The organism is Maribellus maritimus (assembly GCF_022267315.1).
GTDB classification, from domain to species: domain Bacteria; phylum Bacteroidota; class Bacteroidia; order Bacteroidales; family Prolixibacteraceae; genus Draconibacterium; species Draconibacterium maritimum.
Genome location: NZ_JAIKLE010000002.1, coordinates 230686 through 288356, shown reverse-complemented (window position 1 = coordinate 288356; position 57671 = coordinate 230686). Strand labels below are relative to the sequence as shown.

At 38.8% G+C, this 57671-nt stretch carries 42 protein-coding genes (2 of these 42 only partly in view); 17 read left to right on the top strand and 25 right to left on the bottom strand.

Annotated elements, in window-relative coordinates; genetic code table 11:
- Both K5G00_RS03150 and K5G00_RS03145 read left to right on the top strand, forming a co-directional pair.
- Window positions 1–490, top strand: the 3' portion of a protein-coding gene (locus K5G00_RS03150) for a sialidase family protein (RefSeq protein WP_238764249.1). It extends 623 nt beyond the left edge of the window; only the last 490 of its 1113 coding nucleotides appear in the window; the start codon falls outside the window, past its left edge; its stop codon occupies window positions 488–490.
- A gap of 37 nt (window positions 491–527) precedes the next feature.
- Window positions 528–1013 (top strand): GNAT family N-acetyltransferase, encoded by a 486-nt coding sequence (locus tag K5G00_RS03145; RefSeq protein WP_238764247.1) that lies wholly within the window; start codon window positions 528–530, stop codon window positions 1011–1013.
- A gap of 7 nt (window positions 1014–1020) precedes the next feature.
- Here the strand turns inward: K5G00_RS03145 and K5G00_RS03140 are convergent, their stop codons facing one another.
- The gene (locus K5G00_RS03140; protein ID WP_238764245.1) at window positions 1021–1605 is read right to left on the bottom strand and encodes a thioredoxin family protein; all 585 of its coding nucleotides are present in this window, start codon (window positions 1603–1605) and stop codon (window positions 1021–1023) included.
- 135 nt (window positions 1606–1740) lie between these two features.
- Here K5G00_RS03140 and ligA point away from each other — a divergent pair, with 135 nt between their 5' ends.
- The 3 genes from ligA to dapA are packed head-to-tail and all read left to right on the top strand — an operon-like array spanning window position 1741 to window position 5202.
- Window positions 1741–3747, top strand: a complete 2007-nt coding sequence (ligA, locus tag K5G00_RS03135; RefSeq protein ID WP_238764244.1) for an NAD-dependent DNA ligase LigA — start codon at window positions 1741–1743, stop codon at window positions 3745–3747.
- A gap of 1 nt (window position 3748) precedes the next feature.
- Window positions 3749–4327: a DUF6913 domain-containing protein gene (locus K5G00_RS03130; RefSeq protein WP_238764242.1), complete on the top strand. Its 579-nt coding sequence runs from the start codon at window positions 3749–3751 to the stop codon at window positions 4325–4327.
- Window positions 4324–5202 carry a 4-hydroxy-tetrahydrodipicolinate synthase gene (gene dapA, locus K5G00_RS03125; protein WP_238764239.1) on the top strand — a complete coding sequence of 293 codons (879 nt, stop codon included), beginning with the start codon at window positions 4324–4326 and terminating at the stop codon, window positions 5200–5202. Before K5G00_RS03130 ends, dapA begins: the two co-directional genes overlap by 4 nt.
- Window positions 5203–5278: 76 nt before the next feature.
- On the opposite strand, the gene K5G00_RS30130 is transcribed toward dapA, so the two are convergent.
- The 7 genes from K5G00_RS30130 to K5G00_RS03095 form a co-directional block, all read right to left on the bottom strand.
- Window positions 5279–5413, bottom strand: a complete 135-nt coding sequence (locus K5G00_RS30130; protein ID WP_394800853.1) for a FeoB-associated Cys-rich membrane protein — start codon at window positions 5411–5413, stop codon at window positions 5279–5281.
- A gap of 24 nt (window positions 5414–5437) precedes the next feature.
- Entirely contained in the window at window positions 5438–7537 is a 2100-nt protein-coding gene (feoB, locus tag K5G00_RS03120; protein WP_238764237.1) for a ferrous iron transport protein B, read from the bottom strand.
- Window positions 7538–7539: 2 nt separating this feature from the next.
- Window positions 7540–7770 (bottom strand): FeoA family protein, encoded by a 231-nt coding sequence (locus K5G00_RS03115; RefSeq protein WP_238764235.1) that lies wholly within the window; start codon window positions 7768–7770, stop codon window positions 7540–7542.
- A gap of 303 nt (window positions 7771–8073) precedes the next feature.
- Complete coding sequence (locus K5G00_RS03110; RefSeq protein ID WP_238764233.1) at window positions 8074–10566, bottom strand: AsmA family protein; 2493 nt, start codon at window positions 10564–10566, stop codon at window positions 8074–8076.
- Window positions 10567–10958: 392 nt separating this feature from the next.
- Window positions 10959–12203: a competence/damage-inducible protein A gene (locus K5G00_RS03105; protein WP_238764231.1), complete on the bottom strand. Its 1245-nt coding sequence runs from the start codon at window positions 12201–12203 to the stop codon at window positions 10959–10961.
- Between the two features lie 69 nt (window positions 12204–12272).
- A complete protein-coding gene (locus K5G00_RS03100) occupies window positions 12273–13517 on the bottom strand; it encodes a M48 family metallopeptidase (protein ID WP_238764230.1) in 1245 nt (414 codons plus the stop codon).
- 127 nt (window positions 13518–13644) lie between these two features.
- Window positions 13645–13887 carry a putative signal transducing protein gene (locus K5G00_RS03095; protein ID WP_238764229.1) on the bottom strand — a complete coding sequence of 81 codons (243 nt, stop codon included), beginning with the start codon at window positions 13885–13887 and terminating at the stop codon, window positions 13645–13647.
- Window positions 13888–14085: 198 nt separating this feature from the next.
- Between K5G00_RS03095 and K5G00_RS03090 the strand changes: the two genes are divergently transcribed.
- The 3 genes from K5G00_RS03090 to K5G00_RS03080 all read left to right on the top strand — a co-directional run bounded on the left by K5G00_RS03090 (window position 14086) and on the right by K5G00_RS03080 (window position 15819).
- Window positions 14086–14565 (top strand): hypothetical protein, encoded by a 480-nt coding sequence (locus tag K5G00_RS03090; RefSeq protein ID WP_238764228.1) that lies wholly within the window; start codon window positions 14086–14088, stop codon window positions 14563–14565.
- A 16-nt stretch (window positions 14566–14581) separates the two neighbouring features.
- Window positions 14582–15058, top strand: coding sequence for a hypothetical protein (locus tag K5G00_RS03085; RefSeq protein WP_238764227.1), 477 nt, complete (start codon window positions 14582–14584; stop codon window positions 15056–15058).
- Between the two features lie 191 nt (window positions 15059–15249).
- Window positions 15250–15819, top strand: coding sequence for a nitroreductase family protein (locus tag K5G00_RS03080; protein WP_238764226.1), 570 nt, complete (start codon window positions 15250–15252; stop codon window positions 15817–15819).
- Between the two features lie 14 nt (window positions 15820–15833).
- Here K5G00_RS03080 and K5G00_RS03075 read toward each other — a convergent pair whose 3' ends face one another.
- On the bottom strand, window positions 15834–16259 hold the full coding sequence (locus K5G00_RS03075) for an NUDIX domain-containing protein (protein WP_238764225.1): 426 nt from the start codon (window positions 16257–16259) through the stop codon (window positions 15834–15836).
- A gap of 213 nt (window positions 16260–16472) precedes the next feature.
- Window positions 16473–17273 carry a C40 family peptidase gene (locus tag K5G00_RS03070; RefSeq protein ID WP_238764223.1) on the bottom strand — a complete coding sequence of 267 codons (801 nt, stop codon included), beginning with the start codon at window positions 17271–17273 and terminating at the stop codon, window positions 16473–16475.
- Between the two features lie 182 nt (window positions 17274–17455).
- Between K5G00_RS03070 and K5G00_RS03065 the strand changes: the two genes are divergently transcribed.
- Window positions 17456–19540, top strand: coding sequence for an HD family phosphohydrolase (locus K5G00_RS03065; RefSeq protein WP_238764220.1), 2085 nt, complete (start codon window positions 17456–17458; stop codon window positions 19538–19540).
- Between the two features lie 5 nt (window positions 19541–19545).
- On the opposite strand, the gene K5G00_RS03060 is transcribed toward K5G00_RS03065, so the two are convergent.
- The gene (locus K5G00_RS03060; RefSeq protein ID WP_238764218.1) at window positions 19546–19962 is read right to left on the bottom strand and encodes a hypothetical protein; all 417 of its coding nucleotides are present in this window, start codon (window positions 19960–19962) and stop codon (window positions 19546–19548) included.
- 98 nt (window positions 19963–20060) lie between these two features.
- Between K5G00_RS03060 and K5G00_RS03055 the strand changes: the two genes are divergently transcribed.
- Complete coding sequence (locus K5G00_RS03055) at window positions 20061–21629, top strand: S41 family peptidase (protein WP_238764217.1); 1569 nt, start codon at window positions 20061–20063, stop codon at window positions 21627–21629.
- A gap of 140 nt (window positions 21630–21769) precedes the next feature.
- Here the strand turns inward: K5G00_RS03055 and K5G00_RS03050 are convergent, their stop codons facing one another.
- Both K5G00_RS03050 and K5G00_RS03045 read right to left on the bottom strand, forming a co-directional pair.
- Entirely contained in the window at window positions 21770–22468 is a 699-nt protein-coding gene (locus tag K5G00_RS03050) for a head GIN domain-containing protein (RefSeq protein WP_238764215.1), read from the bottom strand.
- Window positions 22469–22575: 107 nt separating this feature from the next.
- Entirely contained in the window at window positions 22576–23181 is a 606-nt protein-coding gene (locus K5G00_RS03045) for a hypothetical protein (RefSeq protein WP_238764213.1), read from the bottom strand.
- A gap of 72 nt (window positions 23182–23253) precedes the next feature.
- On the opposite strand from K5G00_RS03045, the gene K5G00_RS03040 reads away from it, so the two are divergent.
- Window positions 23254–24411: an iron-containing alcohol dehydrogenase gene (locus tag K5G00_RS03040; protein WP_238764211.1), complete on the top strand. Its 1158-nt coding sequence runs from the start codon at window positions 23254–23256 to the stop codon at window positions 24409–24411.
- Window positions 24412–24631: 220 nt separating this feature from the next.
- Here the strand turns inward: K5G00_RS03040 and K5G00_RS03035 are convergent, their stop codons facing one another.
- Window positions 24632–25441: an aminotransferase class IV gene (locus tag K5G00_RS03035; RefSeq protein WP_238764210.1), complete on the bottom strand. Its 810-nt coding sequence runs from the start codon at window positions 25439–25441 to the stop codon at window positions 24632–24634.
- A gap of 53 nt (window positions 25442–25494) precedes the next feature.
- Here K5G00_RS03035 and K5G00_RS03030 point away from each other — a divergent pair, with 53 nt between their 5' ends.
- Window positions 25495–26058 (top strand): hypothetical protein, encoded by a 564-nt coding sequence (locus K5G00_RS03030; protein ID WP_238764209.1) that lies wholly within the window; start codon window positions 25495–25497, stop codon window positions 26056–26058.
- Window positions 26059–26141: 83 nt separating this feature from the next.
- Here the strand turns inward: K5G00_RS03030 and K5G00_RS03025 are convergent, their stop codons facing one another.
- Together K5G00_RS03025 and K5G00_RS03020 are read right to left on the bottom strand one after the other, a co-directional pair.
- Window positions 26142–27122 carry an alpha/beta hydrolase gene (locus tag K5G00_RS03025; protein WP_238764208.1) on the bottom strand — a complete coding sequence of 327 codons (981 nt, stop codon included), beginning with the start codon at window positions 27120–27122 and terminating at the stop codon, window positions 26142–26144.
- Window positions 27123–27140: 18 nt separating this feature from the next.
- Window positions 27141–28700 (bottom strand): neutral/alkaline non-lysosomal ceramidase N-terminal domain-containing protein, encoded by a 1560-nt coding sequence (locus K5G00_RS03020; protein ID WP_238764207.1) that lies wholly within the window; start codon window positions 28698–28700, stop codon window positions 27141–27143.
- 277 nt (window positions 28701–28977) lie between these two features.
- Between K5G00_RS03020 and K5G00_RS03015 the strand changes: the two genes are divergently transcribed.
- From K5G00_RS03015 to K5G00_RS02995, 5 genes are all read left to right on the top strand, one after another.
- Complete coding sequence (locus K5G00_RS03015) at window positions 28978–29721, top strand: RraA family protein (protein ID WP_238764206.1); 744 nt, start codon at window positions 28978–28980, stop codon at window positions 29719–29721.
- A gap of 2 nt (window positions 29722–29723) precedes the next feature.
- On the top strand, window positions 29724–30911 hold the full coding sequence (locus tag K5G00_RS03010; protein ID WP_238764205.1) for a sialidase family protein: 1188 nt from the start codon (window positions 29724–29726) through the stop codon (window positions 30909–30911).
- 27 nt (window positions 30912–30938) lie between these two features.
- The gene (locus K5G00_RS03005; RefSeq protein ID WP_238764204.1) at window positions 30939–33374 is read left to right on the top strand and encodes an alpha-glucuronidase family glycosyl hydrolase; all 2436 of its coding nucleotides are present in this window, start codon (window positions 30939–30941) and stop codon (window positions 33372–33374) included.
- Between the two features lie 97 nt (window positions 33375–33471).
- Entirely contained in the window at window positions 33472–36051 is a 2580-nt protein-coding gene (locus tag K5G00_RS03000; RefSeq protein ID WP_238764202.1) for a DUF4838 domain-containing protein, read from the top strand.
- 205 nt (window positions 36052–36256) lie between these two features.
- Entirely contained in the window at window positions 36257–39253 is a 2997-nt protein-coding gene (locus tag K5G00_RS02995; RefSeq protein WP_238764200.1) for a glycosyl hydrolase, read from the top strand.
- Between the two features lie 351 nt (window positions 39254–39604).
- On the opposite strand, the gene K5G00_RS02990 is transcribed toward K5G00_RS02995, so the two are convergent.
- From K5G00_RS02990 to K5G00_RS02950, 9 genes are all read right to left on the bottom strand, one after another.
- Window positions 39605–41335 carry a sialidase family protein gene (locus tag K5G00_RS02990; RefSeq protein WP_238764199.1) on the bottom strand — a complete coding sequence of 577 codons (1731 nt, stop codon included), beginning with the start codon at window positions 41333–41335 and terminating at the stop codon, window positions 39605–39607.
- Between the two features lie 85 nt (window positions 41336–41420).
- The gene (locus tag K5G00_RS02985) at window positions 41421–42026 is read right to left on the bottom strand and encodes a 3-keto-disaccharide hydrolase (RefSeq protein WP_238764198.1); all 606 of its coding nucleotides are present in this window, start codon (window positions 42024–42026) and stop codon (window positions 41421–41423) included.
- Between the two features lie 43 nt (window positions 42027–42069).
- Complete coding sequence (locus tag K5G00_RS02980; RefSeq protein WP_238764197.1) at window positions 42070–44979, bottom strand: GH92 family glycosyl hydrolase; 2910 nt, start codon at window positions 44977–44979, stop codon at window positions 42070–42072.
- A 54-nt stretch (window positions 44980–45033) separates the two neighbouring features.
- A complete protein-coding gene (locus tag K5G00_RS02975) occupies window positions 45034–46380 on the bottom strand; it encodes an amidohydrolase family protein (protein ID WP_238764196.1) in 1347 nt (448 codons plus the stop codon).
- 150 nt (window positions 46381–46530) lie between these two features.
- The gene (locus tag K5G00_RS02970) at window positions 46531–47193 is read right to left on the bottom strand and encodes an HAD family hydrolase (protein ID WP_238764195.1); all 663 of its coding nucleotides are present in this window, start codon (window positions 47191–47193) and stop codon (window positions 46531–46533) included.
- Between the two features lie 39 nt (window positions 47194–47232).
- Window positions 47233–49953: an alkaline phosphatase family protein gene (locus tag K5G00_RS02965; protein WP_238764194.1), complete on the bottom strand. Its 2721-nt coding sequence runs from the start codon at window positions 49951–49953 to the stop codon at window positions 47233–47235.
- Window positions 49954–50064: 111 nt separating this feature from the next.
- Window positions 50065–53022 (bottom strand): GH92 family glycosyl hydrolase, encoded by a 2958-nt coding sequence (locus K5G00_RS02960; RefSeq protein ID WP_238764193.1) that lies wholly within the window; start codon window positions 53020–53022, stop codon window positions 50065–50067.
- Window positions 53023–53211: 189 nt separating this feature from the next.
- Complete coding sequence (locus tag K5G00_RS02955) at window positions 53212–55458, bottom strand: glycoside hydrolase family 20 zincin-like fold domain-containing protein (RefSeq protein ID WP_238764191.1); 2247 nt, start codon at window positions 55456–55458, stop codon at window positions 53212–53214.
- A gap of 116 nt (window positions 55459–55574) precedes the next feature.
- A protein-coding gene (locus K5G00_RS02950; RefSeq protein WP_238764187.1) for a GH92 family glycosyl hydrolase crosses the window boundary here: on the bottom strand, window positions 55575–57671 show its 3' portion. The gene runs 945 nt beyond the window's last position; the window shows 2097 of its 3042 coding nt (coding positions 946–3042); its start codon lies beyond the right edge, outside the window; the stop codon is at window positions 55575–55577.

The following is a 57671-nucleotide window of genomic DNA, read 5'->3' as shown; positions in this document are numbered from 1 at the left end:
TGTAATCGACACACCAATTGAGTTGGCAGACGAATCAAAAATAATTGAATTGGAGGACGGCACATGGATGATTAACAGCCGTGTTGACCGAGATAAAAACACACGTTTTGTTCATACCTCTACAGATAAAGGAAAAACCTGGAAAAGCGCGCCTGCCCCTGCCCTTGCAGACCCGGGTTGTAATGCAAGTATCATCCGCTACACTTCAGTAAATGACGGAGCTGATAAAAACCGACTTCTGTTTGCCAATGCAAATTCAGAAAATGAGCGTAAAAACATGACTGTCAGGGTTAGTTACGACGAAGGAAAAACATGGTCGGAAGGAAAAACAATTTATGCAGGAGAATCTGCCTATTCTTCAATGACGGTTCTTTCAAACGGTGATATCGGACTGTTTTTCGAAAAAGATGATTACACTGAAAATGTTTTTGTTCGTTTTTCGCTCACCTGGCTAACCGACGGAAAGGATAGTTTTAGAAATACAAACTAAACTTCGGAATCCGGAATTCCACTAATTTTAAGGCCAGATGAAAAAAACACCTTCAAAATTAATACGAAAATATACAACCGCTGACCAATTAAAGGTACTTGAGTTGTTTCGCTTCAACACACCCGCTTTTTTTGATCCTTCAGAAGAAAAGGATTTTAAGGATTATCTTAAAAATCAACTGGAAGACTATTTTGTGGTGGAAGGAAACCGGAAGATAATTGGTGCAGGCGGAATCAATTACTTTGCTGAAAAAAATACAGCCAGAATTGCATGGGACATGATCCATCCCGATTTCCATAAAAAGGGAATTGGTAAAGAATTAACCATCCATCGCTTGTCTGCTATTAGAAACAGGCCGGATATCCATACAGTAATCGTCAGAACCTCACAATTGGCCTTCAAGTTCTACGAAAAACTAGGATTTGAACAGGAAGATATGATTCCCGATTTTTGGGCAAAAGGATTTCACTTGTACCAAATGAAACTAAATTTGAGAAATACCGGGCGCAATCAAAGTACTTAGTTTGTGATTAAAAGACTAAATCACAAGCTTCTGCGGGCATCCAGTGTTTATCTTTTCCTTCCCATTTAACATTACATCCAATTGGATTGGTGAGTGAAACAGAGATGGGTTTGCCTGAAGTAAGTTCTTCCAGAGTTCGTTCCAAATCATTTACAGTCATTTTTGATACATCCCGCGGATTATCTACCCCTCTGCCTGTATATACCAGCCTACGGTTTTCATCAAAAACATAAAAATGAGGTGTTCGCAGAGCTCCGTATGCCTCAGCCACTTCCTGAGACTCATCATATAAATACTTCCAGGGAAATTTATAATCCTTCATCCGTTCAACCATATGTGGAAAATCATCGTCCTCATTTGTATATTTACTGTTCGAGTTAATCCCCACAAACTCTACACCTAAAGGCTGAAAACGCTCAACAGTCTTTCTTGTCACTTCATCGCTTCCAATTACATACGGACAGTGATTACATGTAAAAAACACTACGAGATATTTTGAATCTTTGAAGTTTTCAAGTGAATAAGTTTTGCCGTCGGTGCCCGGTAAATTAAAATCTATCGCTTTTTCTCCAATTTCGAGTGTGAATGACATAATTATTTGTTTTTGTGTTCATAATTTAAAGAAAAAACACTGTACAATTGTTTAATCGAAATAAAAATCTTGTTTACTTTTAAGCCAATTTCCATTCCAGTTGTTTGTAATATTAACACGAAAGAGAACCTAGAAATGAACCGGGAAGAAGCTCAAAAAAAGATAGAACAGCTACGCGAAGAACTTGAAGAACATAACTACAACTATTATGTGTTAAACCAACCGGTTATATCGGATTTTGAGTTTGATATGAAAATGAAGGAACTGGAAAAACTGGAAAAAGACTTTCCGGAATTTGCAGATCTCAATTCCCCTTCTCAGCGTGTAGGAAGTGATATCAACAAAGAATTTGAACAGGTGGAACACAAATATTCCATGCTTTCGCTTTCCAATGCGTATTCCAAAGAAGAAATTCAAGACTTTGATACCCGGATAAAAAAGATAATTGAAACCGATTATGAATATGTTTGTGAATTAAAATTTGACGGCTCTTCTATTAGTTTGCTTTACGAAAACGGATGGCTGACAAGGGCAGTCACACGAGGAGACGGCGTTCGAGGAGACGATGTTACAAACAATGTTCGAACCATTCGTTCTGTACCGTTAAGGTTGCGAGGAAAAGGTTACCCGGAAAGTTTTGAAATCAGGGGTGAAATACTGATGCCTTTTCATGTTTTTGAAGCATTAAATGCGGAGCGGGAACAAAAAGGAGAACCGCTTTTGGCTAACCCGAGAAACACAGCAGCAGGAACATTAAAAATGCAGAATTCATCGATTGTTGCAACCCGGAAACTGGATGCTTATTTTTACTATTTACTGGGCGAAAATTTGCCATTCGACGGTCATTTTGAAAACCTGCAAAAGACCAAAGAATGGGGTTTCAAAATTTCGGATGCGATGCAGAAATGTGCGTCGCTCAAAGAAGTTTTTGATTATCTGGATAAATGGGATTTGGAGCGCCATCATCTTCCGATTGCTACCGATGGCGTCGTAATTAAAGTAAATTCGAAAAACTTACAGGATAACCTTGGATTTACCGCTAAATCGCCACGCTGGGCCATTGCATATAAGTTTAAGGCGGAAAGTGCTTCCACCATTTTAAAATCGGTTTCCTACCAGGTTGGCAGAACCGGTGCAGTTACTCCGGTGGCAAATCTTGAGCCGGTTTTAATTGCCGGAACAATGGTGAAACGTGCTTCGCTTCACAACGCCGACATCATCCAAAATCTGGATCTCCATATTAGCGATACGGTTTTTGTGGAAAAAGGAGGAGAAATTATCCCTAAAATTACAGGGGTTGACCAGAGCAAACGTCATCCGATGTTTCAATCAGTAGTATTTATTAAAAACTGTCCGGAATGTGGTACTAAACTGGTCAGAAATGAAGGAGAAGCAGCACATTATTGCCCGAACGAAGTTGGCTGCCCGCCTCAGATAAAAGGAAAAATTGAACACTTTGTAAGCCGCAAGGCGATGGACATCGACGGGCTTGGACAAGAGACCATCGAACTGTTGTACAATCAAAAGTTAATTCATGGGATTGCTGATTTATATCGGCTAAAAAAAGAGCAACTGGTTGGTTTAGAACGAATGGGTGATAAATCGGCAGAGCGTATTTTAAAAAGCCTTGAAGAATCAAAAAATGTTCCTTTTGAACGTGTATTGTTTTCACTGGGAATCCGTTTTGTAGGTGAAACAGTTGCCAAAACACTAGCTAAAAATATGCACACCATTGAAAAAATTCAAAGTGCAGGTTATGAAGATCTCATTGAGATTGACGAAATTGGCGGGAAAATCGCCGAAAGTATTGTCGACTGGTTTTCCAAAACAGAATACCGGGAACTGATTGATTTTCTGAAAGAAAAGGGTCTGCAATTTTCCATTAGCGAAAAAGAACTAAACAACAAAACGGAAAAGCTAAAAGGCCTAAGTATTATCATTTCCGGAACTTTTGAAAAATTTTCGCGCGATGAACTAAAAAATATGATAGAACAAAACGGTGGTAAAAATGTAGGTTCCATTTCAAAAAAAACCAACTATTTAATTGCCGGTGAGAACATGGGGCCAAGCAAGCTGGAAAAAGCAACGAAACTTGGGGTTCCTATTATTTCGGAAAATGATTTTTTAAAAATGATAGAATAAAATGAATTTGATTTCTCTTAAAATAGACTTTCATCAATCATTTATTAAATTTGCCGAAAGAATGGGAATAAGAGAAAAATACGCTAACCGGAAACTGTTAAAAACAGAATTAATCATAAATCATAGTCCTCAGGTTCCGGATTTGGATTCGGTAAAAAAAGTTGGGATAATCTGGGAGCCCGAAGGAAAAAATGCTTATCAGTATATAAAAGATTTTTTTTCTGAGAGAGGAGTCGTGGTTCGTGGTTTTTGTGTTTATAATGAAGACGTAAATTTTGCAACGGATACAAATTCTTTGACACCAAAAGAACTCGATTGGTTAAAACTCCCCAAGCAAGGCAGGATCGATACCTTCACACAATTAAAATTCGATATACTTTTAAATATTGCACTAAGTCAAAATATTACACTCGACTTTATAACACTTTCCACACAGGCAAAATTTAAAGTAGGATGGTCTCAAAAAGAAAAAAATTATTTAGACCTTAACATTAATATTGGTCAAAATCAGGATGCGTTGTTTCTTGCCAAACAACAAATTTTCTATCTTGGCCAGCTAAATCAAAAAACGAGTAAATGAGTCAGCTTTTTACAGGAGCAGGAGTAGCTTTGGTAACTCCTTTCAAAAAAGATAACAGTGTTGATTTTAAATCACTTGAAGTGATTGTGAACAATCAGGTTCAGGGAGAGATGGATTATCTGGTAGCGTTGGGAACCACTGCGGAAACACCAACGCTTTCAGCCGGGGAGAAACAGGACATTGTTAAACTGATTAAAGAAAAATCAGATGGTTTACCTGTAGTCGTTGGTATGGGTGGCAATGATACGCGAAAAATCATCAAACAAATCGATAAATTTGATTTTAACGGTGTGAGTGGACTACTCATTGTTACTCCCTATTATAATAAACCATCACAGGACGGTATGTTTGTTCATTACTCTGAAATTGCAAAAGCAAGTCCGGTTCCAATTATTTTATACAATGTTCCTTCAAGAACAGGGGTAAATCTTGAGGCTGAAACGGTAGCCCGTTTGGCAGAAACTTCAGAAAAAATTGCTGCGGTAAAAGAGGCTTCAGGTATTTTGTCGCAAATAACAAAAATAGGGAAATATACTCCCGATAATTTTACCGTGATTTCGGGTGACGATGTATTGGCACTTCCTATCATTTCGGTTGGCGGCAAAGGTGTTATTTCGGTCATCGCAAATGCACTTCCCGGAAAATTGAGTAAACTAATTCATCTGGCCTTGGAAGGTAAATTCAGCGAATCGCTGGAAATGCATTTTGAAATGATTGATTTGTTTAAACTTCTTTTTAAGGAAGGAAATCCGGGAGGAATAAAAGCATTGTTACACTACCAGGGAATCATTGAAAACATGCTCCGTTCTCCACTGTATAAAAACAGCGAAGAAACATATAACGAAATCAAAGAGGCTTATTTAAAACTGAAATAGCTTTTAAAAACAGACAACAAGCACTAAGATTAATAGTAATTTTAGTGCTTGTTGTTTTCTGTTTAAATCCTCCGGACTAATGACAGCTGCATCCTGCGTTTCCGCATTCCGAAGATGAATTTTTTCTTTTTTTCCAAAAGAATTTTCTAAACAACCATACTACGGATGCCAGTACAACGATATAAACTATTATATTCTGAAAATCAAGCATTTTTTCTGTTTCTTAAAACTTATTTTACTTCAACAACTGGTAAGCCACCATTGATACAACATAAGCAAAACCTGTCATAAAAACAAGCTGAATAACCGGCCATTTCCAACTGTTGGTTTCTCGTTTTACGACGGCCAGTGTGCTTATACATTGCATGGCAAAAGCGTAGTAAAGCAGCAGAGAAATACCGGTTGCAAAATTAAATATTTTCTTTCCCGTGACAGCATCTGTTTCTTTCATCATGCGGTTCTTTATTGTTTCTTCCTCTTCGCTGCCAACGCTGTAAACCGTTGCCAAAGTTCCGACAAAAACCTCGCGTGCCGCCAATGAACTTATTAAGGCAATACCAATTTTCCAGTCGTACCCCAAGGGGCGGATAACCGGTTCAATGGTATGACCAATAATACCAATATACGAATGGCGAAGTTTATAAGACGCAATTGCATTGGCCATGTCTTCTTCTGTAAGCTGTTGATTTTGCTCATTTTTTTGTACAATATTTTTGGCATTACGGAATTCTTCCCCGGGTCCGTTGGAAGCTAAAAACCACAAAACGACAGAAATAGCCAGGATGATTTTACCTGCACCAACAACAAAACTTTTTGTTTTCTCTATTACAGTATAAACAATGTTTTTCAGTAAAGGAAGCTTATATGCAGGCATTTCTGAAATGAAAAATAACCGGCTTTTAAGCTTTAGCATTTTATTTAAAATATAGCCCGAAAAAACAGCCGTCAAAAAACCAAGAATATAAAGCCCCATTAAAGTGAGTCCCTGTAGATTCATTCCCAGAAATGAGTTTTCGGGTATCACAAGCGCAATGATAATTAAATACACTGGCAAGCGGGCAGAGCAGGTAATAAACGGAGTTATCAGTATTGTAATCAGACGCTCTTTCCAGTCATCAATACTGCGGGTAGCCATAATAGCCGGTATGGCACAGGCAGTACCTGAGATTAGAGGCACAACACTTTTCCCGTTCAGTCCAAATCTACGCATGATTTTGTCCATAAGAAATACGACGCGGCTCATATATCCACTTTCTTCCAAAAGCGAAATAAAAAGAAACAAAAAGGCAATTTGAGGAACAAAAATTACAATTCCTCCTATTCCCGGTATAATTCCTTCAGAAATCAAACTTGTTAAGGCTCCTTCCGGTAAAGTATTGTCCACCCATTCAGCCATCTGTGTAAAAAGCTGATCGATTAAATCCATCGGGTAACTGCTCCAATTGTATATCGATTGGAAAACCAGCAGCATTATCAGAAAAAAAATAACATACCCAAAAATCCGGTGGGTTAGGATCTTATCAACTCTACTTCGGAAATCTTCAGCTAAGGCCGGATCTCTTTTGTAGGAATCTTTTAGTAATTGATTGATAAACAGGTAGCGCAGGATGGTTTCTTTTTGTTGCAGTCTTTTTATTTCGGTTTCACTTTTGTTTTCAAACTGAACAGAAGTGATTTGGTCTTCATCTTCCTGTTTTAATGAGCCATTTTCCAAAACGGTATTTAACCATCGTTTATATAAGTTTTCGCCGTGAAATTTCTTTTTCTGAGCTTCAAAATAAACGGGATCTATATCCGTAAACTGAACGCAAGATTCGGACGACAATTTATCGTAATCCTGGATGAGCCCTTTCAATTCGGCCATTCCTTTGCCGCTTCTGGCACTGAGCAATACAACCCGGGCGTGGAGCTTTTCCTCCATTTGCTGCAAATCAACCGAAATACCTTTCCGTTTCATGGTATCGGCCATATTAATTGCCAGAATTGTCGGAATATTTAAATCTTTAATTTGCGTCAGCAAGAGGAGGTTTCTTTTTAGATTTTCTACATCTGCAACAATTACAGCCACATCGGGGTAACTTTCGTTTCTTTTCTGAAGAAGTAAGTCAGCAACAATCTTTTCATCCGGAGAAGTCGCATTCAGACTATAGGTTCCCGGCAAATCAACAATATGTGCAAACTGACCGTTGGACAATTTACATTTCCCTTCCTTTTTTTCAACGGTTACTCCAGGGTAATTCCCTACTTTTTGATTTAAGCCGGTAAGCTGATTAAACACCGATGTTTTACCGGTATTTGGATTTCCGATAAGTGCAACATTCAGTTGTTTTCCCATATCTATTTTATCCTACTGATTTCGATTAACGCAGCAGTCTCTGTGCGAATGGCAAAGTGACTGTCATTAACGGTCAGGTAAACAAGATCTTTAAAAGGCGAAAACTGAATAAGTCGTACTTCGTTTCCGGGTAAACAACCAACTTCCTGAAATTTCAAGGGGATTGCTTCGGTTGAAAATTCTTTTATTATTCCTTTTTCTCCGCGTTTAAGCTGTACAATTGTTTCTTTCATGAATCTCTTAACAAACAAAGAGTTAATATCTTACTCCATAGATTAAACACTAATAACTCTTATTTTAAATTAAAGTTCAATATTATATCAAGAGCCGGAATAAAACAATCCCTATTTGTTGTGATTTTTCAAGAAACTAAAATTCTTGATTTATAAAAAGCCTGCAATAAATTCTTACCTCAAATGCTATATGAAATCTCTGGTAAATAGCTCAGTCCCAATTTCCATTCGGAAAGAGATAATTTGCAACTATTTCGGAAATTACGCTCAGAATGAGGTTCCGGTTTAATTTGTAATTGCAATTTATTTAAATAACTTTTTTAACCCCTCTCCAAGTTTATTTAAAGATTTTTGTAAATCATCCTTTGTAGCGTCTGTGATTGTCTTTCGCGTGGCAGAGAGATCCATCTTAACATCAGGTTTCCCAACCGGCCCCTCAATTACCACACCTGCCGGAACTACCGTAATATTTTTATTACCCGGGATTGCACTTAAAATTGACTGAATATCTGCCCCAAACGCATCGCGTTGAATATTAAAATCGAGTCGCATACTGAGGAGATTCCGAGCATTTAAGCTACCTGAAATATTTGTTTCCTGGCCCGCAATTTTTGTTTTAAAAGGCCGCAATAGTAGATTACCGTCCTGAACCGTAAAATTTGCTTTAAAATCTTCGATTGCAACGTTTTGAAGTTTCTCTGCTTTCAGAATACCTTTTAACTGGTCAAATACGTTTGAGTTATTTATCTGAAGATTTTTAGTACTAAATATCCCGTTTCCGTCAACAGAAGCCGGAATCAATTTAAATTGTTCGCTCAACCTGCCGTTTAGCTTTAAATTGGTACTTAACTTACCTGTACTTTGTCCGGCTACCGGCACCATATTTTGCATACCTGAAAGCGACTGAAATGCCTGAGGAATATCAAATTCGATGATATCGAATCCAAAATCAAAAAATGGTTGATTTTGCGCTGTATTTTCATACGAACCAGTCATGCTTAATTGCCCGTTCAGCATATTCATATTTAATCCGTTCAGCATTAATTTTCCTTCTTTTGCCGTTATCAGTCCTTTGATATTTGAAATAGCTATGCGGTCGAGACTGGCCCGCTGAATATTTGATCGAAAAGTAAAGTCGATATTTTCAGGGATGTCAAAAACCAATTTTTCAGATTCACTCTCCTCAGTGGTTTCCGCTACATTTTGATTGTCTTCTTTTTGTACCTGTAAACTCAGCATTTCGTTAAGATTTACAAAGCCGGAGTTTAATTGCAAATCACCAGCCAGCGTACCATCTTTAAAAACATAATTCAAATAGTTTGTCACGTTTCCACGAAGGTTAAAATCGCTTTGCCCAACTTTTACATTAAATTGAGAAAGATTTATACTTTTCGGAGAAAAATTAAGACTTCCGCCGGGAACATACACAGGCTGCGTTAAATCTGCTGTTTCATACACAAAATTATCCAGTAGCACCACTCCGTCCGATTGAATTTTATCATACTGCTCTTTTTCTACAGAAGAATAGTTTCCCTTTACAAACAGATTGGCATCGATAGTACCCGAGATATTTACGCTGTCAAGCGGAATGGCATCTTTTACATGATCAAAATTTATCTTTCCCACAAAAGCGCCGTCGAAATACGGATCGGAAAGTAATTTATTTAAAGTGAGTGAAAGATCAACAGGACTATTTCTAATCTCAGCGTGTGCTTCTTTTATCTTAACCTCAGTGAGATCAAGTACTCCCTGCGGTTTTGAAACCGAAATATCAGCCTTAATGTTTTTTATCTCATCTGGAAGTTCTGTATAATGAAAATTCCCGTTTGAAACATTTATTGCAAGTGAGAATGCCGGATAACTTTCTCCAAAAAATAAACCTGAAACTTTTCCCGAAACGGTTGCAGTTCCCGAAGTTTCAAAATCCTTTAAATAATCGGAATAATCCGGCGGAACAAGTGCCAGAAAGTTTTCAAAACCCGATTCTTTTGTTAAAAGAGCCAGATCAAAAAACATGGAATCAGATGGCATTTGAATACTTCCGGTAATTTCCAGGGGCAAACGGTTTATCAGCAACTCATTCTCCTGAACTGCAATATTCATATTTTCATAGTCGATGTCCAGCAGCGTTTTTGTTTCAAGCGATGTATTGGATATATATTTTGTACCGTCATATTCCGTGGTAAAACGATCAACTTTCCCGGCTATATTTAGTTTTGCTGATGTACCGTACATCCCTCCGTTTATATGAAAATTTATATCTTCAAATCCCAGCAGCATTTTTGCCTGTTTGTCGGTATAAAAAATGGTTGCATCTTCTATTTCTATTTTTTCCAACTGAAGGTTGAATCCACCTTCTTCGTCTCCCGCTTCTCCCGAAATCTCCGGTGACTCCGATGACTTTTTTGCCAAATCCCAGTTTGCTTTACCCGATTCAGCCACAACCATGTTTAAATCGGGTTGAAACAGATAAACCTCTTCTATACTCATTCCTTCTTTATTAAAAAGTTCCTTTAGATTCATTGTTGCCCTAAGAGAGGCCATATTTAACAATGTATCCTGTTGAAATTCGTCCACACCGATCACCAAAACATTCTCCAGCTGGAGTGTTACTTTGGGAAAATTTCTGAAAAGAGACAATTTAAATCCGTCAAAACTGATTTCGGCATTCACCTGTTTATTAATGGTCTTTTCCGTTTTTTCAAGTAGTGTAGTCCTGAAAAACAACGGAATAGCGGCAAGCGCGCCTATCACAACAAAAAATACAACTAGAATTATAATAATGGTTTTCTTCATTTCTGTAACATTTAATTTTTTCTTGTTTTAACCTCAGTCTCAATAACCGATCCGAATCTTTAAACAATTTGTCGTAAATTCCCGCTACAATCAATCTACATCAATACAAAGTTACTGAATCAGAGATTCTGCAAAAGAGCCAAATTGTTAAAAATGTTCAAATATAAAACTGAACTTCGTTAGGCTAAATTGTCTGTGTCTTATTCAAAATACTATTTTTATGAATCTCTTCACTGTAAGTAAAAAGTATCACATTTGAATATTATTCCTTTATTACACCAATTTTGGGGGAATAAAATTCGCACGAACTCAGAGTGTTGTTACGTTCCGGAGCTGTTTCTCTTAAAAAATAATCATTTTGTTTCCTTATGATTATTATTTCGCGTCACCAATTAAAGTCCTTTTAGAATGACACGTCGAAGCAGTTGCAACGCAGTTTGCCCCGAACGGATAATATTACGTTCACGGTCATTCCCAAGAACAAATTTTCTGGCAAAAACTTTTTTCTCACCGGCTACTGCAATCCAAACCGTACCCACCGGTTTTTCTTTGGTTCCGCCACCGGGACCGGCAATTCCGGTAGTGGCAACAGCAAAATCAGATCGAAATGCATTTTTAACGCCCAGCGCCATTTCCCTGGCCACCTGTTCGCTCACGGCACCAAATTCTTTTAATGCGCTTTCGGTCACACCAAGTACATTCATTTTTATCTCATTTGAATAGGCTGTAACCGACCCTTTGTAATATTCTGAACTTCCGGAAACAGAGGTAATCAAATGCGAAATATAACCTCCTGTACAACTCTCGGCCACTGCCAGTGTTTTGCCTTGCTGTTTCAACAGGCGCCCTGCCACCTCAGCCATGGTCTCGTTATCAAAACCGTAAATATCATCAGGAATAATCTGTTGTAATTTTTCAACCTCTGTGTCAACTTGTTTTTTCAGCACCTCTGCATCGACTCCTATTGCCGATAAACGAAGACGAACCGACATAGGATTTGGAAGATAGGCCAACTTTATATTTTTGGGAAGTGCATCTTCCCATTTTTCGATTTTAATGGCCAGCATCGATTCCGGAACTCCTTGAGTCAAAACCGTTTTATGATAAATTGCCTTGGTCTTCCCACTTTCCCTCAGCCGGGGCAGAATCTGATATTCAACCAAATACTTCATTTCGAAAGGGACTCCTGGCATCGAAACAAAAATTGTATCATTCTTCTCAAACAACATTCCGGGCGCTGTTCCTACTTTGTTAAACAAAACAGAACATGATTCCGGCACCAGAGCCTGATCACGATTCAGTTTATTTATATCGATCTTAAATTTTGTAAACCGTTTTTTTATTTGTTCAAAAGTAGGCTCATGAAAAACCAGCTTTGTATCGAAATAATCGCAAAGTACATTTTTTGTAATATCGTCTTTTGTGGGGCCAAGTCCTCCTGTAAGAACAACTAAATCCGCTTTTTCTTCAGCTTTTTTTAAGGCCTCCATGATGTGCTGGTGCTCGTCGTGGACCGATGTGATCTGATAAATTTCTATACCGTTTAAGTTAAATTGTTCAGCTATCCAGGCCGAATTGGTATCGACAATTTGTCCAATTAAAATTTCATCACCAATGGTTATTATTTCTGCTTTCATGTATTAAAAGTTTAAAGCCGGAGACTGGAAAAACAAAGTTTTGTTCCAAAAAAACAACCGGTTATTCTTTTAGTTTTCCTTTTCAAATTTCTTTAAATGTGCCAACCTTTGCAACAGCGGTGGATGCGAATAGTGGAAAAATACAAACTTGGGGTGTGGTGTTAAATTACTCAGATTTTTTACCGAAAGTTTTTTTAATGCCGAAGCCAATGCTTCCGGTTTGTAATGTTCCGCAGCAAAAGCATCGGCCTGGTACTCATTTTTCCGGGAAAGAACATTCATAAAAATCCCCAATACAAATGAAACCGGAGAATACAAAATTCCAAACGCGACCAGCCCGATATGAAAATTTGGTTCTTCCACACCCAACGCTTTGCCCAAAGCCGGACTGTCAATTAACAGTGAAAAAATAAAAAGAATTACCCCGGTTTGAATCAATGAAATCAACAATCCCTGAATAACATGCTTCTTTTTATAATGTCCAATCTCGTGTGCTAAAACTGCAACCAATTCTTCGGTTTCCATATCGTTAATCAGCGTGTCGTACAAAACAATCCGCTTTTTTGCGCCAAATCCTGTAAAATAGGCGTTTGCTTTAGTCGAACGTTTTGATCCATCGATAACAAAAATATTGTCGAGTTTAAAACCTACCTTGTCAGAAAATCGCTGAATGGCATCACGCAATTCGCCTTCTTCCAGCGGAGTCTGTTTATTAAACAACGGCACAATAATATTGGAGTAAAACATGGTCATAAAAACCGAAAATACGGCGACAAGAATCCATGCATATATCCAAAACATATTTTGTGTTTTCTGGTAAATAAAAATTACCAGTGCCAGCAGCCCTCCTCCAATCAACGCTCCAACCAACCATCCTTTTATTATATCAAGAACAAAGGTCTTGGGAGTGGTTTTATTAAAGCCGTATTTTTCTTCAATTTTGAATGTATCATAAATTGAAAATGGAATATCAATAATATTTGAAGCAAACATAATCATTCCAAAAAAAAGCAACGCAGCCAGAATAGCGTTTCCGGTAAATCCCCAGGCGAGATTATTTACAAATGCAAAACCGTAAAATAAAAACATGGCCAATGTAAGCAAAAAACTTACAGCACTGGAAAAAATACCAATGCGATGATTCTCGCGTTGATAGGCCTGTTGTTTTTTGTATTTTCCCTCGTCATAAATCCCCTTTACCTCATCGGGCAAAGTCTCACTCATGGTAGTCGTATTAAGGTAATCGAGGTACTTTTCAAATAAAAAATCGAGAACTAAAATGGCTATAATAAGCCAAAACAAAATTTCGTGCATAATTCAATTTTTGAAAGAAGGAACAAAGATAATGAAGAAAAGTTAGGAGGGCTGAATTTGAGATGTAAGTTATCGGAAGTTTGACAAGGTATTAAACAAAAGAATTACACCGGTAAAATTCAATTTGTTATTTACTTCTGTTAAATTCATTTATTAAATCCAAAGCACTTTCTTTATCACTTTCCAGAATTTCTACTTCCACAGGCTCAAAACCACCGGGTGAAATCTGCCAGGGAGCTATCGAACCCATTAGCTGATTTTTCAAACTGGCCATAATTCCATTGTCAACAAGAATCTCTTTTACCATTTCCGCGTCAACCGGATTTCCTCTAAAAACAACTATCAAATCTGAATCTGCTTGTTTGCTCATGTTACCAATTTTGTAAGTAAAGCTATAAAACTATTTTGAGAAAAAATTCTATTTATAAATCTTCTGCGCTTTAAAATTACGGTTCACATAAAACAATATTATCCATTAATAAACGGTCAAAACAATTAAAAAATTTCCTCCATTCAAAAACGCAACCAATTTGCACTTACGTTCATCATATTACAAAAGCAATTAAAAATGAAGTCTTACATTCCAACGCTGATTTTAATGGTTCTTTTGTCTGCTACTCTTCCCGGATGTAATAAAGATAACCCTGAGCCGTTCAAAAATGAGAAGCCATCGGTTCTTGAAAGTCAATTTTCGGACTGTAAAAACAACACAAAATCTGCCGGACAACAGAGGCAATATATATTGCTGGAGGCCGTGAATACAGCTCAATTAAAAATTACATTTGTAAATGCCATACTAAATTGTTGTCCGGGAGAAATTGTAACCAACGTTTTTATACAAGACGACATTTTAAAAGTTGTTTTTGGCGAAACTCCTCCAGGAGGATTGTGCAACTGTATTTGCCCGTACGATTTGGAGTGTGTTATCGGTGATATGGAAACCCGAAATTACGACATCGAAATTTATGCCGGAGGAGATACCCCCGATGCAAAATTTTCATTTGTCTTTTCTTCTCGCTTAAACCTAACATATACTGTTTCAAATTAAACTTAATACACACTAAATGAATAAAAAATCTTCCTTTTATTACCTTGTTTTTTTTCTTTCAATAATTTTCGCAGGATGTAATAAAGAAAAGACAATCCCACCGGAAAACCAAACCTTAAACATAACAAAGACTTCTGCCAGCGACTGTAAAAATGAAACAAAGTCAACCCAGGACGAAGCTCAATATATTGAACTAAGCGCTGTGAACGAAAACCAGCTAAAAGTAATTTTTGCAAATGCCGTTTTGAATTGTTGCCCGGGTGAAATTGTTTCCAGTGCATGTATCGAGGACAGTGTTTTAAAGGTAACCTTTGTTGAAACTCCTCCCGGAGGAATATGTGATTGTATTTGTCCCTACGATCTGGAATGTATAATTGATGAAATGGAAAACAGGGAATACGAGATTGAAATCTTTGCCGGATCAAATATTCCCAACGCATCATTCTCTTTTACTTTTTCTTCTGACTTGAGTATGAAATACGATATGAATTAAACCCCGGAATACATAAAAGCCATTCACTCAAGAGCCATCACCATCCAATTTTATACAAACAAATTTTAGAGGAAATTAATGCAGCTGAGCAAAATAGTGCTCTTCTGTTTGTATCTTTATAGCGGAGTGAGAGATTACGGGTTAATAATTTTTGGGGCAAACAAATAAATTGAACCATAAAACACAACCAAATGAAAACAAACTTATCTCTTTTTGTTGTTGTAATGGCTCTGACATTTCAAACTTTTGGACAGAAAAGCAGCAAAAATACCGTAACAGAAACGATACTTTCGGGTTATTCGGTAAAAGCTTTCTCTTCAGAACCTGTTTCAGAAAAGGCTATTGATTTGATTCTTGAATGTGGAATAAAAGCGCCGAGTGCAAGAAACAGCCAATTGTGGAAATTCACCGTTATCTACAACGAAAACCTTATTTCTCAAATTGTTCGCAATCCGGTTCCCGGCAACGTTGTAATCATTGTTTCCGGCTCAGCATCAACACAGGAAGGAATAAATGTAGATTTTGACTGCGCACTGGCAACTGAGAATATGTATGTGGCAGCTCAGAGCCTGGGGCTTGGCGCTCATATTTACACCGGACCAGTAAGAAATATCAATGCAAAAAAACAGGAGTTTGGTATTCCTGTAGGCTACAAAGCCGTTTCAGCATTACGAATCGGGCATATCGACAAAAAAGTTGATGCTGCGTCATCTGCATCTCCCAGAAAAGAAAAAGACGAAATTATAAATACTTTAAAATAGTTGATTCCTTAATTTCAGGAAGGAAATTCAAAAAACTCATTCAGAATTTGTTGATGATCAAATCCCAATTCGGGTAAATCATCGATGGGAAACCAGGCGGCACGGGCAGCATCATCGCTGCCTCTTACTTGTTCTTTTTCTTTCAATTCAACTGAATGCACTACAGAAATAGTCCGGTGACGTGGGTCACGGTCAATGGCATCGTAAGTTTTAAACTGTGTCATCTTTAGAACTTCCAGCCCTGTTTCTTCCTCCAACTCGCGAATACAGGCCTGCTCCAATGTTTCGTCCATTTCGATAAAACCACCCGGAAGCGCCCACTTATTTTTGAAAGGTTCTCCTCCTCGTTCAATCAATAAAACAAAAGTTGAGCTTTTTTCCCTGACAAAAACAATTGCATCGGTAGTTAAAGCTGCACGCGGATATTGATAAGTATACATAAATTCTTGTATTTTTTGAATAAATGAGTGAGTAAACAGGAGAACGGGGCAAAATAAAAATTCCTTTTAAACATTTAATTTATTTTTGATAAAAGTGGCGATTGCAAATGAAAACGAACAGAGAACACAGCAAACTAATTTTTCTTTCCTGTCCTCCAATGTTTTACGACCAGATAGATGACAGCAATTACAATTACAATATAAATCAACAGCTTAACTCGTTCCATTTGACTGGATTATTTTTTTCATTACACGCATTTTATGGGTATAACGTTTCGTATCTACATTAAAAATCCCAAATTGATCAACATTGTCGATACGTACTTTCCCAGATGCGTGAATAATTTTGTTCCTTTTCCAAATAATACCTACATGAACAATATTTCCCTCTTCGTCATCAAAAAAAGCAAGGTCTCCGGGTTCAGCTTCATCAACAAAACTGAGTGCCAGCCCGTGTTTCACCTGTTCGCTGGCATCACGCGGAATTTTTATTCCAATCATTTTGTAAATCACCTGGGTAAATCCGCTACAGTCGATACCAAACGGCGATCTCCCTCCCCACAAATAGGGAGCATTAAAATATTTAAGTGCTTGTTTTATGGCAATATTCCGGGAATCTTTTAACTCGCCATAGAACACTTCACCATTTAGTTTATATTTTTCTTTATTTACTGAAAATTCTTTTTTATAAGGCCTCCATACAGGTAAAGTGCTTCCGGCTGTTAACATCAGGTTTTGTTCTTCGTTCACCGGAATAATAGTAAAAATATCACCGGTAACCGCAAACGGGCTTCTTTCAATTTTATTCCATGTTCTTGGGGCAAGCGTCGTTATCATTTTGCTGTCTATCCAGCCTTCATAACCATCGTATGCCAGTTTTATATTCGACCACCCCACCATTTGTTCTCTGATTTCAAAGTGTTCGCCATACAAAATCTGAGTCACCATTTCACTTTTTTCTGAAGGCTCTTTTCTGACCGGAATAATACTAAGACTGGAAATACCGTAGTTCATCAAAATAATTTGTTAATTTTATTTTGTAAAACAAAATGTGTTGCTTTACCCGATTATTCACAAAACTATGAAAAATTAGAGTCGGAAAAACGTGGTGTTTAACATTTTTCTACATTCTTTTTTCACAAATGAATAATGAATTTTGTGCTTATTAATTTTGTTTGAAATAACGATACACTTATATGAGTAAATTTCACGAACGATTAATGAAATATACCAGAGTTCTTTACTGGCTGTTTGTTTTCCTGATTGCCGCTGTATTGCTGTTTTTAATTTTGCCTGGAGAGCCTAAATTTAAATACGAATATCAAAAAGGATTTCCCTGGAGACATGATAATCTGGTTGCCCCTTTTGATTTTGCTATCTCAAAAACTCCAAAAGAAATTGAAGATGAGAAAGCGGAGCAATTGAAAGCAGTTGTTCCTTATTTTAGCTTTGATACCGCCATTGTGAATCAAAAAATCAACGAACTGAAAACCAATTTTAACCCAACCGAAGATTCAATCCAAAATGAAAAAGAGGAAGTATTCCAAATACTTTCAGACAAGTTGAAAACAATTTACAAAAATGGCATTTTACAGCACTCTCCTGCTAGTTATGACGAACTTTCGGGCAAAACGGAAATAAGAAAAAGAACGGGGACCCTGGTTTCAAAAATTTTAATCGACAAAGTTTATTCTGAAAAAACGGCATATAACGAGTTTCATGCTGAAATTGAAGACATAAAAGAAAAACACCCGGTATTAAACGAGTGGTTAAGTGACATTACCGTCGAAAACTACATCACTACTAATTTAATTTACGATGCAACAACTACGCAAAAAGAAATAGATGAGATTACTCAAAATATATCGCCCACACGTGGTATGGTTCAAATGGGTGAACGAATTATTTTACAGGGAGAAATTGTTACCAGTGAAAAATACCAGCTCCTGGAATCGCTGAAAGCCAGTTACGAAAAGGAACGCGGAAAAGGATTTGATCGTTACACGGTTTCTGTTGGCAAAATTATCCTGATCCTTTCGCTTCTAGGATTGATATTTACTTTTCTTTATATATACAGACGCGACATTCTGGATGGTTTCCGAAGACTGTTGTTTCTGATATTGTTTATGGTAAGTATGGTATTTTTAGCCAGCTTTTTTAATTCTTTCCCTAACCTTCATATTTACCTGGTTCCCTTAGCTATTTTCCCCATTGTTGTACGAACCTTTTTTGATTCCAGAACAGCCATTTTTATGCTCATCGTAACCACACTCCTTATTGGTTTTTATGCGCCAAATAATTACGAATTTATCCTTCTGCAGGTGACTGCAGGTGTGGTGGCTGTTTTTAGCCTTAACAAAATGCACAGACGAGTTCATCTTGTAATGGCAACCATTTGGGTTTTTCTCACTTATTTACTGGTTTACTCTGCTCTAAACCTTATTCACGAAGGAACATTTATCGCATATAATTATCAGATGCTGCAGTGGTTTGCGTTAAGCAGCCTGCTTATTCTTCTGGTTTATCCGCTGATTTACATTTTTGAAAAACTTTTTGGTTTTATTTCCGATGTTACATTGATTGAACTTTCCGATAGTAACCAACCTTTGTTACGTAAACTTGCAGAAGAAGCTCCCGGTACATTTCAACATTCAATGCAAATAGCCAATTTGGCCGAAGAAGTCATCCTGAAAATTGGAGGTAATCCGTTTTTGGTGCGGGCCGGTTCGTTGTATCACGACATAGGGAAAATTGCAAAACCAACTTTTTTTATTGAAAATCAGGCGGTAGGAATGAATCCTCATGACCGGATGAACTATAAACAAAGTGCTGAAATAATTATAGACCATGTTAGAAACGGGGTTAAAATGGCAAAAAAACACAAATTACCTGAGTCGCTCGTTGAATTTATTGCCACTCACCACGGAACAACGAAAGCCAAATATTTCTATCTAAAATACCAGCAGGAACATCCGGATGAAAAAGTGGATGAAGATACATTTATATACCCCGGTCCGCTTCCGGTAAGTAAAGAAGCGGCAGTGGTCATGTTGGTTGACGGCATTGAAGCAGCCTCCAGAAGCTTGAAAGAAAAAACACTGGAGAATTTAAGAGGCCTTATCAATAATATGATTGATCAGAAAATTGCGGACAAACAATTGGATCACTCGAAATTAACGTTTAACGATATAAATATCATAAAAGCGACACTCTTGGATAAACTGATAAACATTTATCATATTCGGATTGAGTATCCTAAAGAAGAGGAAAAAAAAGCCTGATTTCTTTAGTAATACACCATATCCTTTCTGTTGATACTGTTCAACAGATGCACATTTCTTTTCCCTTTGAAATGAAATATCAACTGATCGGGCTTATCAACATGTTGCGTTGGAACTGAAATCCGTGATTCTCCTGCAGGTAATATTGCGGTAAGGGATTGTACTCCCTTTTTATTCAAAGAGATATAAACAGGCATCATCACCCTCCTAAAAACAATGGAATCAAAATGAACTTCGGTATTGATATTTTTCAACATTATTTCAATTGTTGTACCGCGTTCCTCTTCATCAACCACCCATGAAAAATAGGATGCATCAGAAATTTCAAATGGTACATTTATTGCTTTTTTCTGCGGTGTGCATCTCACATTTAAAATAAATAGCGTTATTAGTAATACGATTAAGAAATAGTTGTGTCGCATATTAAGTTGACTTTATAAAAAATGATTGTACAATTAGTTTGCCAATTTTAGCAAGTTTTTTTTTCTAATTTTGAAAATTATTAATTTAACCCATGGTCATGAAAAAAATTTTGTTTTGGAACATTTCCTTAGTTTTAATCTCAGCTTTATTTGTTGCAAGTTGTTCAAAAGATGATCCTATTCCGGAACCGGATCCAATTGATAATAAAGACGAAATACCGGAAGCAGATGAAGTTAATAAATTCATCTGGGAAGGACTGGCAACCTATTACTATTGGGTAAATAATGTACCGAATCTAGTAAATACTGATTTTGAAGATGACGATAGTTTAAATGCATTTTTAAATACTTATACTGACCCGGAAAATCTTTTTTTCGATTTATTATATGAATACGGGACCGTTGACAAGTGGTCATTTATCGTTGATAATTCTCAGGAAATTGATAACTGGCTTACAGGGATTTCTGAGTCTATGGGATTTGATTTCATGTTGAGTTACTATGAAGAAAACAGCAATAATGTATTTGGATATGTACGATATGTTTTAAAAGGCTCCCCTGCGGATCTGGCCGGAATAAAACGTGGTGATTTTTTCCTTACCGTAAACGGAACACAACTGACTGCCTTAAATTACCAGGAATTGTTGTTCACACAGCAAACTTATACGCTTGGTATGGCTAAATATGAAAATAACACATTTTCAGGGAACGAAATTGAGCATTCCATAACTGCTGTAGAGTTGCAGGAGTACCCAATCTTACTGGACACTGTTTATAATGTAAGTGGATTAAATGTGGGGTATCTTGTATACAATGGTTTTACTTCTGCCTACGACAAAACACTGAATAATTCATACGATATTCTTCTTAACAATACAATTTCAAAATTGAAAGGCAAGGGAATTGACAAACTAATTATTGATTTAAGATATAACGGAGGAGGCTCAGTGCAAACATCCATGTATTTGGCAAGTATGATATATGGCACAAATACCAGTCAAATTTTTGCCAAATATAAATACAACAATTTGCTTCAAAACTACTTTAGAGATGAATACGGAGCAGATTATTTCAACTACTATTTTTCTGATGTAATCCTGGAAGAAGATTGGGATCTTGAAGACGCCGATGGAAATTTTATCCAAACAGTTACAACACCCGAAACACCGATAGTTAGTCTAGATCTCAACGAGCTTTATGTTATAACATCCTCACACACAGCTTCAGCCAGCGAGTTACTTATTAACGGTTTATCAGCATATATTGATGTGATACAAATTGGCACAAATACTACGGGAAAAAATGTGGGTTCTTTTACCATCAGAGATTGGATTGACGATAACAACGTAAATCCCAATCACAGCTGGGCAATGCAACCTATTACGCTAAAAATTGCAAATTCAAATGGATATTCAGATTTCTCGGATGGGTTGGTTCCTGATATTAACGGCCAGGAAAGTGTTTTGAATTTAAAACAATTGGGCGATAAAGATGAAACTCTTTTAAAACTTACTCTTAACTATATTGAGGGGAATCGCACAAAATCAGCCGTCGGTGATGATGTAATCTCATTCAAAAGATTTAAAAGCTCAAAAGATTTTTCACGTTTTGGCAAAGAAATGTATGTTGAACCCGAAATGGTGCCTACCCGGGAAATGATCAAATAAATTGATTTTTTCAAAAATATAACGATAAAAAAACGAGAGGCTACTTCAACAAGTAGCCTCTTTTCCTAAACCTAAACCAAACCATAAGAAATAATTTACCGGCTATTGAAAAGCCGGTGAAAAGATTATAATAAATTAAATCAATTGCTCGTCACACTGCCCAAACCTTCAATATCTTTGGTTACTTCCGGGTGTCCGCGGTATTTTATTTTTCCTACGCCTTCAATTTTAGCATACAAATTATCGGTAGCATAAACACTGCCCGTTCCAACTCCTTCAACTTTAAATGTTACATCTTTGGTCTTTAATTCGCTGGCATCAATATGTCCGGCCCCGGAAACATGAACATCCAAAGTCTCGGCCACTCCGCTTAATTCAAATAAAACACCACCTTCTCCTATAATTCTGACGTCTTCGGCTTTCATGTCAAGTTCTATTTTTGCACCGCCTTCCACATGCATCGAAAAATCATTTAAATCAAGGTAACCTTTGGTTTTCAGTTTTACGCCACCTTCAATATCAACTCTTTCCAATTCTTTGAAGGTGATGTAAAGATTAATTCTGTCGAAATTAAAATGCTCCCTGTCTATTTTAAGCCTTAACGATTCTGTGCTGTTACCAATTTTCAGATAATCAAAAACATCATCATCGGATGCTCTTACCAAAAGCGAATTTTCGTCTCCCTGAATAAGAAAAACACGGTAACCACCCTCCAATTTTATTTCATTAAACTCACTTAAATCGTAAGTTCTCGACTCCCAATCATCGTCATTTTGAGCGTAACCTACATTGGAAAAAACAACTAAAATAAATGCGGATATTAAACCTAAAAGTTTCATAGCTTTTTAATTTTTACGTTTTCAAATGTAATTGTGCTTGTCTAATTATCGATTCTTATTTCGATAAACAGAGGTAAATAATAGACGAACAATGGAATTCAATTATTTTATGACTTCGTTTTTTTTGTCGTGTGCAAACTCATAAGAAACAAAAGCCCGTATACTGCAAGACCATAAATAGTGGCGGCAATAAACAAGTCCATAAAAATAAATGACTTCAATTGTAAAAAAATTCTGGAAATATAAACGGCAGCAATAACAAGAAGAATTAAAAACAAACGCAAAGTGCCTGATTTTACCTCTCGAATTGTTTGCGCTGCTAGAACCATCCAAAAAATACCTGCAATGGTTACAATTCCGCCTTCGGTCTGTTGTCCTTCATTTATTTTTAGCAAGCCAAATATTAAAGGGATGATTCCCGCGATAAAAAGCCCGCGTGAAATGCTCCTGCTGATTTTCTTCTTTTGAGTATCATCTTCAATTTCCGGGAAAAAAGATTTTTTCAAGGGCTTTACCCGAAACTCCATATGTAACAAATCATCCTCTGTATTTATCAAATTTCTCTTCAAGGCTTCATCAATGGCTAAACGGGCGGCATCGGGCTGATAATGATTTCTTTTTTTCAAAATTTCCAGAATCTCCTCATCGCTACATTCCGGAATTTGCCCAACAAAATCCGGTTTATCTTTAATAACCTTTGATTTTTCCCTCATTTTAGGATAAATTTATCATCAAAAACTAAGGTTAAAAAAAACAAAATAACATAACAACTAAAAGTTTTTGATATGAATAATTTTGAATACAAAAATCCTGTAAAAATTATTTTCGGAAAAGGAACGATTCCTTCTGTAAAAAAAGAAATACCTGAAAATGCAAAAATATTGATAACCTATGGTGGCGGAAGTATAAAAAAGAACGGTGTTTATGAGCAGATAAAAGAAGCACTGAACGACTTTGAACTTTTTGAATTTGGAGGAATTGAGCCAAATCCGCATTACGAAACCTGTATGAAAGCCATCGAGCTGGCAAAAAAAGAAAACATAACCTTTCTGTTATCTGTTGGTGGTGGTTCAGTCCTGGATGCTACTAAATTTATCGCCGCAGGGGCATTGTATGATGGTGATCCCTGGGATTTTCTTTCTCAAAGATATATTGTAAATGTTGAAAAAGCATTGCCGATCGGAGCCGTGCTAACGCTACCGGCAACCGGTTCGGAAATGAACGGAAATTCGGTGATTACCAAAGCTGAAACACAGGAAAAAATGGCTTTTGGTTCACCGGAAGTCATGCCTCAATTTTCAGTTCTTGATCCGGAATGTGTTTTTTCTTTACCCGACAGACAGGTGGCAAACGGAGTGGTTGATGCTTTTGTACACGTACTTGAACAATATCTAACTTACCCTGTAAACTCTCCGATACAGGATCGTTTTGCGGAAAGCATTTTAACTACACTTATTGAAGAAGGCCCAAAAGTTCTTGCTGACAGAAATGACTACAATGCAGCTGCCAACTTTATGTGGAGTGCTACTATGGCGCTAAATGGCTTGATTGCGACAGGAGTGCCACAGGACTGGGCAACCCACATGATTGGGCATGAGCTAACTGCATTTCACGGAATAGACCACGGACGCACACTGGCCATCGTACTTCCCGGAATGATGAATATAAAACGGGAAAATAAAAAAGATAAAATCCTGCAATACGGTGAACGTATTTGGGGCATTTCGTCAGGTAACGACGATGAAAAAATAAACAAAGCAATAGAAAAAACGATCAGTTTTTTTGAATCGCTTGGTGTGCCTACCACGCTTCCGGAATATGATATTCCTGAAAAAACCATTGGGAAAATTACCACCCGGTTCCAGGAGAGAAAAAGTAAACTGGGAGAAAAAGCAGATATTGACTACCAACAAGTGGGAGAAATTTTAAAAGACAGACTTTAAGTTATTGATATAAAATGAGGTCATCCCAAAAGTCATTTCATAATGGGATTAACTTACAATTCGTAAGTAACTGCTCTGTTTCTTACCCCTAAATCCCCTGTAGGGGACTTTAAGCTTCCCTTTTTAGGGGAGGTTTGGAGGGGTAAAACGAAAGCCGGTTATAAAGTAAAAGTTTCATTTCAATTTATTTTACTTTTGGGACAACCTCATTTGTTGAAAACTATCGGTTTTTCTTATCTGAAATATAACGCATTATCAAAGATTCGTAACTCTCAATAAGTTTGGTTACTACACTATTTTGAGTATTATAAAAGAAGTTTTCTATTTTATTAACCGGCAATATTTTGGGCGAAGTTCCGCTTAGAAAAACGGCATCAAACGAACTTATATCCCGGAGCAAAATATCTTCTTCTGAATATTTCAGATCGTTTTTAATCGCCAGATCAAGCACTTTTTGACGCGTAATTCCCAAAAGAACTTCGCCGGCAGGAGGAGTAAACAAAAAATTATCTTTGACAAAAAATACGTTACTCCGGCTTCCTTCGGTAATTCTCGCTTCCCCGTCTACAAGCAGAACTTCATAAAAACCATTTTCTTCAATAAGCTGATTTGCCTGCTGTCTGACGGTTGTCTGAAAAACTTTAGCATTCGGATTTTCCCTTTCAGCTTTTAAAATCCCACATGAAACCCCGTTTTTTATCATTTCAGGTGTAGGGTAATTATGCGCAATAAAAAATGCCTTAAGATTATTTTTGCAGGAAATCAGAATATTCCCTGTCTTAACTTCATTGTATTCAATTAACTGGTTCAATAAATTTTCAATCTGAATTTCACTAAAACGAATTATTTTCCCGGCAATTTCGGCTGAAGCATAAAATCTGTCCAAATGGTCTTCCAGAAACAACGGAATTCCGTCAACAACTCTTAGAACTTCATAAATGCCGCCTTCATTCTCTGAAGGGACAAATGATGAAACCGGCTGCATGGAATCGTTAAATACAAAAAAATAGTGGAGCGGTAAAAGTGCCATATCTATTGTTTTGTGGTAAATTTATTGTTTTGTTTTTAAAAGCATTTTCAATTGTGTATAAAATTCCTGTTCCTATAACATTTAATGTGCATAAACATCATTTCCGTTTTTTAAAACAGCAGATAAAAAAATGGAAGACAGAAGAATGGAATGTTGTTGAAAGGGAGATGCTTTTTCTCGGAGAAAATTTGTTCGATTTTTATATCGGGAGCTTAAGCGAAGAAAATATTTGTCAGGAAATCGTTGCATTTTGCAAGGATACAAACATTACCGGTTTTAGCAGGTTCAAACTGTGGATGGGAAGCGCTAAGTACCGGAAAATAGATTTAAGCGATTCCTCCCGGTGGATTATTAAACAAAGTATTAATCCCCAAAGATACATTCACATTCACCGGGCAAAATACTCCTGTCATTCCATACGAATTCGCGCTACAACCTTAAAAACTGTTGTAGCACTGCAAATTCAAAACATCAGTATTCAGGGAAATATGCAAAACAATTTAGAGCAGGTGAACAGAATTCGTAAAAATTATCTGCAACTTTCACAGGTAAAATCGTTAAGCTACAACAAGGGAATCTTTAAAATCTGGCGTTTGTTTGAGGAGAGCTCAGAGTAGAAATGAAAATCTTCTTCTCAGGTTTTATTGAATAGAAACTGGATTTATTTCGGATAGCCTCTGCTTATCATTTCCAGTTCACTTTATTTTACATACTGCTCAAAAAACGCATCCATTTTTTTCTGCATGTATTTATTCGGACGAACGGCCATATCCATTGCATGCGGCCAAAGTGGTAAGCGGTAGTATTCATTTGCTACTCCCAGCCGCTCCAACCTGGCGTGTAAAGAGTCCGACTGGCCGGGAGGAAGAAGATTATCTGAAGTTCCCCGCAAAATAAGCGTAGGGGGCAAATCTTTGTTTAGGTATTTTGCCGGCGATGCCTCCCAATACAATTCAGATTTTTTATTGTAAGCGCGACCTATAAAACCAGTAACCAAGGGTTGTGTTTGGGCATATGGGGTGGTCATATCAACCGGTCCGTAAATATCTACAATAGCTTTTACATTGTGTTTGGGAGCCTGTTCTCTTTTTCGCGGATTCTGCCAACCATAAGCAGCCAACATCGCTAAATGTGCACCTGCCGATCCACCAACCAAAGCAACTCGCGACGTGTCATAACCCCATTTATCTCCATTTTGAAAGAGAAAATCCACCGCATCGATCACATCCTCAGCCGCTGCAGGATAAACACTGTCCTTCTTTAAACGGTAAGAAATTGTAGCAGTCACATACCCTTTTTGGGCGTAGTCGAGCAGATAAACCAGGTAATCCTGCCGTTTGCCGCTTCTCCAACCTCCTCCATGAATAAAAATCAACAGCGGTGCTTTTTCTTCCAAATCCTTTTGTTTAAAAACATCAAGCTGTAAGGATTTCCCGTTTACCACCTTGTATTCAATATTTTTGAAAGCAGCTATTTTATCCGGGACTTCAGGCTCCATGTCAACAAGCTTTTCCAGCCCTACGCCAATCGCCAAATAATCCAGGAACTCAAAATGGTAACCGATGGGTGCTTTTTCGGGAAAAAGAAAGCCGATAACTCTTGGAGTAAGCATTAAAACAATAAAAACGGCAAGAAAGACCAGAAATATTTTTAGTAGCTGTTTTAACACCCTTTTAACCATTATTTGCGACTTTTTGATTTACATTTCTTTTAATTCCAACAACATCTCAGAGATGTTTTTATGCAAAAGAGGCGCCGTTTCTTTGCCTAGTGAATTCTCTTCGCCGTAGGGAGAATTGTCTCTGCCGTAAGTATAAGGAGCTTTCACATCCCACTGGCTCCGGGGGATAATGTATCCGATTTCATCGTTCGCCAAACCAAAAACAAACTTGTATTCTCCATCCATCATTTCGCGAATTGGCGGTTCCTCAACAGGCTGAATTCCAAAATCGTTTCCTTCAGGACTTTCTACACCCCCATTTACAATCTCTGGATAAATTTCACCTGGAATTGTGACAAAAGACACAGGCCCGATTTTAAAAACAGAAAGTTCAGAACGCATTTTCATCCATCCGTTTGTTCCCCTGTCCATCACACCAAGCGCGGTAGCTAACTTAAACAGATTATTTTCGATGGGCAGCGAAATCGTTCGAACCAACAACGAAATACTTGCTGAATCGATAGTAGTTTCAGGTTTACTCATTGCATTTAAAGCCAGTAACGACAACTGTTTTCCTTCTGCAGCAGCTTTTTTAAACGAAGGTTCTGCAAACTCTTCTCCGGTAAAAGGATCTTTTACGGCAAGAGAAGGATGAGTGCACATTAATCCTCCAACAGCTCCGTTTATATAGACACAAATACCTCCCACCCCGGGTTTTATTAAACTGTCGTTATAAAAAACGCCCTTTTCAATACCTTCGCGCACAAAATGCGGAAAATCAGATGAAATCAATAAGTTCTTACTCCACAAAGTTTCCGGATGATTTCCCCACGAAACCACTGTCCCAAGTACATTTTCATTTTCCTTGTCAATTGCTTTTATCAGTCTGAGGCCTGAATCAAAAACTTCAGGTTTACGCGTATCTTTTACCAGCGGAATGGCTCCAGTCAAATCTTCTGAAATTTCCAACATGGCGGGCCTTAATTTTTGAGCTGCGGTAACAACCGACTCAACAATCTGTTTTTTTACAAACTTCATGTACTCCTCATCCACACCGCACTTGAACGGCGACTCCCCCCATAACCCGAGTAGATCAGGGCCTTCATGCGTATGTGTTGATGTAATTATGGTGTATGTAATTCCTGCCTCTTCCGGTATCATCTTACGCACATCAATAACATCGTCGTTCATAAAACCAATGGCGTCGAGCGCAACAATAGCCAACCTTGTTTTTCCGTCGTCAACAACAAATGTGCGAGCCCAGATATCATCGTGTACCCCATTTGCTGGTTTTTTATTACTGAAACCCGCAATCCAAACCGCATCAAAAACACCATTTCCATTTTTATCAGTAAAAGTATCTCCGTCTTCAGAGTTGTATTTTGCGTCACCATTTTTGTCCTCCCAACGGTCTGGAACCTCCGGTGTAACAGAAATTGCTGCAAAACCAGCTTTCAGTTGGGCAGCGTCAGAACCATCTACTTTCAAATTAGCGGAGTAACCCGGATAACGGTCTTTCAAATTTAAATAGCTCCGCACAATGAATACAATCACAATCACCAAAAACAAAACACCTATTATTTTTATTATCTTTTTCATACCCGCGAACTTCAACTTCTATTTTTCTAAATTCAACAAAACTCTAATCAAAATAACAATATTGAACCAATTTATCATTCATCAATCTTATTCAAAGCACATTAAATTTTATCGATTTTCTCTATGCCAAGTTCAAATAGCTTCAATTTAACAATTATTCATGTATATCTCATAAAATTCCAGAAGCATTAAAAGTTAAAAATATTTAGGTTTATAATTCAATTCAGAAATGTAATCGTTTCTATTTTTAATAACTTTTAAAAGCACTATTCCAATTATGATTCCACATTCAGAATTATTGAAATTAAAACGTTGGAACACCCCTACCATCTACAATGGATGGGAGCAGATCACGAAATCGGATGCAGGCAAGGAAGGGTTCAATTTGGAGGAAACTACTGATTTTATGCCACAAATGGGTCCGATGGCAGGGTATGCAATTACACTTGCTATCGAGCCGGGAAATCCCGTCCATCAAAAAACAAACACGGATGTATGGGATGATTACAGAGCTTATGTAGCTTCAGTTCCGGGTCCCAAAATTGTTGTCGTTCAGGATTTGGATAAACCCAACACTTTTGGATCTTTCTGGGGAGAAGTAAACAGCAATATACATCGGGTTTTAGGCTGTGTCGGCACCATAACCGATGGTAGTATCCGCGATGTGGACGAAATGACAAATGCCGGATTTAAAGCCTTGGCCAAACGTTTGTCTGTAGGTCATGCCTATTCAACGCCCGTCAGATGGAATTGCGAAGTTGAGGTTTTTGGCCGCAAAGTAAAACCGGGTCAACTTGTTCATGCCGATAAACATGGTTTCCTTGTTATCCCTGAAGAAGATGAACAAAACCTGTTGAAAGCAGCTATTTTTATGGATAACAACGAATGTAATACGGTAATAGCAGCAGCACGAAATGCAGATGGAAAAACGAACAACGAAATTTTGAAAGATATAAATAAGGCTTCATCTCTTTTTAAGAAAGCAGTAAATGAAAGATTTGGAAGTAATGGAGAGTGGTAAAAATGAAATATTTAAAATTGATATATTTTATACTGCTTGCGTTGTTCATTTTAAACGCTTTTGGGCAGGAACCTGGCACAAAAATCCAACATGTAAAAGTATATTATGAGCCGGGGCGGTTTGGCGGCTGGCCTGCAAACAATGGTATCTGGAATTGGGGAAATGAAATCTTGGTTGGTTTTGCAAGAGGATATCACAAAGATTTGGGGCCACATATGCATAACATCGACCGTGAAAAGCCGGAAGAACATATGCTTGCCCGCTCAATCGACGGCGGCGAAACATGGACAATTGAGGAGCCAGGGAAAGATGGGGTTTTGATTGCCCGCGGAAGCTCACTTCATGGTACTGAACCCGATCCCGAACATATGAAACCCATTGTGCGGTTAAAAAAACCTATGGATTTTTCTAAGCCCGGGTTTGTGATGAAATTCTGGATGCTAAATATGAATCATGGTCCATCGGTTTTTTATTATTCATACGATAAGGGACATAATTGGGAAGGCCCGTATGAACTGGTAGTTGATGGAAACAAAAAAATTGCGGCGCGAAATGATTATATGATTGAAGATAAAAACAGTTGTATGGCCTTTTTTACTGCTGCAAAGAAAAACAACATGGAAGGCCGTGTTTTTGCAGCACATACAGATGATGGCGGACTTACATGGCATCTGGTTTCTTATGTGGGTGAGGAACCTGAAAAGGGGTTTAGAATTATGCCATCGACTGTACGAATTTCTGAGAATAAATTGCTGCTTACATCTCGGGTGAGAAGTGAAACCGTTGATTATTTTGAACTCTCGATAAAAGAGAAAAAAAACAGCCGGTATATTGATTCATGGGTAAGTAGTGACAATGGAAGAAACTGGAAATTTGCCGGAAAACCAGTGGATGATACAGGTGAAGGAAATCCGCCAAGCCTGATCAAATTACAAGATGGTCAGCTTTGTCTGACCTACGGTTACCGTGAAAAACCATACTCCATTTGTGCCAAATTAAGTTCCGACAATGGCCAAACATGGAGCGCCCCCATCATTTTAAGAACAAACGGTTCAGGAAGAGATATAGGCTACGTTAGAAGCATTCAGCGTCTCGATGGTAAAGTTGTTACTGTTTACTATTTTGAAGCTCCCGGGCAACCGGAACGATTCATCGAATGTGCCATTTGGGACCCCAAATTATATAAGTGAGTTTATAAAAAATCTATACCGAAAATTATGATGATGAACTTTGGACAAAAAAGATGGATGATTATTTTCTCTCTGATTCTTGTGATCGCAGGGAAAGGATTTTCACAAACCCTCGACTTAAAAGACGCCCAAATTATCTGTTTTGAAAAAAACGACAAACATTTATTGAAAGCGCTTACCGTTTTGCAGGAAGAGGTAAAAAATCGGAGTGGAATCCATTTACCCGTAAATAAAAAATGGAAACAAAAAGAAGGCTCAGTTATTGCTGTTGGTATAGAAGGGCAAATCGAAAAATTCCCTACAGCATATCAAAAAATAGTGGCAAGCTTAGCCCCGATAAATAGTGAAGGTTATAAAATAGCGGTATCTAAATCTTCTAAAACAGTGCTGGTCATTGGAAATGATGCCCGGGGTGTTTTATACGGTATCGGGAAACTGCTGCGTAAAATGGAAATTCGTCCGGGACAGATTCTTGTGCCAGACGATTTAAAAATTGCTTCGTCCCCCGTTTATCCGATTCGCGGACACCAGTTGGGCTACCGGCCAAAAACCAATGCTTACGATGCTTTTACGCCCGAAATGTTTGACCAGTACATAAGAGATTTAGCCATATTCGGTGCCAACAGTATTGAAATTATGCCCCCCCGAACCGATGATGATTTTACGAGTGTTCACATGAAACTTCCGGCAATAAAAATGATTGCTGAACAGTCGAAGATTTGTGATTCTTACGGACTGGATGTATGGATGTGGTATCCCAATATGGGCGAGGATTATGTGCATGCCGATTCCATAAAAAAAGAATTGGACGAACGCCGTGAGGTTTTTAAAGCAGTTCCTCGTTTGGATGATCTTTTTGTTCCCGGTGGCGATCCCGGAGATTTGGAGCCGGATATTCTTTTTGACTGGTTGGAAAAAGAGGCTGAAGTATTGCTCGAATACCATCCGAATGCAAAAATATGGGTTTCGCCACAGGTATTTCGCCCCAACCAGGCGTGGTTTGATGCTTTTTACAGCCGAGTAAACAAAAAGTATCCTTGGTTTGGCGGAGTTGTTTTTGGTCCCTGGATTAAAACACCTATTCAGGAGATCCGTAGAATTGTCGCTCCGGAAATTCCAATCCGGCGTTATCCCGACATTACACACAGTTTGAGTTGCCAGTACCCCATTCCGAACTGGGATTTAGCATATGCAATAACGTTGGGGCGTGAGTGCATCAACCCAAGGCCTACAGACGAAAAAATGATTCATAATGCTCTTGATGAATTTGCACAGGGAAGCATCAGTTATTCCGAAGGCACCAATGACGATGTAAACAAAATTATATGGAGCGATATGGACTGGAATCCGGAGACTCCTGTTATTGAAACGTTACGCGATTATGCGCGATATTTTATTAGCCCTGATTTTACGGAGTCGGCAGCACAGGGAATTATGGCATTGGAGCGTAATATCCAGGGCCCGTTGTTAACCAACACTGGTGTAATGAATACACTGTATCAGTGGCAGGAAATGGAAAAATACGCTTCAGAAAAGATGTTAAGCAATTTCCGTTTTCAGGAAGGATTAATCCGCGCTTATTTTGATGCTTATGAATATCAGCGGTTGATTTATGAAACCAATCTGGAACGACAGGCGACAGCCATCCTTTCGCAAGCTGCGGATAAAGGTTCGATGAAAGCAATCGATGAAGCAAGAGCAACTTTGGAGAAAGCACGGGACAATAAGGTGATGCCTGAGTTGCGGCAACGTTGTTTTGAACTGGCCGATTCATTATTTAGAAGTATTGGTGCCCAGCTAACAGTAGAAAAACATCATGCAATGGCAGGTCGCGGAAATTTCATTGATAATATTGATGTACCACTGAATAATGCATTATGGTTGCTTGATCAACTTTCTATGATTGAAAAGCTCACCGACGAAAATCAACGATTACAAAAAATTGAACAAGTCATTCAACGTAATAATCCCGGAACGGGTGGTTTTTACGATAGTTTTGGCTCACCTAAAAGTCAGGAAAGAATAATTTCCAATTTAAATTGGAAACAGGATCCGGGAGGACTAAAAACACCACGGATTAGTTTTGGCATAGGTTTGCAGGGTGAGGAATGGGTACACGAAGTAACAGCCAAAGGTTTCTCCGGAAAAGTTTCTCCTATTTCCTGGATGAACCAGGTAACGACTTTGTATGACCAGCCATTAAAAATCAGGTACGATAATCTGGATCCCAAAAGCAGCTATATCATCCGTATTGCTTACACCGGCCGGTTTCGTTCAAAAATGCAAATGTCTGCCGACGGTATACAGGTACATGGTTTTATCCAGACAGGCAAACAGCCTATTTATGAATTTCCGGTACCGCAACAAGCCCTTTCCGACGGGAAAGTTATTTTTCAGTGGACATGTGGCGAAGGTGAACGTGGCTCACAGGTCTCGGAGATTTGGCTGATTAGAAAGCAATAATTTATATTGTTTATTTAGTAGCTTTTCAGGAGGGATTCAACAATTCAATACCTTTTGATGAATTTCCGGAATTAAACCAACAAAAAATCAAACCGCTATGAAAAGAAGCGTAATCTTTATTCTTGTTTTCCTGTTCATCGAAATTATTTCTGTAAATGCACAGGACCATGCAATCCAAAAACTTCAGACGGGATCGTGGTTAAAGGACTGGTTACTGGTGGGCCCTATACCCTTGGAAAAGAAAAACGAAACTTCAGGTCATTTTAAACACATTTCCGGGTTTGAAACTGATTTTCTCAAATCTGTGGGAGGAGAAGCAAATCCTAACCTTAAAAAAAATGCTGTTGTAAGATTTACCGGAGGAAAAACCCGCTGCATTTTTTATCAGTCACCGGACTCAATGGTGAACCTTGTAAAAACACTTTCCGCCGAACCGCTAATTGCAGCATATGGGTATACCGAGGTTGAATGCCCTGAAACCCAAACAGTAAACCTGGCATTGGGAACAAATGATGGTTGCCGTGTATGGCTAAATGGGGAACAAATTCTGGATGTTCCGACAGAACGGGGACTTTTCATCGACGATGACATTATTCCGGTCGTATTGAAAAAAGGCAAAAATACACTCCTTATTAAAGTTGAACAACGCGGAGGAGTATGGGGATTTTGTGCCCGTTTTACCCCATTTTCAGTTGACAATTTAATAAGCAATGAAAGTTTGTTTTATGTATCTGCTCAGAAAGACGGAACTGCCCTTTTAAAATCAAATTATTCTGAGAATGTTTTGACAAAGCTTATTGACAAAACGGAAGTTGAGTTACTTTCGGAAAGCGGGCAGCAAATTGCAATGGAAAACAGAAAGCAAAGTGCCTTTTTAGGTCCAATGCAGGTATTCACAGACAAATATCAGGGTTATGTTGTTAATTTAAAATCCACATTAAAAACAGGTGAAATAGTATCTCAAAGAATTGAATTTAATGCCGGCAAAAGAGAAATATACACTCTCTTTTCAAAAGGAAAATCAGACTACAGGATTATTTTGTCTGACGATGCCTCTAAATCAGAAAAATGGGCAGCTGATGAATTGCAGCATTGGATTCAGGAAGTTAGCGATGCAGAACTCCCCATCGAAACGTTAAATTCTACGTACAAAGGGCCTAAAATTCTGGTCGGTTATAATGAGTTAACTGCACAAAAGATAAGCGCTCAAAAACCGGAAGCCGGCGATGAATCATTTCATTATCTTAATAATGGAGCAGATATTTTCATCTATGGCGGAAATGAACGGGGAACCATGTATGGTGTGAGGACATTTCTCGAAAAAGAACTGGGTTGCCGGTGGTATACCCCCTCGGTAACGATAACTCCCAAAAAAGCAGAATACAGCTTTGAAAATCTGTTTCACAGTGAAAAACCGGGAGTCAGAGTTCGAAACGATTTTTACTTTGAAGCTTTTGACCCGGTGTGGGCAGCTCGCAACAAAATGAACGGAACACTGAGCTTCGACAAAATAAATCCACAACCGGGTGGTACCGAAAATTACTGGTCAGTGCACACCTTTTACCGGTTTTTGCCACCTGAAGAATTTTATAAAGACCATCCGGAATATTACAGTTTAATTGATGGGAAAAGAATTTACGATCATGCCCAACTTTGTCTCACCAATCCCGATGTTTTTAAAATTGTAACCGAGAGACTCAAAAATACGATGAGAGAAAATCCGGATTACCTCATCTATTCTGTTTCACAAAACGACTGGAGAAATCCGTGTCAATGCGAAAAATGCCAGGCAATTGCGCAAAAAGAAGGAAGCGAAGCAGGTCCAATTATCTGGTTTGTGAACCAGGTGGCCGAAGCCATTGAAAAGGAATTCCCTGATAAATTTGTAGGTACGCTGGCTTATCAGTACACCCGTACCCCGCCGAAAACCTTTAAGCCACGAAAAAATGTGGTTGTAAGGCTTTGTAGCATCGAATGTTGTTTTTCTCACGATTTCCAGACTTGCCCTGAAAATCAATCTTTCCTTAACGATTTGAAAGAATGGGCGACCATCTCTCCGCATCTTTATATCTGGGATTATGCGGTTAATTTCAGTCATTACATTATGCCGTACCCCAATTTTAACGTCCTTCAGTCAAACATAAAAACTTTGCGCGACAACAAAGCCATCGGGATTATGGAACAGGCTGCCTATCAAAGCCGTGGTGGCGAATTTGCCGAACTCCGTGCTTACCTGATTTCAAAATTGTTATGGGATCCGGAATGTGACACTAAAAAAGTTATTGACGATTTCATGTATGGCTATTACGGACGTGCAGGTCAATATGTGCGGGAGTATTTTGATTATCTGCAAAACCGGGTGACTCCTGAAACACACATCCATTTAGGGTTATCACCGGATGACATTTTGTTTTCCGGGAGTTTTGTGGCGGATGCTGAAAGAATATTCCAAAATGCGGAAAAGGTAGCTGATAACACTAAAATCCTTCACCGGATTGAAATGGCTGAGTTACCCATTCTCTACCTTAAATGCAGGAAAAATCCGGAACTGGCTATCTACGATGGCACTTATACAAAATTTAACCGAATTGTAAAACGCGAAGGAATTACCCATTATGCCGAATCCGGTGAAAGGAACAGAACTGAATTTCATCTGCGGATGGAAAGTTTTAAATGACAGGTATTTATGCAGGGAATTAAATTAACAAATTGCTACCGTTATCTTTTTTATATTGATAAATCTCTCTGATATGATGTTTATTGTAGTAAATAATGACAAAAATTTATTTAAAACATTCGTTCAATAAATAATTTTGAAAGGTTTTTCCTTCGTATTACTAAAAGATTGGTATTTTATACCCTCACGATTAAAAAAAATCGCAATGAAACGAAGCCTGATACTACTACTATTGCTTTTTATTTTGTTCCCGAATTTTTCGCATGCACAGGACACGCAAAAAATTACAGCACTTTTTAAGAATCCCCCTGCTGATTGCTGGCCTCATACCCGCTGGTGGTGGCCCGGCAATCCGGTTTCGAAAGCAGAAATTATCTGGCAACTGGAAGAAATGCGGTCACATGGAATTCTTGGAGTGGAGCAAATTACCATGAACCCGGTGTATGAAAAGGGAAACATTCCTTATAACTCAGAAGAATATTTTGAAATGGTTAAACACACCGTTTCCGAGGCTAAAAGGCTGGGAATGGAAGTTTCCAATTTTGGGGGTCCCGGGTGGATTATCGGCGGTGACTGGGTGCAGGAGGCAGACAAATCAAAAGATATGGTTCCAACTTCTGTTGTTGTGAAGGGACCGGGAGTTTTCGATTCAGAACTTCCAAATAAGTTAACCAAAACAAAACGGTCGTGGGAAATTTATGAGCCTGAATTATCAGGTAATGAAACACTTTTGGCTGTGGTGGCGGGTAAAATTACGGAAGATGAAATTGCCCCAAATACACTAATTGTACTAACTCCCAATGTTATTCAAAACCGATTAAAATGGAATATACCGGATGGCAACTGGCGAATTATGGCATTTTGGTTAAAAACAAACGGCCATGCAAATGCTGTTGACCATTTCAGTAACGATGCCATGATTAGGTATTGCTCCTACCTTGGCGGAAGATACAAAGAAGCTGTTGGTGATGAATTTGGTAAATCGATTGATTCATTTTTTGCCGACAGTTTTGAACTGCCAAATCTTGCCAGCGGAATTTACTGGAGTACCGGATTACTTAAAAAATTCAAAGAAAAATATGGTTACGATTTGGTTCCGTTTTTACCTTGCATTTGGTGGCAAGTGGGTGAAATCAGTCCTAAAATCCGCTATGATGTAAATGAGTTTTTACATACAACAGGAATGGATGCATTTTTCGATTCTTTCTTGGCGTGGTGCAGGGAAAACCATGTAAAAGGAAGGATTCAACCTTATGGATTTACTACTGATAATATTGAAGCAGCTGGCAAAACCGATATTCCGGAAATGGAAATTACAGCCGGAGAAAAAGATGCCGCTGACTGGTTTGATACCCGAATTGGACCTAAAAAGTACGTGGCATCAGGGGCGCACATATACGGGCGTAATGTAATCTCAACAGAAGCTTATACGTTCATTCACTGGGAAAGATTCAGGGCAACACTCGAAGAGCTGAAAATAGCCAGCGATATTTACCTGCGAAACGGAGCAACAAAATTTTACAATCATGGATTTACATACAGCCCTGAAAAAGATGTTACTCCGGCCCGATCGATACCATATGCAGCATTTATTCATCCGGATAACGTGTGGTGGGATTACTATCCCAAACTGGCAGAATACATTGCACGCTGTTCATTTCTATTGCGCCAGGGTGATTTTGCCCCTGACGTTGCCGTCTATTCCCCTCTCGCCAATCAATGGACGCTTGATGTTCTAAATCCAAGAAAATGGACCCGGGAATTCGACTGGGGTGATTTGGGAAATCTTCTTATAGCAAACGGATACGATTTCGATTTACTGAATGACGATGCACTTCAAAACCTTGCAAAAATTGAAAACGGCAATATCAAAATCAGGAATGCAGAATATAAAATCATGTTGTTGCCCAATATTAAAGCTATTCCGTTGAAATCGATGCAGTTTATTGAAAATTATGTACACGCGGGCGGAACTGTAATTGCAATCGAACGGACACCTGAATTTTCTACCGGATGGAACAATTTTATGGAAAATGATCAAGAGGTTCAGAAACTTACAGCTAAATTGTTTAATTCACCAAAAGGAGATGATGACACTGCTTTCAAATCATATGGCAAAGGACAAACCTACCAGATAAAACAAGTGCTTGATCGCACAATATGGTGGGACAAACGCGCCAGCACATTAGATCCGTTTTTGAATACCATCCGAAAACACATTACTCCCGATTTTAGTATTGATTTTGCACAGGAAGGAATGCGCAAAAACAAAGGATTAACATTTATGCACCGGAAGGCAGGGAAAACCGATATTTATTTTGTAACCAACATTCAGGATAAATCCAGCACTATACCGGTTACCTTCCGAACAGACAATAAAAATATCAAAAGATGGAATCCATACAATGGAAAAATCTCTGAAGTTTTGAATTTTATGTCACATGAAGATGGGATTACCCTGTCCTTAAAACTGGCATCTTATGAATCGACGTTTTTTATTTTCAGTCCCGGAGAACCACCGGTTTATGTATCAGAAACCAATCTTAGCGGTATTGATTCTATAGGAAATAACAGCTTGAGCGGCCTTACATTTAACAATGGAGATTTCTATGTTGCAATCAGTAATAAAGGGAAAAAAACAGTTAAAACCGTTCAGGTTAACGATATCCCGGCTCCATTAAATATTGGTGGCGAATGGAAACTGACGCTGAAAGGAAAAGATTTTCCAGGTATAACAAAGAACATTACTTCTCTATCATCCTGGACAACGGAGGAGAATACGAAGCATTTTAGTGGCACCGGACAATACGAGACAAGCTTTGAGGTGCCCTCTTCCTGGATTCAAAAAAATTTGAATTTAATCCTGGATTTGGGAAGGGTTTGCAACGTCGCAGAAATTATCATCAATGGAAAAAATGCCGGTACCGTCTGGATGCGCGGACAAAATACAGACATCACAAAACTGGTTAAACCGGGTGAGAACAGAATTATAGTACGCGTTACCAACACTTTAATCAACCGAATTTCAGCGATGAAGGAAATATCACCTGTACCCGAAAACCTTGTTCCACATTTTGGAACAGCACGATCGCCAAATCCCACTATTTTACCCAGGGAATTTGGATTTAGTCCCCTGCCCGCTTCCGGTCTGCTGGGGCCAGTAAAAATTATACCTTCAAAAAATGTTACTATTTCGTTTTGAAAACTATCTGTAACTAAAAACCATGGTTCCCAACCGGCTTTAATAATGAGGTCGTCTGTAAAGGTCGCACAGACACAAATTCCGCCAGATGATGGACGTTATCCAGGTTAAGTCAGTATAAGGATTTACGCATAGCATCAAGTTTTCAGCAATGGCTACAATCCTTTTTAAGTCAATAAGTATTACATATGGAAGAATTGTTTTGCACGATTCAAGGTTAAATATCAAAAATGTAATTTGGCGTGACAAAATGAAAAAGGCTGCAACTCATAATTGCAGCCATTAGAATTTAACAAACAAAACCAGAATTCTTTCTATTTCTAAAAGCAATCGGACTCTATGCTATGAATATCATTCTTTCAGCCGCCACTTTGTACCCATCATACACGTCTTTTCTCCGGCCTTGTCGATCTGGTAATAAACAGTAAAGATCGAACCATCGTCGAGTTGCACAGAAGCAGGGTAACCTAAATCACTGTTCATTGCATCCTTTAGTATGATTTCGTTCTCAATGTCCCAGGTAAGACCACCATCTTTACTAATACAAGCTCTCTCGCTGTATGGCTTTCGCCGTACACCGTATACCGACAACAGCCATCCGTTATCCAGTACGATTAAATGCGGAGGATATCCCCAAAGCGGGGTCTCATGTGTAACAGTCCAGGTTTGGCCGCCATCGTGGCTTTCCGACTGACGCATAAAACTTAAGCGTTTTGTTTCCGGTTGATACCGAATCTGTGCCACCAGTTTTCCGTCGGGCAATTCAGCTACATGTGGTTCATGGTAATGCCCGATATCTTCATCCTCGGGAATTGGGATAGTGGCAATCAGTTGCCAGCTTTTACCTCCGTCCTTTGATTCTTCCACGCTGTTCACCTTTTCACCCTTCAACTTTCCGGTACCAACATAAAGCAAACGTCCATCGTTTAATTCGATAGGGCCATGTGGAGCCGTGCCGTTTTGCTTTACCGGTTCCTCCCAGGTACGACCATTATCCGTTGAGCGACGTATCCAGTTCCCCAACCAGCGTTCCCGTGTTTCCGGGCCAAGTTTTGCGGCATGTCTTTTCCACGAAGGATTATTAATGTAAAAACTCTCCCTGTCGAATGCCAGGGATGTAAACCAACTCACTACCAGTGTACCATCTTTGATTTGGATAATTCCGGCATCGCGGTCGTCGAGCGGAGTGTTATTAATGGTTTCCGGATCGCTCCAGGTTTCTCCGTTATCAATACTACGCACCATCTGGGTAATCCCAAAGGGGCAAACATGCTGATCGCGGTCTCCCGAAAAAACAACCAACAGTTCTCCTTCACGAGTTTTGCAGATTGTTGGCCATCCAATATATCGGTTCTCCTCTTTACACAATATATGGTGACTAACAAGAGTTGCTACACCATTTTGATCACTTAGTGACTTTCCATGGTCAACTTTAGAATTAAGGTACTGTTCCTGTGCGTTACGACTGTAAATTTGGAAATAGGCACCCCATTCACCACCAGCCTGATCAATCTTAACCAGAAGCTGGTTAACTCCCTTTTTTAAATCAACCTTTACTATTTCGTCTGATTTTTCGGCAGGTCCATCCAGTGGATGTGAGATAATCTGTTTCCCATTCAACCATACTTTCCCGGCATCATTTATACCAACATGAAAAAAAACTTCTTGTTTCTTTTTACACTTAATTTCTGCGTACAGATAAGCACAGGCAGGAGCTTCATCTCCATATAAATCGGGAAGATCAAGATAGGCTCTGTCCCAATTAGCAGGTTTGAATTCCAACACCTTGCCCGACGGTAAATACAGGTTAGTACCATGCTGAATTTGAGCCCCCGTCTCTCCGCCAACTTCTTGCAAAAAATCAATAGCATAACCGTTGCGCATTGATTCATGTTTTTCATTGCCCGGATAATAAACGCTTGGAAAAGGCCCGGCAGACAACCAATTTATAACATCGATCGTGTTGAAATTTTGGTCAATTTCTGTGATGTAGTCTTTCCCCTGTGTGAAACCAGACATCGAAAGCAGCGCAAAAAATGCACTAATAAAAAAATAAGACCGTTTGTTTTTCGAAAAATTCATTTCCGATATTTTAGAGGAAAAATAAATGTTAGGGTGTCATCCGCCAAAAAACGAATGATATCACTTATTTCTCCGAATTGACAAATTAATTCTTGCTCAAATCTCTGTAATACAAATCTTTTGCTTCGATCACCATTCCGGGATTATGCATCTGAATAGCAAAATGGCCCTGTTTGTATTCATCATCGTCATACGTCATTACCGGCTGGTCGTTAATCCAGAATTCAATATGATTTCCAACTGCTTTAATCCGATAGTCAAACCATTCACCATCTTTGGTAAGATTTTCAGTTGCCTTTCCTGTGGGTGTACCTGGTTTCCATAGCCAACCAGTAAAAGCATCCTGCGTATTACAGATTTGTGCTTCATAACCACGTGGAAATCCATCCGGATTGTCAGCCGGGGGATTGGCACGAAAGTAAAATCCGCTATTGGCGTCTCTGCCAGTACTGTATATTTTGAACTTTCCTTTTACCTCGAAATCAGTAAGTACCGGATCGGCATAGATATGCCCAAATTCATTTTCACCTTTTAGGATGCCGTCTTGTGCCGTCCAGGTTGCTTTTCCGTGAACAGTCCAACCTGTAAGGTCTTTCCCGTTAAACAACGATTGCCATTTGGGTTCAGTGTTACAGCTTCCAAGTAATATGGAAACTACAATTACGGTAAGAAAAAACAATGTTCGTTTCATAAGTATTGAAATTAGTAATTATTTGATTTAAAAAGTTTTACCTCTACAAATGAAACAGGGCATCTGCCGGTATTTCCTCTTGTTCAAAACCGGGTCCCTGCCAGCTTACAATATTGAATTTTTTAGCTCCCAATTGAAAATACTTCTCGTCGATTTTATATTTCCCCTTTCGCAAAGCGATGGTTTTAAATCCACCGTGTAAGAACTCTTTTCCGTCCAGGTACAACGTGCATTTATCATTTACTTTTATGGAAAAGGTATAAATTCCGTCTCTCGGAACGTCGAGATATCCTGAATAAATATACCCAAAATAATCCTCCTGCTTACGCTGTTCAATAGTAAAATTAGGGATGATACCCGTTTCAACAGGCGTTAAATTATCCAGATCATTTTCTTCCATTACATGGGCATGATAATACTTGTAATTAAGTCCCTTCTTAAAAGAGCCCTTACTTTCATAATTTGTAAAATCTTCGAACTCCAGTTTATTCGGTTTTACCGATACCGGAGCACTTGGTAATATGCCGTCTTTATAGCTTGCAAACCTTAGATTGGTTGTTTCATACACCTCAACTGGCGAGCTATAAAGATTCGATTTATTGGTTGGCCGGCTTCCATCGGTTGTGTAATAAATATTAACTGCTTTATCGTCGCATTTTAAGGTTACTGTTGCTTTGTCAAGAAAATACGTATCGTCGGTGACAGCATATGGAAGAATTGCAGCCTGTTCATATTTTTCACTTTCCGGACGATCTTCTTTGGCTACTCCCCAGTTTTTGTTTGGTGTTGCTCCCATTTCAAAAGACAATACAGTGCCGTTTAAAATATCGTTGTGCGTAAACCAGGATTTTGTGTAAGGATCTCCATCCAGTGATACAGCTTGAATGTACTTGTTTTCGACAGAAATATTTTTTGCCAGTATTGTAAAGTCTTTCCCGTTTTCAAGGTGAATGGTTACTTTATCAAAAACAGGACTTCCTATCACATAATCTGGTGTTCCCGGGCAAACCTGGTAAAATCCCATGGCACTTAAAATATACCATGCCGACATCTGCCCGCAGTCCTCATTTCCGCTCAATCCGTTGGGTTTGTCATCGTACATGGTATCCAGAATCCGCCGAACCATCGATTGTGTTTTCCAGGGAGCACCGGCGTAATTATACAAATATGCCATGTGGTGACTTGGTTCGTTTCCATGGGCATACTGGCCAATCAGACCGGTTGCATCAATGGCACCTTCGTCGTGGATAGATTCTTTGGTAAAAAGTGTGTCCATCCAGGCAATAAACTTTTTATCGCCGCCAATCAAATCAATTAAGCCGTTAATATCCTGAGGGGCAAAAAGGCTGTACTGATAGGAATTTCCTTCAACAAAATGCTCGCTTCCTTCTGCCGGATCAAAAGGCGTTATCCATGATCCTTCTGAATTTTTAGGTCGCATAAAACCCGTTGAAGAATCAAAGAGATTTTTATAAAACTGAGATCGGTAAATGTAATCCTGAAAATCGTCCTCGCTATTCAGCGATTTTGCCATATGCGCCACGGCCCACTCGTTGTATGCATACTCCATTGTCATGGAAACAGAACCTCCTACTTTGTCTGCCGGAATAAATCCCAAATCATTAAAGTAAGAAATGCTTTCCACTCGCTTTTTCATAGCTTCAAAAGCCAGTTCAGCATCGAAATCGCGGATTCCCTTTTGGTAACCATCCAAAATAACAGAGTGTGTATGATAACCAATCATCACACCTGTATAATTTCCGGCCAACTCCCATTGAGGCAGCCTGCCACCAATACGATACATTTCGAGAAATGTTTTTATCCATTCATTGTAGCGTGCAGGATCAATAATCGTGTATAATGGCATATTGGCACGAAATGTATCCCACAACGAAAAAACGGTATAATTATCAAACCCATCGGCTTTGTGAATTTGATGATCCACACCACGATATCTGCGGTCAACATCCATAAAAATATTGGGGGCAATGGCCGTATGATACAAACCAGTATAAAAAATCCTGCGTTGTTTTTCCGTTCCGCCTTCAACTTCAATCTTCGATAAAAAAGTGTTCCATTCCTCTTTTGCCTTGTTAACTACTTTTTCAAAATTCCAGCCCGGGCTTTCAGCTTCCAAATTCTTTTTGGCACCTTCAATGTCCACCGCCGATATTCCGACTTTTACCAGAATTTGTTCGTTTTCTTTTGTATCGAATTGTACAAAAGCTCTGATATTCTGACCATCAGCTTTTTTAATTCCTTCAACAACAGTATCATTTAATGCAATACCATACGTACGAAACGGCTTTGAAAATTTTGCATAAAAATAAACGAACTGCTCGGTTGCCCAACGGCGGGATTTACGTAAACCCTGAATTTCGGTGTCGCTGATGATTTCGATATTGGATGTGAGCACATGGTCGCGGTTTTTTAAATCGATGATAATGTTTGCGCTGTTTGATTGCGGAAAGGTGTAACGCTGCATACTTGATCGCGTTGTCGCAGTCATTTCAGCATTTATGTTGTAATCATCGAGCAAAACACTGTAATAACCGGGGGAAGCTTTTTCGTTCTTATGACTAAAAGCAGAACGATATCCCGTTTTTGAATCATTTTCGTCTCCGGGAAGTATTTGCAGCTTACCAACCGTTGGCATAAAAAGCACATCGCAATATTCCGGGGCTCCTGTTCCGCTCAGGTGTGTCTGGCTGAATCCCATAATGGTATTATCGGAATAATGATACCCAGAGGATCCGTCCCAATCTTCCCAACGGGTATCAGGACTAATTTGAACCATTCCGAACGGCACCGTTGCCCCGGGAAATGTATGCCCGTGTCCGCCTGTGCCAATCATCGGATCAACTAATTTAGTATAATCAATATCGCTCTTTTTCTCTTTACAGGCTGTAAAGAGGATAATCAACAAAAGAATTAATAATCTGGTTAGCTTCATCTATCTTGGTTTATTTTAATTTATAATTTTACTGAACCATCACGGGATATTATCTTAATTACTTAGCTTCAAAATTGAAACAGCGTTGTCATAAAGTATCATTTGTGCAATTCTCAGAGCCTCTGTTTCGGTAAAATAGCCATCCCTTACCTTCTCTGTCAAAACATTTGCAACGACTTGCCGGGCAAACAGCTGATGTCCGTACACTCCTTCCACGTTATGAAAATCGCCGCCAAAAGCCATAATTTTATTTGCAGGAATTGTTTCGAGCCATTCATGCAAGTATCGTTCGGCATAAGATGGTGAGATAATGTAAAGCCAACACATGTCGATGGCTACATTTCTAAAATTTTTCGCCAGTGTTGCCAGTTCGCTTCCAAAGGGATATCCCCCGTGAAAAAGAATAAAATTAACATCACGATATTTCAAGAACAAATTGGCAAGGTGAGTTGGGTTTGAATTTTCGATCAGGTTTCCGTCACCAGCCTGCAGCCCTGTATGAATTTGAATGGGAAGCCCTGCTTCGCCTGCAAGCTCTATCAGACGGTAGGTCATGTAATCCTGCAGCGGTTTTACTTCTTCAAAGGAATATACATCGGTTTCTTCCGAATTCCTCAAATTTTGAAATACTGCTTCAGCCGTTTCTTTTTCAACCTCTTCAAAAAATAAGGTCCTGCTATAAGCCACACCTATTTTTACAGCAACATTCCCTTCATTCACAGCTGCCTGAAACTCCTTTTTCAGCGACGCTTCCATTTCATCCAATGAATTAATTTTCGTTTTCAAACGGTTCTCAATGTTTCTGATTTTTATTTCCGAATCGATGTTTATATAATCAAATCGCTTTACATAACTGATCATTCCCGTATCCCCAAAGCTGTGATTATTGCTGTCAACTACTACATAATCAATTTTACTTTTTTGCTTCAGAACCGTATAAAACCAATCGGTATTGTATGCTTCCCTGATTCTAGCGGAAAGCTCCTCAACGGTACTCTCATTAAGTGTTTTTATACCAAATAACTGGTCAATTGTAAGCTCTACAGCGCGATTATAGGCTGTATTAAAGGAAGCCTCCCAAAACGGCTTTACAGCTTGCCACTTTTCCATTACCGTTAACGAACCAGAAAGCAGTTCTTCAAAATCAGCCTTCGCCATTCCGGCCGATTTAATATCATCGTCGGCATAATGGTGTAACAACAATGTAAAATCAAGCATGCTGCTTTTTTTAATACCGTTCGGAGAAACAAGGTGCTCGTGTGTATCTACAATGTGCATATTATTGATATAGTTTCTGATTCGCATTTCAAAACCCTCTTCAGGAAAAGGTTTCACCTGTACCTGGGCTTGCAAACTGCAAAAAAGAGGAAAAACGAATACAAAAAATATCGTTTTTTTCATAATTTATTTTGCTTTTAATTGACAATCTTTTTTAGTTCTTTTGCTTAACTTAAATACTGGCCTAACTCAACGCAATGAGCCGTTAAGACCAAAGTAATCAGCAATATCATAATTTTTTTTCTCATCAAACCAGTTAATTAAATTACGGTTTTAGCTTACCTGATGACTGGATAATTTAAGTTCGTTATAATCAGATATTACCTGTATGGCAAGGCTAAAATCATGATTTAAATTAAATCCGTGTCTGAAGGCCACAACATCACAGTTTGCTTTATGTGCGGCAGTAAGACCGGCAAACGAATCTTCGAATACCAAAACATCCGGTCCCGGCAATCCTAATTTATCAATTGCAATCATATATGCCTGCGGATCTGGTTTATGCTTTGTTACCTGCTCTTTGCTGATTACTACGTCGAAAAAACCGATGAGTTTTACCTGTTTTAGAACCTGTTCAACCATCCAGCTAAAAGCCGAACTTACAAGGCCTAATTTTTTTCCCTGCTTTTTAAGCTCATTAAGCAACTCAACGACATTTGAATTAGGTTTAAGTTTTTTCGTAAGCAATTCCTGGTAGATACGTTTGAATTCCAAGTCAAAGTTTTCAATATCAGGATTTATATTGGCTTCTTCAAAAAAATGATTCCTTACCTTCTCCCAGCTTTCACCCATTACAGCTTTGTAAACATCAACACCGGCAAGCCCTCCAAAAAATTTGCAAGTTTCTGAAAGTGCCAATCCCTTAAACCTTTCGGAATTGACGAGTGTACCGTCCATGTCAAAAAGATATGCTTTATATTTTTTTTCGATGTTCATGATATTTCATTACAGGCCAGATGATATCATTTGCTTTGCTTATTGCTCAGCATTATTCTTATCAAAATCTCTGCGGGCATCTTCCACGTCATCCATATCCGGCCCCTGTTCTATTTTTCGCCAGTCAATGGTCCTGTGGTATTTTTTCATCGAAAGTTCGGCATCGTACATCCGTTCATCATGACGTTCCAAAGTATATGGTGTAAAATCAGGTTCGTCCGTAAAAAAATCCTGCAATAGCGAGGCAGTCAAATCAAAATGATTGACATATGGTACATTCAGAATGTTATATATGGTTTTCAGTATAGCGCCAAAATTAGCATGGGTATGTGATACATAACCCTTTTTCACATATGGACCGGCCATCATAAGAACTGAACGGTGTGCGTCAACATGATCAACTCCACCTTGTGGATCATCTTCTGTAATAATAACCAGCATATCTTTCCAATATTCTGTTCTTGAGAGAAAGTGCAAGATGCGTCCAACAGCCAAATCGTTATCTACCATATACGACTGGCGGTAAGGATACCCCTGCTCCGGATCCGGACCGGTACCATGATCATTCGGAATCATTACGGTAACCAAAGGCGGCATTTTGTCGTTGCTATCAATCCAAAGTCTTGTAAATTCCTTTTCAAACTGATCCATCCGGTACTGATCAGGAATATTCATATTATAGCCCGGATAATCGTGACTGGTCCGGTAAAACAATGCTTTTTGCATCGGAATCATTACACCATGAGCAGCACCTGTGTTAACATCGTACCAATCTTCCCGTTCATGACCGCTTTCGTTGGCCTGGCCAAAGTTGTAAAACTCGACTCCCTTTCGTTCCATAGCTTCCCAGATTCCACCAATTTCAGCATAATCTTCCGGGTCTACACTTCCAATGGTTTTTGGAAACCGGCGTCCTTCCGCTTTCGAGAAAGGCATCGCTCGTTTGCTTGTTGCCGCATTTGCCTCCACCCATTCGTTTGGAATTACCCCTACCAGCCAGTGATGGCCATGTACCGAGGCATCACTGTCGCAATAATAATTATCGGAGTATGAAAATTGTCTGGCCGCTTTGATATGATTTGGTGCAATTCTCAAATTGGGGAACTTTGCCTGCATTGAATCCGGTAATGTGTAAGTATTATTAACACCGTAACGTGCAAGCGTACTATCGCCACGTCCTCCTTTTAACTGACCAAAAACCTCATCGTAAGTCCGGTTTTCCTTGGTAATATAAACGATATGTTTAATCGGACTTTGGCGTAATCCCGGCAATGCAGGAAGTGGGTTTTTCCCGTCATCTTCCACAGCAGTTTCAATAAAGGTATTATCAATACATTGTTTTGTATATTTTGCCAGTTCTTCCGCATCGGGAACATTTACCTTCTGAAAACTCCCTAACTGAATGGAACTAACTGAAGCTCCCTGTATTGGTGGCACAAAACCGTCACCTCCGTTTGGCCCTGCTCCCCATCCACGGCAAGTAATAATGTACAATTCTTTCTCGTCATCAGATAGCTCAACCCGTGTTGGCCCCCAACCGGAAGGAATTAAGCCTTTTGTTGTTTGTGTGGGAATATCGATGACAGCCACGGCATTAAATCCGAGAAGTGCCACGTACAACGTTTTTTCGTCTTTGCTCATCGTAATTCCAAAAGGAAGAAGACCTCTAATTTTATCGATTCGCTCATCCACACGGATTGGAATGCGTCCAACCATTTCCTGCGTTGTATGATCGATAATGGCAATATTATCATTTGTGGCATTGGTTACATAAGCATACTGTTTACCAACAGCAATTGAATTCGGGCTCGCTCCTCCAACAACCTCTGCATCCTCAACCGTTTCACCGATTAAATAGCCCGTTTTGAATTTGTTAATTACTTCATTCTTTTCCAGGTCGATGGTAAATACACTCATGGCATCAGGATGATTGGGGCTGCCCAGGCCTGGAATCACTTTTCCTTCCACAATTGTCCCTTCTCTTGATTCATGCGTATTTTCACCGTACGGATGATGAGAAATACGCGAAGCTTCATAAGTTTCGGGAGTTACTCCATCGACCAACGGATAAGAATAAACTCCAACATTGGCCACAAAAGCCTGTTTTTTATCTGGGCTAATTGCCACACCAAAAGGCTGCCGCCCAACTTTAACCGAAGCTGTTATTTTTTTTGTATTTAAATCGATTCGAACCAATCGGAAATTTCCACGATCAAGAACAAGTAATTCATTTTTATCCGGATTCAGCATTAAATCCGAAGTAAAACTATCCTGATAATCTTCCCCGTTTATTTTACCATTCAAAGAAATGGCACCAACTTTTTTATACTTTTCAATATCATAAATTACCACATCACCTTTATCGCCGCCACTTAGATAAACATGTTTTGAATCGGGGGAAAATGTCACTCCCAGAAACGAACCTTTTTCCAATGGAGAAGGTATTTTTTTATCATAGCCTGGAATTCTTTGGGCTGATAAATCTTTCAAATGAATTATTGTAATAACCCCATTGTGAAGTGTAACCGCTTTCTTTCCGTCTGGTGAAACCGCCATTCCGTAGGGATCATTGGTAATCGGGATAAAATCGCCGGCCATGGTAACATAACGCCCACTTGGCAATACCGTTACACCATCTTTATCAATATCGCAATACTCATCCTTGCCCGGAACCTGTAAAACCTTTACCGTTGTTACTGACTTGTTGCAACTGATAAATAAAAGAATAAAAATGGCTGATAAAATTAAACTCCGTTTCATATTTTTATATTAACGTGATAAATAACTCATTTTAAATATATTGAATAAAATGTATCTGTGTTTTTGATATTCTCCTTTTTTGTCACCCAATCGCCTGTTCAATGTTTAAAACTATTGTTCTGCACTGTGATACAATACCGATGCAGGGATTACTTCTTTACTGAATCCGGGGCCTTTCCAGCTTACTCTATTTTCAAAACCGCCGCCCATTTGAAAGTATTTTTCTGCAATCTTATATGTTCCTGCCTTTAATGCTACAATTCGTGAGGCCGGAGTAGCTGTTCTTGGGCCATCCATATCGATAAATCGCTTTTCATCCAAATAAAGAACCCCACCATCGTTCGTTGACAGAAAAAACGTGTAAACCCCGTCTTTCGGAATCTTTATATAGCCGGAATAAATAAAACAAAAGAGACCATCGTTTTCCCTTTCACTTATGCTAAAATTTGGAGTTATTCCCGTTTTTTTCGGTTGAAAAGCATCTAGTTCATCCACATACAAAACGTTCTCTTCATAATATTTATATTTTAATCCAGGCAAGAGATTAGCTCCTTCATAATTTTTAAAATCTGAGACACTAACTTTTTTCAACTTTTCGATTTTTGTGGCAACAACCGTACTTGACAAAAGACCTTCTTTTTGCGCAAAAAACTTAATTTCAGTCGTCTTATCCAACTTAAATGGATTGGTGTAACGTTTAGAATCCAGGGTCGGTTCACTTCCATCCAGCGTATAAAAAATTGTTGTTCCCTTGGTATCGCTACCCAAAGTGCCCGTTGCCTTATCGAAAAAATAATTTTCTTTGATTTGATAATATGGCATTGAGACCGCCGGAACAAATTCTTCCGTGTATGGCCTGTCTTTTATTGATGTTCCCCAATCCTCATTTGGATGCTCCCCCATCTCGAACACAAACTCACTGCCCTTTAAAATTTCTTCATGCTTAAAGTAAGACTTTGTAAAGGGTTCTCCATTTAGTGTTGCCGATTGGATATAAGCATTTTTTTCGGAGGCATTATTGGCCCTGATTATGAATTTTTTACCGTTTTCAAGATGGATTGTCACTTTATCAAATGAGGGGCTACCAATGGCATATTCTGGCTTACCGGGTAAAACAGGATAAAATCCCATAGCGCTCATTATATACCATGCCGAAATTTGTCCGCAATCTTCATTTCCACTTAACCCTTCAGGCGTATCATCGTAAAGGGAACTGAGAATTTCTTTTACATATTTTTGTGTTTTGGGTGCCGCACCCACATAATTATAGAGATACGCAATTTCATGACTTGGTTCGTTTCCATGTGCATACTGACCAATCAGGCCACTTGCATCCACTACGTTTTTGTCATAACTACTTGTGTGCGTAAACAAAGTATCAAGCCATTCCACAAATTTAGTATCTCCACCTAACAGTTTAATCAATCCATTAACGTCCTGCGGAACAAAAGCACTGTACTGATAAGCATTTCCTTCAACATAATGCCCACTGGGTTCAGCTGGATCAAACGGAGACACCCATGTATAATCGCTGTTTTTTGCCCGCATAAATCCGGTGGATGAATCAAATAAATTTTTATAAAACTGTGCCCGCTGCTGATAAAGCAGGTAATCGTCATTCTTTTCCAAAATCCTGGCCATTTCCGAAACACACCAGTCATTATAAGCATATTCCATCGCTTGCGCAACAGAACCACCTACACCTTCAATATCGGCAGGAATAAAACCATAATTATTGTAATAGGGAATATTTTCCATTGATTTTTTCATTCCCTCAAATGCCAGGTTCACATCATAATTTCTTATCCCTTTGTTATAAGCGTCCAGAATTAAAGGAAGTGCATGATTGCCAATCATATGTCCGGAAAGAGTGCCATGTATTTCCCAACGCGGTAATCTTCCGCTGATGTGATACATTTCCAGAAAAGTTTGAATAAAATCATTCATCCTCGACGTTTCAATAATCGTAAGAAGTGGCATTTGAGTTCGGAATACATCCCACAACGAGAAAACCGTATAATTTGTAAACCCCTTTGCCTGATGAACTTTGTGATCAACTCCGCGAAATTTACCGTCAATATCCATGAACAGATTCGGGGCCAGAGCTGTATGGTATAAAGAAGTGTAAAAAATCCTGCGTTCCTTAAGACTTCCTCCTTCAACTTCTATTTTAGAAAGATATTTATTCCATTTCCTTTTAGCCTCATCTTTAATTTCAGAAAAATCCCACCCCGGATTTTCAGCCTCAAGGTTCTTCTTTGCTCCTTCGACACTTACGGCAGAAATACCAACCTTTACCAAAATATTTTCGTCTTTTTTTGTGTTAAAACTTACAAAGGCCTTTACATTTTTCCCTTCGGCTTCCTTTATCTGATCAACAATTGTATCATCAACAGCAACGCCAAACTTCCTGAATGGTTTTGAAAACTTTGCATAAAAATAGATATACTGATCGACAGCCCAGCCGGTTGACAGGGTGAGTCCTGAAATCGTTGAATCATTGATAATCTGCAAATTCGAATTAACGATGTTGCTTCTGTGCTTCAGATCTATAATAATATTGGCGGCCTCTGATTCCGGAAAAGTATAGGAATGAAAACCAGTTCGTTCGGTTGCAGTTAATTCTGCAGTTATGTTATAATCATCAAGATGTACCTTATAATAACCGGCTGAGGCCTCTTCACTGGCATGACTAAAAGCTGAACGATAGCCCGTTTTGCTGTTATCCTCATCACCGGGAACCATTTGAATTTCACCAACTGTTGGCATAAGCAGCACATCACAAAATTCCGATTCACCCGTCCCGCTTAAATGAGTGTGGCTAAAACCGAGGATTGTTTTATCGGAGTAATGATATCCCGAAGAACCATCCCAATTTTGCATGCGCGTATCAGGACTTAGTTGAACCATTCCAAAAGGAGTTGCAGCCCCCGGGTAGGTATGTCCATGTTCTCCTGTTCCAATAAAAGGGTCAACATATTTAGAATAATCTTTTTCTGAATTTATGGAAACTTTACAACCATTTATAAAAAAAGGCAGAAGAACTATTACCAAAATTATCTTTGTCATTTTTATTCTATTCTTTCGCATCAAACTCATTCAGTTGGTTTCTATTTTTGGATAACAATATCTTTTGTATGCTCTACGTCACTATGTCCGGAAACTTCAATGCCCGTTGTACTCATCCAGGGAGAGAAAAGATTCTTTCTTATCCTTTTTCAATATTATAGAATCATTGTTACCTCTTGTCCGTAACACTTATTTTTTAATCAACCAAAGCTCTGTTAGCTCGGGATCTCCCCAATTCAAGACAATTTTACCGCTCCTAACTGCCTCTGCAGGTACGTGATATTTCACCACAGCACCTTTTTCATCGCTAAAAACAAAAGGATCCACCCAGGTTCCATTCACCTTTATTTGTGCAACGCGATAGCCGGTCACCCACACATCATATTCAGCAGAAGCATCAATATTATCATACACTGCTGCAATTGGCTCGTCCATGCTTACCAGCCATGAAAGCCGCAATCGATTAAATCCTTCATCCCAATACCAATAGCCCGGATTTGGATTCCGTTTCATCAACGGATCCGTATCAAGTCCCTCTCCACGCACCACGTGAGTGGAACGATCCAAGGTTCCCAAATCATCGTAAAAACTTCCTTCACCTGGTTTTTCCCAGTTACGAATAACATCCAGTTGCTTTATCTTTTCTGCTTCAGAAGGTAATTTTGAAATTCGGGCAAACTCGTCCTCCAACCAAAGGCGGTTATTCATAGGCATATCGAGGTAATCGATAATGGCTCCCCGATTTAAGCCAACTGCATGATATTTTTTCACACTGGTTTGGTATCCCATGGAATCATAAAGAAATTGTGCTGATTTTTCGATTTCCGCTTTTAAATCAGAAGCTACCGGCTCAGTTATGGCAAGATTCAGAATTTCTTCCGATTTTTTTATTGCCTTCTCTGCGCCTGTTTCTGATGCTTTGCCAAGGACTTCATTCACCTGTTCCTCCAAGCTGCGCTCGTATATCACCCGGTTTCGGATATAGGCATCATACCTGGCTCTCAACATAAACAATTGCCATCGCCAATTAGCTTCTAACTCAGGCGCCATTTGGTTCAAATATTCCCAAAAACGGAGTGTTGTTTCAACCGAGCCTTTTTGAACCAGCGCACCTACCCAATTATCTTCCAGTGCAAGAATACCATCGGCTACTGATTCGGCTAAATCAGATCGAAAAAAGTAACGACCATAATCTTTTAAAATTTCGCGGATATCAGCTTGCTGATCCCATCCTTTAGCACTCCACAACACTTTATTTAAATCATCGTGCATTCCATCAGAATACGAAATAAATCCATCGGTATAAGGAGCCGACCAATTATGTATTGTTGAATAATAAAGCGGTTGAGGATTTGGACATTCCCTTCCCAATGTGCGGGCTAAAGCAGAATCCCACCAGCCTACATCGTACTGGCTTCTGCAGGAATGTGTTACATCCGGATAATCACGCAAACGATATTTTTCCGGTAGTCTTTTTCTCATTTCAGCAATTGGAGGAGTGGCCGGACCAAGAACCAAACCACCTAACCATTCCGGCATATTCGCATCTATATATTCAAATACATAATCAATTTTTTCCTCGTCAAAATCCTGAAGCGAGAGCCATAATTTGGCTTTTGGATGTTTTACTACCAGGTATTTGTAGAGCTCGGTCAAATATGGCATTATCAATTTTGGGTGATTACTCCCGGGATCTCCACCGGGTAGAAAGACACCATCCAGCCGCGGTGTTTCATCAAAAAATTTCTTCTGTTTCGAAATGGCCTGCTTTCTTTTTGTTTCATCCGATAAATCAAAACCGGCAGGCACCCAAGCCCAGTAATCAAGATCATACTTATCGCAAATTTGACTGATGATAATATTCATTTTCTCAGGAGTAACTTTCATCATCGATTCATCACCTGCATGTAAAGGAATATTTTCGATACTGTTGGTTCCGAACATAGCCAAATCCCGAATATATTGTTCATATATTTCAGGAGTCCAGGCATCATAGGAATTAGCTGTTGCCCTGTAACCAATCTGGTGACCGCGAATCGGGTACTGTGGAGACCTCGTTATATCCAAATGGACTGGAATACTAACTTCCCCTTTACTCCATTCCATCAATCGAAGAAATTTCCCCACTCCAAATAACACTCCCCGGGCATCCAATGCAGAAATAGAAATACGACAGCCACCGTCTTCCATATTTATCTTTAGATTATATCCTTCCGGGTTAAGACCATTAGATTTAAAGCTATTACCGGATGATAAAAAAATAGCATTTTTATAATTCCCCTGCTTTGTATCTATAGTCCATTTTAATCCGGTACGTTTTTCAACCTCTTCGCTTAATACCTGCGCAGCTACAATTTCAGAGTGTATATTTTGACTGCGGATAACAATAACGGCATCGTTAATACAATTTTCACTGCTTAATGCATTAACCGGCATTTGTATTAACAGAAAACAAAAAAGTAGCATTGGGGTGAAAACTCTTATCTCCAAGATTATTTTAATCAATGTTATTCTTGTTATTTTTTGAACTTATTTTTCTCACACTATTAAAATTATTTTTTATGAAACAGTACTTTCGGCGGAATTTCCTGTTTATCTACACCCGGACCTTCATAAGAAACTTTTAATCCGTTCAAACCACCCTCCTGGAAATATTTCACAGAAATAGGGTGAAGACCTGCTTTTAGCTCAACTTTTTTCCCTACTTCCACCACCGGATGCAAACCATCGTTATTAATAATCATATTATCATCGATATACATTCGTCCGCCATCGTTTGTAGCCAGATAAAAAGTATATTCACCCGCCTGTTTTATATTGATATATCCTTCAAAATCAAACGAAAAGAATTGTTCTTTCTCCCTGGGTTCCATTGTAAAATTTGGAACAACTCCCTTTTTTAACGGAGGAACATCCAGAAAATCATGAACCATTCGATATATTCCATGCGTATATTTATATGAAATTCCGGATTTTACCTCATTCATGCTCACCTTTTTTATTTCTCCCATTTTTTTGAAAACAGCAGTAGCGATGAGACTGGCCTCTTCCCCTTTAAAAGCTTTCATTTTTACAATGGTGTTTTTATTTACCACCAAACCATTTGTATAGAGTGAAGAATTCCTGGTTGGTTCAGAGTCATCCACCGTATAACGGATTTCAGCGCCTTTGGTATCACAAACCATATTTACTGTACATTCCGTTTTAAATACCCTATCTAAATTGCTCACATACGGAGTAGTCACAATCACCGGCACCTCTTCTTTAAGAGGATATTCACTGTTTACTGCCCACTCTTTGTTAGGCTCAGGCCCCATAACCAGTTCAAGCTTACCTCCTTTTGCCAATTCTTCGTGACGGAACCAGAAATTGGAAAGCTCTTTTCCGTTTAATTTGGCCGATTGGATGTATTTATTTTCCGCAGAAAAATTATTTGCTTCAATTACAAATTCTTTTCCTTTATAATAATCCTGATCAAGTTGAATGGTAATTTTCTTGAAAACAGGACTCGAAATTTCATATACCGGATCAACAGAAGAACCGCCATCCATTTCAAACAATCCCATAGCACTCATTACATAAAAAGCGCCCATTTGCCCCTGATCTTCGTCGCCGTGGTAACCATCAACCGGACCTGTACCAAAATAATTATCCAATACTTCTCTTACCCAAAACTGTGTTAACCAGGGCTTGCGTGAATAATTAAACAACCAGGGAGCTTCCATATTGGGTTGATTCCCGATATTTACAAATTCGCTGGTGAAATGAGGATAGGAATTTTTAAATCCGTGCTCAAGCCGTAAGTTAAACTCATCCAATCCCATCAAATCAATTAAAGCCGGAACATCCTGAGGCACATACCAACTAAACTGCCAGGCATTTGCTTCCACATAATTTTTAGAACCATAACCAAAATCCTGCCCTTGATCTCCTGCGCCGGTACTTACGGAAAAATCTTCGGTCCAGGGGCCACTTGCATATTTAGCCCGCATGTATCCATTAGAAGGATCAAAAACATTCCGATAATATTGAGAGCGTTGCATAAAGTATTTGTAATCCTCAGTTTTGCCCAAGGCTTTTGCCATTTGAGCCACACACCAGTCATCGTATGCATATTCCAGTGTATTTGAAACAGGGCCTTCGATTGCAGGTACAAAACCAATATCCATATAGGTTTGCAAATTCCTGTTCCCAACATAACCACCACACTCATGTGGCTTTCCCGGAATCATTTGAATTTCTTTCATGGCTTTATATGCTTTTTCAGCATCAAAACCACGAATTCCTTTTTGCCAGGCCATTACAATAAAAGGCACCTGATGTGCTGCAACCATTATACTTGAATATTCAAGTCCACCGGGCGCGTCGGCCAGCCAACCACCATCGTCATATAACTCCAGCAATGAGTTCACCCATTGTTCTGTATAATCGGGTGTTAACAAACTCCACAATTGATTTAAATTCCATGCCGACCCCCAAAAAGCATCGCAACCATAAATCGGACTATCCGGATTTGGCGCCTGCTGCACCTTTTCACACATATCCACATATTTTCCGTTCACATCACTAAAAATGGAACGGGAGCAATACGCCCGATATAAGTTGGTATAAAACTTTAATTTATCTGTTTCAGAACCGCCTTCAACCTT

Coding starts and splice junctions, on each gene's coding strand:
- K5G00_RS03140 (WP_238764245.1), bottom strand. CDS start 1,605: ATGTCATTCACACTCGAAATTGGAGAAAAAGCGATAGATTTTAATTTA.
- K5G00_RS03075 (WP_238764225.1), bottom strand. CDS start 16,259: ATGTATACTTATCAATATCCGCGTGCAGCTTTAACTACCGATGCAATT.
- K5G00_RS02995 (WP_238764200.1), top strand. CDS start 36,257: ATGAAACGAAGCCTGATACTACTACTATTGCTTTTTATTTTGTTCCCG.
- dapA (WP_238764239.1), top strand. CDS start 4,324: ATGAGTCAGCTTTTTACAGGAGCAGGAGTAGCTTTGGTAACTCCTTTC.
- K5G00_RS03025 (WP_238764208.1), bottom strand. CDS start 27,122: ATGGTTAAAAGGGTGTTAAAACAGCTACTAAAAATATTTCTGGTCTTT.
- K5G00_RS03110 (WP_238764233.1), bottom strand. CDS start 10,566: ATGAAGAAAACCATTATTATAATTCTAGTTGTATTTTTTGTTGTGATA.
- feoB (WP_238764237.1), bottom strand. CDS start 7,537: ATGGGAAAACAACTGAATGTTGCACTTATCGGAAATCCAAATACCGGT.
- K5G00_RS03085 (WP_238764227.1), top strand. CDS start 14,582: ATGAATAAAAAATCTTCCTTTTATTACCTTGTTTTTTTTCTTTCAATA.
- K5G00_RS03100 (WP_238764230.1), bottom strand. CDS start 13,517: ATGCACGAAATTTTGTTTTGGCTTATTATAGCCATTTTAGTTCTCGAT.
- K5G00_RS02955 (WP_238764191.1), bottom strand. CDS start 55,458: ATGCCGGTTAATGCATTAAGCAGTGAAAATTGTATTAACGATGCCGTT.
- K5G00_RS03050 (WP_238764215.1), bottom strand. CDS start 22,468: ATGAAACTTTTAGGTTTAATATCCGCATTTATTTTAGTTGTTTTTTCC.
- K5G00_RS03145 (WP_238764247.1), top strand. CDS start 528: ATGAAAAAAACACCTTCAAAATTAATACGAAAATATACAACCGCTGAC.
- K5G00_RS02975 (WP_238764196.1), bottom strand. CDS start 46,380: ATGAAAAAAACGATATTTTTTGTATTCGTTTTTCCTCTTTTTTGCAGT.
- K5G00_RS02985 (WP_238764198.1), bottom strand. CDS start 42,026: ATGAAACGAACATTGTTTTTTCTTACCGTAATTGTAGTTTCCATATTA.
- K5G00_RS03045 (WP_238764213.1), bottom strand. CDS start 23,181: ATGAGGGAAAAATCAAAGGTTATTAAAGATAAACCGGATTTTGTTGGG.
- K5G00_RS02990 (WP_238764199.1), bottom strand. CDS start 41,335: ATGAATTTTTCGAAAAACAAACGGTCTTATTTTTTTATTAGTGCATTT.
- K5G00_RS03070 (WP_238764223.1), bottom strand. CDS start 17,273: ATGAACTACGGTATTTCCAGTCTTAGTATTATTCCGGTCAGAAAAGAG.
- K5G00_RS02970 (WP_238764195.1), bottom strand. CDS start 47,193: ATGAACATCGAAAAAAAATATAAAGCATATCTTTTTGACATGGACGGT.
- ligA (WP_238764244.1), top strand. CDS start 1,741: ATGAACCGGGAAGAAGCTCAAAAAAAGATAGAACAGCTACGCGAAGAA.
- K5G00_RS02965 (WP_238764194.1), bottom strand. CDS start 49,953: ATGAAACGGAGTTTAATTTTATCAGCCATTTTTATTCTTTTATTTATC.
- K5G00_RS03055 (WP_238764217.1), top strand. CDS start 20,061: ATGAAAAAAATTTTGTTTTGGAACATTTCCTTAGTTTTAATCTCAGCT.
- K5G00_RS03020 (WP_238764207.1), bottom strand. CDS start 28,700: ATGAAAAAGATAATAAAAATAATAGGTGTTTTGTTTTTGGTGATTGTG.
- K5G00_RS03065 (WP_238764220.1), top strand. CDS start 17,456: ATGAGTAAATTTCACGAACGATTAATGAAATATACCAGAGTTCTTTAC.
- K5G00_RS03090 (WP_238764228.1), top strand. CDS start 14,086: ATGAAGTCTTACATTCCAACGCTGATTTTAATGGTTCTTTTGTCTGCT.
- K5G00_RS03035 (WP_238764210.1), bottom strand. CDS start 25,441: ATGGCACTTTTACCGCTCCACTATTTTTTTGTATTTAACGATTCCATG.
- K5G00_RS03000 (WP_238764202.1), top strand. CDS start 33,472: ATGAAAAGAAGCGTAATCTTTATTCTTGTTTTCCTGTTCATCGAAATT.
- K5G00_RS03060 (WP_238764218.1), bottom strand. CDS start 19,962: ATGCGACACAACTATTTCTTAATCGTATTACTAATAACGCTATTTATT.
- K5G00_RS03115 (WP_238764235.1), bottom strand. CDS start 7,770: ATGAAAGAAACAATTGTACAGCTTAAACGCGGAGAAAAAGGAATAATA.
- K5G00_RS02980 (WP_238764197.1), bottom strand. CDS start 44,979: ATGAAGCTAACCAGATTATTAATTCTTTTGTTGATTATCCTCTTTACA.
- K5G00_RS03095 (WP_238764229.1), bottom strand. CDS start 13,887: ATGAGCAAACAAGCAGATTCAGATTTGATAGTTGTTTTTAGAGGAAAT.
- K5G00_RS03010 (WP_238764205.1), top strand. CDS start 29,724: ATGAAATATTTAAAATTGATATATTTTATACTGCTTGCGTTGTTCATT.
- K5G00_RS02960 (WP_238764193.1), bottom strand. CDS start 53,022: ATGACAAAGATAATTTTGGTAATAGTTCTTCTGCCTTTTTTTATAAAT.
- K5G00_RS03080 (WP_238764226.1), top strand. CDS start 15,250: ATGAAAACAAACTTATCTCTTTTTGTTGTTGTAATGGCTCTGACATTT.
- K5G00_RS03105 (WP_238764231.1), bottom strand. CDS start 12,203: ATGAAAGCAGAAATAATAACCATTGGTGATGAAATTTTAATTGGACAA.
- K5G00_RS03015 (WP_238764206.1), top strand. CDS start 28,978: ATGATTCCACATTCAGAATTATTGAAATTAAAACGTTGGAACACCCCT.
- K5G00_RS03040 (WP_238764211.1), top strand. CDS start 23,254: ATGAATAATTTTGAATACAAAAATCCTGTAAAAATTATTTTCGGAAAA.
- K5G00_RS03005 (WP_238764204.1), top strand. CDS start 30,939: ATGATGATGAACTTTGGACAAAAAAGATGGATGATTATTTTCTCTCTG.
- K5G00_RS03130 (WP_238764242.1), top strand. CDS start 3,749: ATGAATTTGATTTCTCTTAAAATAGACTTTCATCAATCATTTATTAAA.
- K5G00_RS30130 (WP_394800853.1), bottom strand. CDS start 5,413: ATGCTTGATTTTCAGAATATAATAGTTTATATCGTTGTACTGGCATCC.